48 protein-coding genes, 1 tRNA gene and 2 pseudogenes (1 of these 51 running past the window's edge) are annotated in these 57,671 nt (G+C 62.8%); 23 read left to right on the top strand and 28 right to left on the bottom strand.

All coding sequences use genetic code 11. The features are described from left to right. Positions 1-650: 650 nt before the first annotated feature. The gene (locus tag X728_RS150130) at positions 651-1,532 is read left to right on the top strand and encodes a CoA ester lyase (protein ID WP_023831894.1); all 882 of its coding nucleotides are present in this window, start codon (positions 651-653) and stop codon (positions 1,530-1,532) included. A gap of 63 nt (positions 1,533-1,595) precedes the next feature. Further along, positions 1,596-1,802 (top strand): DUF1737 domain-containing protein, encoded by a 207-nt coding sequence (locus X728_RS150125; protein WP_023673921.1) that lies wholly within the window; start codon positions 1,596-1,598, stop codon positions 1,800-1,802. 163 nt (positions 1,803-1,965) lie between these two features. Here X728_RS150125 and X728_RS150120 read toward each other — a convergent pair whose 3' ends face one another. After that, positions 1,966-2,388, bottom strand: coding sequence for a metallopeptidase family protein (locus tag X728_RS150120; protein ID WP_023699282.1), 423 nt, complete (start codon positions 2,386-2,388; stop codon positions 1,966-1,968). 178 nt (positions 2,389-2,566) lie between these two features. On the opposite strand from X728_RS150120, the gene X728_RS1000000171605 reads away from it, so the two are divergent. Genes X728_RS1000000171605 through X728_RS150110 form a run of 3 tightly spaced genes read left to right on the top strand, consistent with a single transcriptional unit; the run spans position 2,567 to position 8,308 of the window. After that, positions 2,567-3,619, top strand: coding sequence for a hypothetical protein (locus X728_RS1000000171605; RefSeq protein WP_023831895.1), 1,053 nt, complete (start codon positions 2,567-2,569; stop codon positions 3,617-3,619). Then, positions 3,561-5,039, top strand: a complete 1,479-nt coding sequence (locus X728_RS150115) for a DUF6504 family protein (protein WP_023816098.1) — start codon at positions 3,561-3,563, stop codon at positions 5,037-5,039. Before X728_RS1000000171605 ends, X728_RS150115 begins: the two co-directional genes overlap by 59 nt. After that, positions 5,036-8,308 (top strand): error-prone DNA polymerase, encoded by a 3,273-nt coding sequence (locus tag X728_RS150110; RefSeq protein ID WP_023831896.1) that lies wholly within the window; start codon positions 5,036-5,038, stop codon positions 8,306-8,308. Before X728_RS150115 ends, X728_RS150110 begins: the two co-directional genes overlap by 4 nt. A gap of 120 nt (positions 8,309-8,428) precedes the next feature. Here X728_RS150110 and X728_RS150105 read toward each other — a convergent pair whose 3' ends face one another. The 4 genes from X728_RS150105 to X728_RS150090 form a co-directional block, all read right to left on the bottom strand. Then, positions 8,429-8,671: a Trm112 family protein gene (locus X728_RS150105; RefSeq protein WP_023672122.1), complete on the bottom strand. Its 243-nt coding sequence runs from the start codon at positions 8,669-8,671 to the stop codon at positions 8,429-8,431. Positions 8,672-8,701: 30 nt separating this feature from the next. Then, positions 8,702-9,373, bottom strand: a complete 672-nt coding sequence (locus X728_RS150100) for an LON peptidase substrate-binding domain-containing protein (RefSeq protein ID WP_023703197.1) — start codon at positions 9,371-9,373, stop codon at positions 8,702-8,704. 112 nt (positions 9,374-9,485) lie between these two features. Further along, entirely contained in the window at positions 9,486-10,493 is a 1,008-nt protein-coding gene (gene trxA, locus X728_RS150095) for a thioredoxin (protein WP_023831897.1), read from the bottom strand. 80 nt (positions 10,494-10,573) lie between these two features. After that, positions 10,574-11,071 (bottom strand): prolyl-tRNA synthetase associated domain-containing protein, encoded by a 498-nt coding sequence (locus X728_RS150090; protein ID WP_023710270.1) that lies wholly within the window; start codon positions 11,069-11,071, stop codon positions 10,574-10,576. 217 nt (positions 11,072-11,288) lie between these two features. Here X728_RS150090 and X728_RS150085 point away from each other — a divergent pair. Both X728_RS150085 and X728_RS1000000167875 read left to right on the top strand, forming a co-directional pair. Beyond that, positions 11,289-11,363, top strand: a tRNA-Gly gene (locus tag X728_RS150085). Between the two features lie 128 nt (positions 11,364-11,491). Beyond that, positions 11,492-13,714 carry an SAM-dependent methyltransferase gene (locus X728_RS1000000167875; RefSeq protein WP_023831898.1) on the top strand — a complete coding sequence of 741 codons (2,223 nt, stop codon included), beginning with the start codon at positions 11,492-11,494 and terminating at the stop codon, positions 13,712-13,714. 20 nt (positions 13,715-13,734) lie between these two features. Here X728_RS1000000167875 and X728_RS01000000166830 read toward each other — a convergent pair. Both X728_RS01000000166830 and X728_RS150080 read right to left on the bottom strand, forming a co-directional pair. Beyond that, positions 13,735-14,414: pseudogene (locus tag X728_RS01000000166830) on the bottom strand (redoxin domain-containing protein). A gap of 19 nt (positions 14,415-14,433) precedes the next feature. Continuing rightward, a complete protein-coding gene (locus tag X728_RS150080; protein ID WP_023672128.1) occupies positions 14,434-17,718 on the bottom strand; it encodes an adenylate/guanylate cyclase domain-containing protein in 3,285 nt (1,094 codons plus the stop codon). Positions 17,719-18,008: 290 nt separating this feature from the next. Here X728_RS150080 and X728_RS150075 point away from each other — a divergent pair, with 290 nt between their 5' ends. After that, positions 18,009-19,772, top strand: coding sequence for an adenylate/guanylate cyclase domain-containing protein (locus X728_RS150075; RefSeq protein WP_023831899.1), 1,764 nt, complete (start codon positions 18,009-18,011; stop codon positions 19,770-19,772). 20 nt (positions 19,773-19,792) lie between these two features. On the opposite strand, the gene X728_RS150070 is transcribed toward X728_RS150075, so the two are convergent. From X728_RS150070 to X728_RS150060, 3 genes are all read right to left on the bottom strand, one after another. Then, on the bottom strand, positions 19,793-21,166 hold the full coding sequence (locus X728_RS150070) for a hypothetical protein (protein WP_031195611.1): 1,374 nt from the start codon (positions 21,164-21,166) through the stop codon (positions 19,793-19,795). After that, positions 21,166-21,684: a GNAT family N-acetyltransferase gene (locus X728_RS150065; RefSeq protein WP_023672131.1), complete on the bottom strand. Its 519-nt coding sequence runs from the start codon at positions 21,682-21,684 to the stop codon at positions 21,166-21,168. The genes X728_RS150070 and X728_RS150065 overlap by 1 nt, the downstream gene beginning before the upstream one ends. Positions 21,685-21,820: 136 nt before the next feature. Beyond that, on the bottom strand, positions 21,821-22,642 hold the full coding sequence (locus X728_RS150060) for a hypothetical protein (protein ID WP_023831900.1): 822 nt from the start codon (positions 22,640-22,642) through the stop codon (positions 21,821-21,823). 301 nt (positions 22,643-22,943) lie between these two features. Between X728_RS150060 and X728_RS150055 the strand changes: the two genes are divergently transcribed. Further along, complete coding sequence (locus X728_RS150055) at positions 22,944-24,359, top strand: adenylate/guanylate cyclase domain-containing protein (protein WP_023685078.1); 1,416 nt, start codon at positions 22,944-22,946, stop codon at positions 24,357-24,359. Between the two features lie 15 nt (positions 24,360-24,374). Here the strand turns inward: X728_RS150055 and X728_RS150050 are convergent, their stop codons facing one another. The 7 genes from X728_RS150050 to X728_RS150020 form a co-directional block, all read right to left on the bottom strand. Continuing rightward, positions 24,375-24,854, bottom strand: coding sequence for a class I SAM-dependent methyltransferase (locus X728_RS150050; RefSeq protein ID WP_023831901.1), 480 nt, complete (start codon positions 24,852-24,854; stop codon positions 24,375-24,377). A gap of 147 nt (positions 24,855-25,001) precedes the next feature. Then, entirely contained in the window at positions 25,002-26,183 is a 1,182-nt protein-coding gene (locus X728_RS150045) for an ABC transporter permease (RefSeq protein WP_023702557.1), read from the bottom strand. Further along, positions 26,180-27,178, bottom strand: coding sequence for an ABC transporter permease (locus X728_RS150040; RefSeq protein WP_023672136.1), 999 nt, complete (start codon positions 27,176-27,178; stop codon positions 26,180-26,182). Before X728_RS150040 ends, X728_RS150045 begins: the two co-directional genes overlap by 4 nt. A gap of 2 nt (positions 27,179-27,180) precedes the next feature. Then, positions 27,181-29,079, bottom strand: a complete 1,899-nt coding sequence (locus X728_RS150035; protein ID WP_023740137.1) for an ABC transporter substrate-binding protein — start codon at positions 29,077-29,079, stop codon at positions 27,181-27,183. Further along, a complete protein-coding gene (locus X728_RS150030; RefSeq protein ID WP_023831902.1) occupies positions 29,076-30,971 on the bottom strand; it encodes an ABC transporter ATP-binding protein in 1,896 nt (631 codons plus the stop codon). The genes X728_RS150035 and X728_RS150030 overlap by 4 nt, the downstream gene beginning before the upstream one ends. Positions 30,972-31,122: 151 nt before the next feature. Then, the gene (locus tag X728_RS150025; RefSeq protein WP_023831903.1) at positions 31,123-32,463 is read right to left on the bottom strand and encodes an adenylate/guanylate cyclase domain-containing protein; all 1,341 of its coding nucleotides are present in this window, start codon (positions 32,461-32,463) and stop codon (positions 31,123-31,125) included. Positions 32,464-32,766: 303 nt separating this feature from the next. Beyond that, entirely contained in the window at positions 32,767-33,945 is a 1,179-nt protein-coding gene (locus X728_RS150020; RefSeq protein WP_031195613.1) for a DUF3095 domain-containing protein, read from the bottom strand. 74 nt (positions 33,946-34,019) lie between these two features. Between X728_RS150020 and X728_RS150015 the strand changes: the two genes are divergently transcribed. Then, on the top strand, positions 34,020-35,108 hold the full coding sequence (locus tag X728_RS150015; RefSeq protein ID WP_023831905.1) for a glycosyltransferase family 4 protein: 1,089 nt from the start codon (positions 34,020-34,022) through the stop codon (positions 35,106-35,108). Continuing rightward, complete coding sequence (locus X728_RS150010) at positions 35,105-35,863, top strand: polysaccharide deacetylase family protein (protein ID WP_023831906.1); 759 nt, start codon at positions 35,105-35,107, stop codon at positions 35,861-35,863. Before X728_RS150015 ends, X728_RS150010 begins: the two co-directional genes overlap by 4 nt. 1 nt (position 35,864) lies before the next feature. Here the strand turns inward: X728_RS150010 and X728_RS150005 are convergent, their stop codons facing one another. From X728_RS150005 to X728_RS149995, 3 genes are all read right to left on the bottom strand, one after another. After that, complete coding sequence (locus tag X728_RS150005) at positions 35,865-36,716, bottom strand: MBL fold metallo-hydrolase (protein WP_023831907.1); 852 nt, start codon at positions 36,714-36,716, stop codon at positions 35,865-35,867. A gap of 111 nt (positions 36,717-36,827) precedes the next feature. After that, positions 36,828-37,295: a cyclic nucleotide-binding domain-containing protein gene (locus tag X728_RS150000; protein ID WP_023672144.1), complete on the bottom strand. Its 468-nt coding sequence runs from the start codon at positions 37,293-37,295 to the stop codon at positions 36,828-36,830. 34 nt (positions 37,296-37,329) lie between these two features. After that, the gene (locus X728_RS149995) at positions 37,330-40,044 is read right to left on the bottom strand and encodes an ABC transporter ATP-binding protein (protein WP_023710306.1); all 2,715 of its coding nucleotides are present in this window, start codon (positions 40,042-40,044) and stop codon (positions 37,330-37,332) included. Between the two features lie 262 nt (positions 40,045-40,306). On the opposite strand from X728_RS149995, the gene X728_RS149990 reads away from it, so the two are divergent. Continuing rightward, positions 40,307-40,978: a class I SAM-dependent methyltransferase gene (locus tag X728_RS149990; RefSeq protein ID WP_081732427.1), complete on the top strand. Its 672-nt coding sequence runs from the start codon at positions 40,307-40,309 to the stop codon at positions 40,976-40,978. Here X728_RS149990 and X728_RS149985 read toward each other — a convergent pair. The 4 genes from X728_RS149985 to X728_RS149965 form a co-directional block, all read right to left on the bottom strand. Next, positions 40,956-42,104 carry a glycosyltransferase family protein gene (locus tag X728_RS149985; RefSeq protein WP_023687621.1) on the bottom strand — a complete coding sequence of 383 codons (1,149 nt, stop codon included), beginning with the start codon at positions 42,102-42,104 and terminating at the stop codon, positions 40,956-40,958. The two genes, X728_RS149990 and X728_RS149985, sit on opposite strands and share 23 nt — an antisense overlap. Continuing rightward, entirely contained in the window at positions 42,101-43,345 is a 1,245-nt protein-coding gene (locus X728_RS149980) for a glycosyltransferase (protein WP_023687620.1), read from the bottom strand. The genes X728_RS149985 and X728_RS149980 overlap by 4 nt, the downstream gene beginning before the upstream one ends. A gap of 1 nt (position 43,346) precedes the next feature. Then, positions 43,347-44,561, bottom strand: a complete 1,215-nt coding sequence (locus X728_RS149975; protein ID WP_023831908.1) for a glycosyltransferase family protein — start codon at positions 44,559-44,561, stop codon at positions 43,347-43,349. 589 nt (positions 44,562-45,150) lie between these two features. Then, a complete protein-coding gene (locus X728_RS149965) occupies positions 45,151-45,591 on the bottom strand; it encodes an Lrp/AsnC family transcriptional regulator (RefSeq protein ID WP_023685065.1) in 441 nt (146 codons plus the stop codon). A gap of 146 nt (positions 45,592-45,737) precedes the next feature. On the opposite strand from X728_RS149965, the gene rocF reads away from it, so the two are divergent. Together rocF and X728_RS149955 are read left to right on the top strand one after the other, a co-directional pair. Then, a complete protein-coding gene (rocF, locus tag X728_RS149960) occupies positions 45,738-46,673 on the top strand; it encodes an arginase (protein WP_023831909.1) in 936 nt (311 codons plus the stop codon). Beyond that, the gene (locus X728_RS149955) at positions 46,670-47,731 is read left to right on the top strand and encodes an ornithine cyclodeaminase (RefSeq protein WP_023831910.1); all 1,062 of its coding nucleotides are present in this window, start codon (positions 46,670-46,672) and stop codon (positions 47,729-47,731) included. The genes rocF and X728_RS149955 overlap by 4 nt, the downstream gene beginning before the upstream one ends. Positions 47,732-47,737: 6 nt before the next feature. On the opposite strand, the gene X728_RS149950 is transcribed toward X728_RS149955, so the two are convergent. Continuing rightward, entirely contained in the window at positions 47,738-48,739 is a 1,002-nt protein-coding gene (locus X728_RS149950; RefSeq protein ID WP_023831911.1) for a LacI family DNA-binding transcriptional regulator, read from the bottom strand. 90 nt (positions 48,740-48,829) lie between these two features. After that, positions 48,830-49,009: pseudogene (locus tag X728_RS1000000169055) on the bottom strand (ABC transporter permease); the annotation flags it as partial. Positions 49,010-49,077: 68 nt separating this feature from the next. Here X728_RS1000000169055 and X728_RS149945 point away from each other — a divergent pair. Further along, positions 49,078-49,833, top strand: a complete 756-nt coding sequence (locus X728_RS149945; protein WP_023831913.1) for a COG4280 domain-containing protein — start codon at positions 49,078-49,080, stop codon at positions 49,831-49,833. Then, positions 49,830-50,045, top strand: coding sequence for a hypothetical protein (locus X728_RS149940; RefSeq protein ID WP_023672157.1), 216 nt, complete (start codon positions 49,830-49,832; stop codon positions 50,043-50,045). The genes X728_RS149945 and X728_RS149940 overlap by 4 nt, the downstream gene beginning before the upstream one ends. On the opposite strand, the gene X728_RS149935 is transcribed toward X728_RS149940, so the two are convergent. Continuing rightward, the gene (locus X728_RS149935) at positions 50,039-50,671 is read right to left on the bottom strand and encodes an isoprenylcysteine carboxylmethyltransferase family protein (protein ID WP_023685059.1); all 633 of its coding nucleotides are present in this window, start codon (positions 50,669-50,671) and stop codon (positions 50,039-50,041) included. The genes X728_RS149940 and X728_RS149935 overlap by 7 nt on opposite strands. Positions 50,672-50,899: 228 nt before the next feature. Between X728_RS149935 and X728_RS149930 the strand changes: the two genes are divergently transcribed. The 5 genes from X728_RS149930 to X728_RS149910 all read left to right on the top strand — a co-directional run bounded on the left by X728_RS149930 (position 50,900) and on the right by X728_RS149910 (position 54,881). After that, on the top strand, positions 50,900-51,157 hold the full coding sequence (locus X728_RS149930; protein ID WP_023685058.1) for a hypothetical protein: 258 nt from the start codon (positions 50,900-50,902) through the stop codon (positions 51,155-51,157). A gap of 65 nt (positions 51,158-51,222) precedes the next feature. Continuing rightward, positions 51,223-52,023 (top strand): membrane protein, encoded by an 801-nt coding sequence (locus tag X728_RS149925; protein WP_031195614.1) that lies wholly within the window; start codon positions 51,223-51,225, stop codon positions 52,021-52,023. Further along, positions 52,024-52,644: a cytochrome b/b6 domain-containing protein gene (locus X728_RS149920; RefSeq protein WP_245266152.1), complete on the top strand. Its 621-nt coding sequence runs from the start codon at positions 52,024-52,026 to the stop codon at positions 52,642-52,644. Positions 52,645-52,764: 120 nt separating this feature from the next. Continuing rightward, the gene (locus X728_RS149915) at positions 52,765-53,436 is read left to right on the top strand and encodes a winged helix-turn-helix domain-containing protein (RefSeq protein ID WP_023672160.1); all 672 of its coding nucleotides are present in this window, start codon (positions 52,765-52,767) and stop codon (positions 53,434-53,436) included. Between the two features lie 56 nt (positions 53,437-53,492). Beyond that, on the top strand, positions 53,493-54,881 hold the full coding sequence (locus tag X728_RS149910) for an ATP-binding protein (protein WP_023692904.1): 1,389 nt from the start codon (positions 53,493-53,495) through the stop codon (positions 54,879-54,881). Positions 54,882-55,073: 192 nt separating this feature from the next. Here X728_RS149910 and X728_RS149905 read toward each other — a convergent pair whose 3' ends face one another. Then, a complete protein-coding gene (locus X728_RS149905; RefSeq protein WP_023831916.1) occupies positions 55,074-55,943 on the bottom strand; it encodes a helix-turn-helix domain-containing protein in 870 nt (289 codons plus the stop codon). Positions 55,944-56,049: 106 nt separating this feature from the next. Between X728_RS149905 and X728_RS149900 the strand changes: the two genes are divergently transcribed. Then, on the top strand, positions 56,050-57,318 hold the full coding sequence (locus X728_RS149900) for an ABC transporter substrate-binding protein (protein WP_023831917.1): 1,269 nt from the start codon (positions 56,050-56,052) through the stop codon (positions 57,316-57,318). 203 nt (positions 57,319-57,521) lie between these two features. Beyond that, positions 57,522-57,671 carry the start of a sugar ABC transporter permease gene (locus X728_RS149895; protein WP_023672163.1) on the top strand. It continues 711 nt past the right edge of the window, so only the first 150 of its 861 coding nucleotides appear in the window; the start codon lies at positions 57,522-57,524; its stop codon lies beyond the right edge, outside the window.

Genomic DNA, 57,671 nt, shown 5'->3' on the forward strand with positions numbered 1-57,671 from the left:
TTCCAGGTACGGGCGGGCCTGCGTCCGGGGCGGATCGACCAACCACCAGCTTTCGCTGCGCAGGCGATAGGGCAAGGACCAAAGGTGAGCGTTTCGCTGTTGCATGCCGCTGTTGTCGCGGGCTCGCATGGAAACGGCGGGGCGGAGCGGAGGAGGTTTTCCGCAGGGATGTGCAGTTTTCGTGCAGGACCTGCGCTTACGGCCGGGGCGCTGCCCGCCATCTTTCCGGACGTTGGCGCTGTCCCAGCCAGGCTCCTTTCCTCTCCCTCAGGAGGGGGGAGAGGTGGCTCGGCGAAGCCGAGACGGAATGGGGGAACCACCTGGCAATCGCCGCGAACGGACACAGGAAGGGCATTCGGTGCAAACATCGCCTCGCCTTGCGCCCCAAGGGTCGACATCCACTCCGTCGACCCCCACTCCGTCGAGCTTCGCTCGACACCTCTCCCCCGATCGACGGGGGAGAGGAANGTCGACCCCCACTCCGTCGAGCTTCGCTCGACACCTCTCCCCCGATCGACGGGGGAGAGGAAAGGCCCCCCTTCCGCAACTGCTGCGGGACGGGCGGGGCAGCGCAAGCTTTCGCGGTTGGCTCGTCATCAGGTACCGGTCGGACGCTTGCCTCCCCCGCCCACACGCGGCATAGATCGGCCATGACAAGCGAACCTTACCGCCCGCGCCGCTCGGTGCTTTACGTCCCCGCCTCCAACGACAAGGCGCTGGCCAAGATCGCGACGCTGGCCTGCGATGCCGTGATCATCGACCTCGAGGACGCCGTTGCGCCCGCCGACAAGGTCGCCGCGCGGGACAAATTGGCCGGCATTTTCGCCAGCCGACCGAAACGCCGCTGCGAGATGATCGTGCGCGTCAACGCGCTGTCCAGCGAATGGGGCACTGAAGACCTGCTCGCCGCGGCAAAATTCGAGCCCGACGGCATCCTGTTGTCCAAGGTCGCCACGCCGCGCGATATCCTCGAAGTCGGCGACGTGCTCGACGACAATTTTGCCCCCGACAGCGTCAAGCTCTGGGCGATGATCGAGACGCCCAAGGCCATGCTCAACATCGGCGCCATTGCCGAACTCGGCCGCGACCCGGCCTCGCGCCTAGCTTGTTTCGTTGCCGGAACGAACGATCTGGTCAAGGAAACCGGAATTCTGGCGACGCCCGATCGGTGCTACCTCGTGCCTTGGCTGATGCAGATGGTGCTGGCGGCGCGGGCCGGCGGCATCGACATGCTCGACGGCGTCTCCAACGATTTTCGCGACCTCGACGCGTTTGCGCGCGAATGCACGGAAGGGGCCGCCATGGGCTTCGACGGCAAGACGCTGATCCATCCGGCCCAGATCGACGCCGCCAACCGCGCCTTTGCGCCCTCGCCCGAAGCCTTGGCCCAGGCGCGCGCGGTCAAGGATGCCTTCGCCTTGCCCGAAAATGCCGGCAAGGGCGTGATTGCGCTGGACGGCAGGATGGTCGAGCGGCTGCACCTGGCGCAAGTCGAAAAACTGCTGGCGAAGGCCGCCGCCATCGGCGCATGATTGCCTAAGCCGGCTTCGGAATATCCCGCCCTACAAGACAGAACTTACGACAGGACCTGACCCATGAGACTCTACCGCTTTCTGTCCGCCCCCGATGATTCCACCTTCTGTCACAAGGTAACCGCGGCGCTGAACAAGGGCTGGCATTTGTACGGCTCGCCGACCTACGCCTACGACAAGAAGACCAAATCGATGCGCTGCGGCCAGGCGGTGGTGAAGGATATCGACGGCCAGGAATACGGGCCGGATACCAAGCTGAGCGACTGGTAGGCTTTGCCAGGCACGGACGCAGGCTGTGTCGAGATTCAGGTCAGGCCGAGCCGAGAACGGTGGTTTCCGAGAACCGGAGCGGAGCGTACTTGAAGTACGCGAGCACCGGAAGCGCAGGAAGCTGCCGTTCGCAGGCCGGCTTCACCTGAATATCGGCGCAGCCTTACTCCGCCGCCTCTTCGAGCTTCTCCATATCGTCGTCCGACAGGCCGAAATGGTGGCCGATTTCGTGGATCAGCACGTGGGTGACGATGTCGCCCAGCGTCTCTTCGTTCTCGGCCCAGTAGTCGAGGATGGCGCGGCGGTAGAGGGTGATGCGGTTCGGGCCTTCGCCGGTCTGCGGGTTCCAGCGCTCGGCGATGCCGCGGCCCTCGAACAGGCCGAGCAGGTCGAACGGCGTCTCCAGCGACAGATCGTCCATGATCTCGTCGGTCGGGAATTCGGCGATCATGATGACGATCTCGCCGGTCAGCTTGCGAAAATCGTCCGGCAGATGCGCGTACGCCTCCAGCGCCAGAAACTCCATCTCCTCGATCGAGGGCGAGAGTTCATCGTGCCAGGTGCGGGTCTTGTAGATGCGGGCCATGCTTTGTCCTTTGATCCCGGCATATAGGCTTTCCCTCCGGACTCGGCAATGAAGCGGTAATTCCATGACGTCAATGGCTATAGAGGAATAAATTCCTTCTGACTCCGCTTGACTCTTCCGGCACCCTCTGGAATCTATGGGAACATAACAGGAACAGTTGTGAGAGAAATTGACCGTCATGGCGACATCAGCCGTGGCGCGGGAGACTGTTTTTGCCCTGCGCCGCCAGATCGCGAAGATCGAGGGAACGCTGCCCGAGCGCCTGGCCGCGCCGGCTGGCGAGGGGCTGCGCGCGGGTCCTGGCGGCGGTCTCGACGCCGCGCCTGAACCCGATGCCGATGTCACCATCATCCGGCGCGAGCTTGCCGTGGCTTCGCCGGATGCTTTCCTGGCCACCGGCGTCGAACGCCTCGATGCGGCCCTCAGCGGCGGCCTGCCGAAAGCCGCCTTGAGCGAAATCCATGGCCTTGAGACCCGCAATGCCGGGGCCGTCGCCGGCTTTGTGCTGTCGCTGGTCAGCCTGATCCTCAAGGGCCAGCCCTTGCCCGTGCTGTGGATAGGCACATCGGAGATTTTTCGCGAGGCCGGCTTTCCCTATGCCAGGGGATTGCAGGGCATGTTCGGTATCGCACCGGAGCAATTGCTGTTTTCCGAGGCGCCGAAACTCACCGATGCGCTGTGGGTAGCCGAGGAGGCCGCGAAGATGACGGCGCTCGCCGCAATCATCCTCGAGATCCGTGGCAGCCCGCAGCGGCTCGACCTCACCGCGACGCGCCGGCTGCACGCGCGCGCCCAAAACGCCGGCCGGCCGGTGTTCCTGCTGCGCCAGGCCGGCGAAGCCGAGCCGACCGCCGCCCCGGTGCGCCTCATCGTGTCGGCTGCACCAGCGGCGAGCCGCCGGACGATCGCCGGGTCGCTCGCCGGCTCGATCGGCCGGCCTGCCTTCACCGTCAGCATCGGCAAGAGCCGCACCGCTCTGCCTGGACAATTCACACTGGAGTGGAACCCCGATGAACACGCATTCGAAGAAAGAAAGCCCCGCGAAAAACGGGCAGAGAATTCTGTCGCTGTGGTTCCCGCATCTGGCGGCAGAACGGATCCTGCGCCAGCGCCTGGGACGGTCGTGGCGTTCCCGGCCTTCGGATCATCTGCCCCCATCTCACCCACCGCTCGTGATCAGCCATCGCGACCGCAACGCCCAGCGCATATCGGCCCTCGACGAGCGGGCTGAGGCGCTGCATCTGAAGCCTGGCATGGGCATTGCCGATGCGCGCGCCATGCATCCCTCGATCGACATTGTCGAGGCCGATCCGGACGCCGATCGCCGGCTGCTCGAAGGCCTCGCCGACTGGTGCGATCGCTATACGCCGCTGGTGGCGCTCGACGGTACTGATGGCCTTTATCTCGACGTCACCGGCTGCACGCATCTGTTCGGCGGCGAGCGCGCCATGCTGGACGACATCCTTGCGCGGTTTTTCCAGCAGGGTTTCGATGTCCGCGCCGGGTTGGCCGCGACGCCGGGTGCAGCCTGGGCGGCGGCGCGCTTCTGCGGCAACCGCATCGTTGTCTCCGGCGAGGAGGAAGCGCTGCTCGCCCCCTTGCCGCTGGCGGCACTGCGCATCGAGGCCGATATCCGCGCCAGCTTGGAAAGCGTCGGCCTGCGGACCGCCGGCGCGGTCATGGCAGCGCCGCGCGCGCCGCTCGCCCGTCGCTTCGGCGCGACCTTGCTGTTGCGGCTCGACCAGGCGCTCGGCCGTCTCGACGAGGCGGTATCGCCGCGCCTGCCCGTGGCCCCGCTTTCGGTCGAACGCCACCTGGCCGAGCCGGTCGTGCTGACCGCCGAGATCGAACGGCTGGTGCTCTTGCTGGCGGTGACGCTGAAGGCCGATCTCGAACGCCGCGGCGAGGGCGCAAGGATGCTGGCGCTGCTTTTGTTTCGCGTCGACGGCGCCGTCAGCCGCATCGCTGTCGGCACCTCGCGACCGTTGCGCGAACCCAAGCTTATCCAGCGCCTGTTCCATGAGCGGCTGGCCGCGCTCGAACAGGACATCGATGCCGGCTACGGCTTCGACCTGGTGCGGCTTTCGGTGCTGGCGGCCGCCGGCTTCGACATGCAGCAGGCCGATTTGACCGGCGAGACCGAGGATGACGGCGCCGACATGGCACTCTTTGCCGACCGCATCCGCGCCAGGCTCGGCGACAGTGCGGTGCTGAAACCGGTCGCCCTCGAGAGCCATCTGCCGGAGCGCGCCATCGCCACCATCCCGTTCTCGGAAGCGCCACAACGCAAAACACCGCTCAGGAAGCCGGGCTCGAAAGACGCGCCGCGCGCAACCATCTTCCCGCCGGAACGGCCGATCCGGCTGTTCCGTTCGCCCGAGCCGATCGAGGTGCCGGCCACCGAAATGCCTGAGGGTCCGCCGATGAATTTCCGCTGGCGCCGCGCGCTCTACCGGGTCGCGCGCGCCGAGGGGCCGGAACGCATCGCGCCGGAATGGTGGCGTGAAACGTCAAGCGATCCGCTCACATCGACGCGTGACTATTTCCGGATCGAGGATGCCGACGGCCGCCGCTACTGGCTCTACCGGCAAGGCCTCTATGGCAACCCGCAGGTGCCGCCGCGCTGGTTCATGCATGGGGTCTTCGCATGAACGCGTTGACCGTCATCCCCTATGCGGAATTCGGCATCCAGTCGAACTTCTCCTTCCTGCGCGGCGCCTCCAAGCCGGAGGAGCTGGTGGTGGCGGCCAAATTCCTCGGCTTTTCCTCGATCGGACTGGCAGACCGCAACACGGTGGCCGGCGTCGTGCGCGCCTGGCAGCAGGCCAAGGTCGAGAAGCTCGCCTATCACCCCGGTTGCCGCCTGGTGTTCGGCGACGGCACGCCGGACATTCTCGCCTATCCGCAGAACCGCAAGGGCTGGGGCCATCTCTGCCGCATGCTGACGCAAGCCAATTTGCGCGATGAAAACGAGAAGGGCGCGACCCTTCTCCAGCGCAGCGACCTGCTCGAATGGGGCGACCTGCTGTCGCTGGCGGTGCTGCCGGACCTCTCGGCGAATGCCGACGATCCCCTGGCATTGGTCCGTCAACTGAAAGACCGTTTCGGCGCTAATTTGCGGCTAGGCATGGCGCCGGATTATCGCGGCAATGACCGTTTCCGCATCGAGCAGGCGGCGGGCATGGCGGACATCGCCGGCGTGCCGCTGATGGCGACCAACGACGTGCTTTATCACAGCGCCGAGCGCCGCTCGCTGCAAGATGTGCTCACCGCCATCCGCCTCAATTTGCCGGTCGCCGAGGTCGGGCTGGAGCTGACGGCCAACGCCGAGCGCCATCTGAAGCCGCCGCTGGAAATGGCCCGTCTCTTCCGCCGCCATCCACCGGCGCTGGCCGAGACGCTGCGCTTTGCCGGCGAACTGACCTTCTCGCTCAGCGACCTCCAGTACAATTATCCCGACGAGCCGACGCAATCAGGGCTTGGGCCGCAGGCCGAGCTAGAGCGTCTGGCCAGGGAGGGGGCCGCCACGCGCTATCCGGCGGGCGTCCCCGCTTCCGTCTTGCAGCGCATCAGTGAGGAGCTCGCTCTGATCGAGCGTCTGAATTATGCGCGCTATTTCCTGACCGTTTACGACATCGTCCAGTTCGCCCGCAATGAGGGCATTCTGTGCCAGGGCAGAGGCTCGGCCGCCAACTCGATCGTCTGCTACTGCATCGGCATCACCGAGGTCGGCCCCGAGCGCATCGACACGTTGTTCGAGCGCTTCATTTCCGAGGAGCGCAACGAGCCGCCCGACATCGACGTCGATTTCGAGCATGAGCGGCGTGAGGAGGTGATCCAGTACATCTACTCCAAATACAGCGCCAAGCGCACCGCGCTGGCTGCCGCCGTCATCAGCTATCGCGGCCGCTCGGCGCTGCGCGAGGTGGCCAAGGCCATGGGCCTATCGGACGATGTCCGCAGTGCGCTCTCCAGTTCGATCTGGGGCTGGTCGACCTCGGAGCTCGGCGAGAAGGAGGCCCATGCCGGCGGCCTCGACCGCAACGAGACCTCGACCAGGCATGTGATCGCCCACGCCAACGAGATCATGGGCTTTCCCCGGCATCTGTCGCAGCATGTCGGCGGCTTCGTCATTACCCGCGACCGGCTCGACGAGATCGTCCCCATCGTCAAGACGGCGATGGAGGCGCGCAAGATGGTCGAGTGGGATAAGGACGATCTCGACGCGGTGAAGATCCTGAAGGTGGATATTCTGGCGCTTGGCATGCTGACCTGCCTGAAGCGCGCCTTCACCTTGCTCACCGACCATTATCCGAAGGCCCGGGATGATTACGGCCGACCCTATGTGCTGGCCACCCTGCCGCCGGAAGAGAACGACGTGTACGACATGATCTGCCGCGCCGACACGCTCGGCGTCTTCCAGATCGAATCGCGCGCGCAGATGTCGATGCTGCCGCGTCTACGCCCGCGCGAATTCTACGACCTGGTCATCGAGGTGGCGATCGTGCGGCCCGGCCCGATCCAGGGCGACATGGTGCACCCCTATCTGCGCCGTCGGCAGGGCAAGGAAGCGGCTGAATATCAAAAGCCAGAGCTGGAGGCTATTCTCAAGAAGACACTCGGCGTGCCGCTGTTTCAGGAACAGGCGATGAATATTGCAATCGTCGCCGGTGGTTTCAAACCCGGCGAAGCCGACGAACTACGCCGCGCCATGGCCACCTTCAAGCGCACCGGCACCATCGGCAATTACCGCCAGCGCATGATCGACGGCATGGTCGGCAAGGGATACACCAAAGACTTCGCCGAGCGCTGCTTCAAGCAGATCGAAGGCTTCGGCGAATACGGCTTTCCCGAAAGCCACGCCGCCTCCTTCGCTTTGCTCGTCTATGCCTCCTGCTGGTTCAAGACCTTTTATCCCGACGTGTTCTGCGCCGCGATCCTGAATTCGCAGCCGATGGGGTTTTACCAGCCGGCCCAGCTGGTGCGCGACGCGCGCGACCATGGCGTCGATATCCGCGACGTCGACGTCAATTTTTCCGACTGGGACTGCACCCTGGAGAAAGCCCAATTCGATCCGGGCCGCATCCTGGGGCGCCATGCCGAAATGCGCGGTGTCATCAAGACCCGGTGCGCCGTCCGGCTTGGCTTCCGTCAGATCAAGGGCTTGGCCGAGAAGCGTATGGAAGCTTTCACCGCGCGGCGCGGCGCCGGCTATACAAGCGTCAGGGATGTCTGGCTGCGCTCGGGCCTCGATGTCGGCGAAATCGAAAGACTGGCGCAGGCTGACGCCTTCCGCTCGCTCGGCCTCGATCGTCGTGAAGCCTTGTGGGCGGTGCGCGCGCTGGATGGCAAGAGCGCCGCCGAACGGCTGCCGCTGTTCGACCAGCCGGCGATCCGGCTGCGCGAACTCGAGCCCGAGACAAAACTGCCGACAATGCCGCTCGGCGAGCACGTCATCCACGACTACCGCGCGCTCGGCCTGTCGCTGAAGGCGCATCCGGTCGCCTTCCTGCGCGAGCGGCTCGACCGCGCCGGCGTCATTCCCAATGCCAATCTCGGCTCGGTGCGCGACGGCAGGCGGGTCTCGGTCGCCGGCCTGGTGCTGGTGCGGCAGCGGCCCGGCAAGGGCAATGCGATCTTCCTGACGCTGGAAGACGACAAGGCCGTCGCCAACGTCATTTTCTGGGAGCGGACCTTTACCCGTTTCCGGCCCATCGTCATGGGCGCGCGCTTCGTCAAGGTCACCGGCAAGCTGCAGTCGGAATCCGACGTCATCCACATCGTCGCCGAGAAGATCGAGGATTTGACGCCGTGGCTGACGGTGCTGCTGGAAGAGATGACGCCGGCTGCCCGGCCCGACATTGCCACCCTCTCGGACAAAGCTGAAAGGGTCATGCCCAAGGGGCGGAATTTTCAGTAGGCAAGTGCAGGGCGGTCGGGAGCCCATGACATTAATGCCGGCAAGGGCAGAGGGGGGCGCGAAGGATCGCCAACAGAATGGCTTCTTAGGCTGAGGTCCGTTTGAACCACCCCTGGCCCTTCAGCCCGGCCCACCCAATCGCGGCGGCGACAGCACGTCTTCCGCCGAAATAGTCCGCGCCTCCGAGGGCAGCATGATCGGGATGCCGTCGCGCACGGGATAAGCGAGCTTGGCAAGCCGCGAGATCAACTCGCCGCGCACCGGGTCCCAGGCCAGCGGCCCCTTGGTCAGCGGGCAGGCCAGCAGCTCCAGCAATTTTGGATCGACATTGACCGACTTGCCGTCACGCCCATCCGCAGCCATTGGATCCCCCTTCAGCCATCGGCTCAGCCCTTATTGCAGGCTGGAACCAAAGTCCTCATTCTCGCGCGCCAGCGCCATTTCGGTGATGGCGATCAGCGTCTCCGCGCGGGCTTTCAGGTCGGGCGCCTCCAGCAGCGCCTGTTTCTCGGCCGGTCCGTAGGGCGCCATCATCGACAGCGCATTGACCAGCATGGTGTTCTCGGCGCGGCTGACGCTTTCCCAATCGGCTTCGAGATCGTTGGCCTGCAGATAGGCGCGAAACGCTTTCAACAGCGCCGGCCGGTCGATCTCGCTTGCCGCCTGGTCTTCGGCGAGATCGGTGAGGAACGGCGCCAGCTTGCATTGCCGGAACGGCGTCTTCACCGGCAATTCGCTGGTGATGCGGAAACGGCAGACGCCCTGCAGCGAAATCAGATAGCGGCCGTCGCCGCTCTCGGCCATCGAGATGATGCGCCCGGCGCAGCCGACATTGCACAGTTCCGGCTCGCCGTCGGCGCGCAACGCGCCATTGAGGCTGGGCTGGACGATGCCGATCAGCCGCGCGCCGGCGATCGCCTCATCCACCATCTGCAGATAGCGCGGCTCGAAAATGTTGAGCGGCATGCGCCCGCCCGGCAGCAGCAGCGCGCCGGCAAGCGGAAACACCGGAATGGTTGCCGGCAGATCCTTGCCGACCCGGTAAAATGCGTTTCCGACCTGCACCTTCACTCCTCCGACCCGCTTCGGGCGCGATGTTATCGGCCTAATCTGGCGCGGCGGCCGCCGACCGCAAGGCCCGACAGCCACGGCCCCGGCAATTTGGCCGGCAAACGGCTCAGGAAAACAGCAGCGACGACAATTTGCGCCGTGCCGCCAGCGTCGCCTCGTCGGTCGTGCCCCAGGCCTCGAACAGTTTCAGCAGCTGCGCCCTGGCGCCGTCCTCGTTCCACGTCCGGTCGGCTTTTATAATCGCCAGAAGATTGTCGGCCGCCGCATGGCGCTCGCCCCTGGCGTTCTGGATCATGGCGAGGTCGAAACGCGCCTGGTGGTCGCCGGGATTGGCGGCGAGTCGCTGCTCGAATTCAGCTGGATTGCCAAGTGCTGCCGCTTCCGCAGCCAGCGTCATCTTGGCACGCAGCGCGGCAAGTGCCGGCGCATTTTTCTTGGCCTCCGGCGCCGTTGCCAGCAGCGCCTCGGCGCCGTCGCTGTCGCCAGCCTCGAACAGAAGCTCGCCCAGCCCGGCAATCGCCTCGATCGTCTCCGGCGCCTGCGCCAGGATGGCGTCGTAAATGTCGGCTGCGGTCTGCGCATCGCCCGCCGCATGCGCTTCCGCCGCCGCGGCCAGTGCTTCGGCCACCGGCGGCGCGCCATTGCCCTTGCCGCCGACCTTGGTGATGAACTCGGCGATCTGGCTCTCGGGGATGGCGCCCATGAAGCCGTCGACAGGCTGGCCGTCCTTGAAGGCGATGACCGCCGGGATCGACTGGATGCCGAGCTGGCCGGCGATCGAGGGATGATCGTCAATGTTCATCTTGACCAGCTTGACCTTGCCGCCGGCGGCCTTGATCGCCTTTTCCAGAAGCGGCGTGAGCTGCTTGCAGGGCCCGCACCACGGCGCCCAGAAATCGACCAGTACCGGCTGTTTGCGCGATTCCTGGATGACGTCGGCGGCGAAAGTGGCGGTCGTGGTGTCCTTGATCAGCTCGCCAGCGGCAGGTGCTGCGCCGGGTGTCGGGCCAAGTGCCGACTTGGCCGGCTCGGCGCCGCCATATTGCACGGACGTGGTGTACTGGCCAGAATTGCCGCCGAATTGGCCGCCAAACGGATTGTTGTTGTCGCTCATGTCGTCGCCCTTCCGATCGCGCCCAGCGGAGCAGCGCGACGTCCTTAACTAGAGGTCAGTTTTCGCCATCCATGTGGCGATCAAGCCGAGACTTTCAAGATAGCAGCATCATGTCCGGTTGCCTCGACGAATCTGATGAGGTCGGCGGACGCGATCGACGTCGTCGCCTCATTGGTCAGCGGATGCGCGTTGACTGTCGCATGTGCCATCAAATCCTGGTCGAGCACCACTTTGACCCGTCTTTCGGTGTCGTTGATCAGCCCGAACACGGTGACCGCGCCCGGAATGACACCGAGCAGCTCCATCAGCATCTCCGGCTTGCCGAACGACACCCGGCCGGCGGCGCCGATGATCGTGTGGATCTGCTTCAGGTCGACGACCGCCTCCTCGCCGACGCTGACCAGGAAGAAATTGTCCTTCTTGTCCTTGAGAAACAGATTTTTCGTGTGCCCGCCCGGTATCTCGCCGCGCAGCGACTGCGAATCGGCCACCGTATAGAGCGGCGGATGGCGCACGGTCGACACTGATATGCCGAGATCGGCAAGAAAGGCGAAAAGCTCGGCTTCGGTCTTCGGCATTGGTGGTCTTCCCCTGTATCGGCGCGCGGCAAAGCCGTTTACGGCCAATGATGCCGCCGAGACAAGACCGTCATGCGGGAAGTCGATGAACCACCCGCGTGGCCGACAAGGTTCCGCCAAGCGATTTGGCGCGACCAAAAAGCCCGTCATTTCCTTGTTGCAATCGCCGCGCTCTTCAGCCATATAGGCCCGGCTTGCGGCCCCGAGGGCCGTGTGAGCGGGTGTAGCTCAGGGGTAGAGCACAACCTTGCCAAGGTTGGGGTCGAGCGTTCGAATCGCTTCACCCGCTCCAGTTTCCTCTAGGGGAATCAAGCGATGAAGAGGCGCCTTTCGGGGCGCCTTTTGCTTTTTCCAGACCGGCGATGTAAGCGCGTTGCGGGACACTTGTTCTCCCTCAGAACCAGGCGCAGGTAAGACGGCGTGGCGCACAATCCCTCGGGTTCAATTTCGGCGAAAGGCGGCACCGCATCCGAAGCGCTTGCTTGGCTGGCGTTGCGGAACGCCGCGTCCGAATGCGGCTCAGGCTCGCGCTTGATCGACCCGCAGCCCCTGCGCGCACTCCCGGCGGGACGCAAGTGGGCGCATGAGATCGCCAAGGTGATCTTCGATGGCCTTGTGGCAGGAAGCCTTTCGGTGCCGGGGCAACTGGCTGCCCGGTGGGACAGCTTCGGCGGTGCCATCACAGCGTTGATCATCGAACTCAGCAAGATCTGGGACAATCCCGCAGCGGCTCGCCGCGTCCAGTACCAGCTTGAGCAAATGCTTCTCGAAGCCGACGATCTTGCCGCGCCGCGCAGGCTGGCGCGAACGCTCGGAGTTCGCGTCGACGCTCGCAATCCGACCGCGACCGAACTGCCGGAAGGCATCGATCAGATTTATGCCCATCTGATGCTGGATGGCCGGATCGAGGCTGTCGTGCAGTTCGGTGCACTCGGGACTGTGACGAGCGATCATTGGATTGAATTGATCCTGGATGTAGTGCCTGCTGAGCGGCTTGCGGGAGGATCGCCTGCACCGCAAAAGGGCGCCGGCGCGACCACGTCAAACACGCCTGCAGCCGAGGCATCGTTGACCATGGCGGGAAGCGAGCCCGACCCGGAAAGCCACTTCGGCAAACTCGCGCAATTGGCCGCACAGGCGCGCGACCTGGTTCGGTCGAGCGCTGAACCGTCAGAGCCTGTTGCGCCGCGCCGGGCACGGGTCGCGGACAAGCACGACAGGGACCGCACGGCGTTCTGGAATCGCCATTTCGCAACCGAGGATCCCTGGAACTACGGTTCGTCCTATGAGCAGGAAAAATATGAGCGCCAGCTCGAAATTCTGCCTCGCGGTTCCATTGGGCGGGCGCTTGAACTGGCCTGTGCGGAGGGTCATTTCACGCGGCAGCTGGCGCCTCGCGTCGGCCATTTGACCGCAACCGACATCTCCGCCATAGCCGTCGGGCGGGCCCGCGTGCGATGCACCGATCAGCCGAATGTCGAGTTCGGCGTACTCGATTTCGCTGCCGACACGCTGCCGGGTGAGATGGATCTGATCTTCTGTTCGGAGGTGCTCTACTATCTGGACGATCTCGCCGAGTTGCGGCGCATCGCCAAGAAATTTGCCGAGGCGTTGGCGCCTGGCGGTAGTTTCATCAGCGCACACGCATTCGTGCTGCGTGACAATGTCGAAAAGACGGGCTTCGACTGGAACACATTCGGTGCCCAGGCGATCTCCGAGACGCTGGCAGCGACCGAAGGCCTGGTGCTCGAGCAATCGATCCAGACCGAGCTCTACCGCATAGACCGCTTCCGCCGCCTATCGCCGGGCGATGTGGCGACGGACCCGGTGATCGATCATGTGCCGATCCGCGCGCCCATCGAAATCGGCGTCGCGCGAAATATCGTCTGGGGTGGGGCGCGAGCCTTGCGCCGCGACGTCGCACGTAACGAGCAGCGCCAGCATATCCCTGTCCTCATGTATCACGGCGTTGCCGATGAAGGTCCGGCCGCGCTCGCTCGCTTTCGGCTCACGCCCGCCGCATTCGCCAGCCAGATGGGATGGCTGCGCGCCAATGGCTTTCACGCCATTGGCTCCGAGCAGCTGGAAGCATCCATCGCCAACCGTCAGCCTTTCGTCGGCCGCCCGGTGCTCATCACTTTCGATGACGGCTTCCAGAACTTCGCCGACCATGCCTGGCCGATCTTGCGCGCCAACGACCTGAACGCGGAAGTGTTCCTGGTGACGGACCTGGTGGGCGAAAGTGCAAAGTGGGACACCGACATCGGTCCGCCGACGCCGCTTATGGGCGCCGGGACGGTGCGACGCCTCGCTGCCGAAGGCGCCTTCTTCGGCAGCCACATGGCGACGCATCGCGCCATAGATGGTCTGTCGAGCGCTGACCTGGCCGCCGAGCTCCTGCGCTCTCGTCTGTTCATCGAACGCTGGACCGGCCGGCCAACCAGGGCGTTCGCGGCCCCCTTCTCCGTCACCGACCGACGGCTTGGCCGGCTGGCTAGGGAGTGCGGCTATCGAGTAGGCTTCGGCCGCAGGCACGGGCCGGCGGACCTCCATAGCGATCTCATCGACCTTCCGCGCATCGAGATTCGCGGCGACCGCTCGCTCGATGACTTTGTCGCCACTGTCGAGGCCGTGCTCGGATAAACGGTGAACTTGTCAGTTCATTATTGGGCGACTTGCGACACGGCTGACATCAGCTCCTTCGGGTTTGGGGCGCCAAACATGTATCGCCCACCCTCCGGGACCTCCGTGAAGCTCCAGCGGACGATCCCCTGCCGGTCCAGCAGGAACTGACCAACCAGTTGTCCGTGTCCCGTGGCCATCATCTGCTCGTCGGCTTCGGTCAGTTCGTAGTGGTCCTTCTTGTCGAGGATTGCGGCGGCTGTCATCGGATCCATGGGACCGGGCAATTCGCCAGGTATGTCGACCCGCATGTCCTGTGCCGCTGCCATCGCGACCTTGTACGGCCAGTTCGTCTCGTTCTCGTGAATTCGAGATTGGGCAGTCCAAAAGCACGATGTGAAGCGCGTTCCGGGTCCGACGCCGCAAGCAGGTTCGGCATTGGATGGTAGCGGAAATAGAGCCGCGCCCGTTCGATCGGCGTGTTGACCACCGTCAGGCTCTCCACGCCCTTTTCGCGCAGCTCCGGATCGAGACGCGCCTGAGCGGCGATGTGGCGCCGGCAAAACGCACAATGCAGACCTCGAAACAGGCCGACCAGCACCGGTTTTTGCCCGCGAAAGTCGTCAAGCGCAATCTTGCCTTCCTGGGTAATGGCGTCGAGTATCAGGTTCGGCGCCCGGTCGCCCGGTTGAAGCGGTATCAATCCACTAGGCGCGGACATGTCAAACCCCCTATCCCGGCTAGTCGAGAAAAGGCAGCACCACAAGCGCTTCCGGGTCGAGCCCGTGCTGGGCGCATATACCCTGCGCCAGGGAAAAGTAGCGTTCGGCCTCGGCCAGATTGTCGAGGTCGAGATTAAGCGTTGCGAGTCCATCATAGCACGGAAACAGCAGTTGGGGCTCGCCCGTTTCGCGGGCTACCTCCAGTGCTTCGTGGAACAAGCCGATCGCCAGTTCCGGATGGCCGTTGCACTGGTGGATCTGCCCAAGCACGATCAACGGCACTGGCAGGTGCTCGCGCTGGTCGAGCGCCCGGTCAATCTCGATGGCCTTCTCGGCAGCAGGCACGCCCTCCGTTGGACAGCGATCCGTGAAAGTACAACAAGCTACCGCCAGATTGGCGAGGAGGCGCGCCTGGAAACCCAAATCGCCAATACGGCGCGCCACTTCAAGACCGCGCCGACAGACCTCCATCGCCTTCGCCGGATCGATGGTCGTGTAGAGCACCCCGAGATTGGTGTAGCCGCGGCAGGCCGCGCCCAGCAGACCGGCGGCTTCGGCCAATTCAATGCTGCGCTCAACCTCACGCACGGCTTCATGGTTTCGCCCAAGGCGAGCCAGCGCAACAGCCTTGGTATTAAGTGCCTCGGCGGTCACGAGGGTGGCATCATCGGAGACATGTTCCGTTGTCAGAGAGCGTACGCAATCCAGCGCCGCGTCTGCCCATTTTGCCGCGAGAGTGTGATCTCCGCTGCGGAACGCCTGTCGGCCACGTTCTTGCCAGAGATGCGCCTGCTCGATCGGGGCATCCGCTCCATCGAGGAGCGCTGCCGCTTCAGCGTAGCGCGATTCCGCGTCGTCCCGCTTGCCCACGTCCCAAAACAGCCGACCGATCTTGCGCAAAACGCGCGCCGCCGCGACACGATCGGCTGACTCGCGATAGGCCTGCAGCACCGCCTCGTAGTGGCGGTGTGCAATCTCGCGGCGGCCTGCCGGGCCGCTCAAATCGGCAATGCGCTCTGCAATTGCCAGTTTGAGCGGTGTTTGCCCGATCGCGCCCAACGCAGTCAGTGCTCGCTCGTAGAAACGAAGGGCGTCGTCATTGGCGTATATCATGCGAGCGCGATCTCCCGCCGCCTGCAGGTAATGCGCGCCCCTCTCCCGCTCGGCGCTCTGAGCGAAATGATGACCGAGCACGGCCAGATCCTCGAACCGTTCCGGCTTGTCGCCGCACAGTTGCTCCAGGGCGGCACCTACCCGGCGGTGGATGTCGGTCCGGCGTTGCAGGAGCAGATTCTGGTAGATCACGTCCTGCAGCAATGTTTGCGTAAAGCGGTAGCTTTGCGACGAGACCGAGCCTGATCCGGCAACTTCCTCGATGATTTCCGCATCGCAAAGCAGTTCGCAGCCCGCTTCCAGTCGGCCGGGGTCGGCTGCCACGGCTTTCAGAAGCGTGGCATCGAAGCGCGGGCCGATTACCGCGGCTTCCTGGGCCAACCGGCGCACCTCTTGCGGCAGCCGGTCGACGCGAGCAAGCAACATTGCCTGGATCGTGGCGGGGATGCCGGTTGCGACTTCGCCTGCCACGGTCCGCCATTGCTGGCCCTCGCGCACCAATACACCGCGATCGATAAGGCCGCGAACGATCTCCTCCAAGAAAAGCGGGTTGCCGCCCGCGCGCTCGAGGATCTGGTCGAGAAGCCCTCCTGCGGCGTTTACCCAGCTCTCGCCGAAAAGCGCCGCCACCAGGCGGCGTCCGTCATCGCTGTCGAGCGGCGAAAGCCTGAGCGCTGTGTGGCTGACCCGACTTGAGTCGAGTTGGTCGTTGTCCGACGCCGGACGATGCGTGACCAGCAACATCAGCCGCGTGCGTTCCAGTCTGTCCATCACGAAACGCAGTGCCTCGAGCGAGACGGAGTCGGCCCAGTGCAGGTCTTCGACGACAATCAACAGCGGCGACAACGCAAGCCGCCGTTCCATGATTGTGCGGACCGCGTAGAGAATTTGCCGCCGCAGCTGCTCGGGCTCGACATGCTGCAAGGTGGCATCGGGGTCGCCGAGGCCAAGCACATGGTAGAGCAAAGGCATCAGCCGCTTCGCCTCCTCGCCCTGCAGGCCGAGATCGGCAAGCAAGGCTGCGAGCTTGCCCCGCATTTCGTCCCCATTGTCGTTTTGCATCATCCCGGCAGCGCTGCGCACCACTGCACCCAGGGCGCCAAATGATTGTTCACCCAGCGGTGAGCACGTGGCCTGCCGCACGGCGACGTTGCGAAAACGATCCTCGTCGCCGACGCGGGCGACGAACTCCTTCACCAACCGCGACTTCCCGATACCGGCTTCGCCGACGAGGCGGACAAGCTGGGCCGAGCCGCCGCACGCCAAGTCAAGGCTCGCCAGCATTCTGTTGAGCTCCGCATCACGACCTATTATGGGCGCACTGAGGCCGAGCGCCTCGAGCCCGCGCGCTGCACGCGGCGCCGCAAGCGGTGCATCCAGTCGGTGGACGAGCACACTGCCAGCCTTGCCGCGAAAGACGACATCGCCCAGCGACTCGTACGAGAAGGCATGCCGGGTCAGCCTGTGCGTGAGTTCGCCCACCAGCACCTCACCCGGTGCAGCCAGCGATTGCAGGCGTTGCGCCGTATTCACCGTGTCGCCGGTCACCGAATAGGATTTGGCGGTGCCGATGCCCAATCCGCCAGTAACGACCGGACCCGTGTTTATGCCTATGTGGAGCAGCAGCGGCGAGCCGGAGTGGCGGGTGCTTTCACCGAGCCGCGCCGTCCGGGCGATCATGTCGAGAGCGGCTCGAAGCGCACGTTCCGGATCGTCCTCATGCGCGACCGGCGCACCGAATAAGGCGAGCAGAGCGTCGCCGATGAATTTGTCGACGAAACCACCAAAGCCTTGCACGGCCGCCGTCAATTCCTTGAACAGTTCGTTCTGCAGCGCCTGCATGACCTCGGGGTCGAGCTGCTCGCTGAGTGTCGTGAAGCCGCAGAGATCGGCGAACAGCACCGTTACCGTTCGTCGATCGGCGTCGGAGACGGAATGCGGCCCCTCTTCGCTTTCGATGTTCGGCGATGGAGCTCGAGAGGGCTGCGCAATGGTGCGGCTTGGTGTCGGAGCAGGCCGTTCGGCAGCTTTTGCGGACGCACCGACGCTTGCCCCACATTTAGGACAGAACTCGAAATCAGGTGCGCAGGCGTAGCCGCAACTGGCGCATGGCACGGGCTGGCGGCGGCCACACTTCGGACAGAAGGCGTAACCGCCCTCGATCTCGAAACCGCAGCCCGAGCAGTTCATGGACACCTCACCAGAGCATGATGCCGAAGAGTGTGAAGCGGTTTTCGGACGACATCATGCTCTATCTCTTTGACCTTGGGCCATGACGCGTGATCTCGCCACGCTCGTCACGGCCGGGGTATTCACAAGGATGAACCGATAGTCGTCAACCGGCAAGCGGCAGCGCAAATGGGCATCGGTCTGGGTTCGGCGGTGGAGCACTGCCGATACGGGCGGCTGCGTGGCCGTGATTTGCGAAAATTTCCTCGTCCCGCCGTCTTCCTGCTATGATGGAGATGAGGAGGCGACCCATGAGCGAGAACCGTAAGCTGGCCGCAATCCTGGCTGCAGATGTGGTCGGATACAGCCGGCTCGCGAGCGCGGACGAAGATCGTACCTTGGCGCGGTTGCGGGCACTGCGCAGCGACCTGATCGATCCGATCATTGCAGTGCACCACGGGCGGGTTATCAAGCGTACCGGAGATGGGGCACTGGTTGAGTTTCGCAGTGTGGTCGATGCCGTGCGCTGCGCCGTTGAGATTCAAAACGGTATGGTTGAGCGCAATGCCGGCGTACCGCAGGAGCGCCGCATCGAGTTCAGGATAGGCATCCATCTGGGCGACGTGGTCGAAGAGAGCGATGGCGACCTGATGGGTGACGGCGTCAACATCGCCTCGCGTCTGGAGGGCGTTGCGGCGCCCGGCGCCATCTGCCTGTCCGAGGATGCCTATCGCCAGGTCAAGGCCAGGCTTGACCTCTCGGTCAGCGATCTCGGCAGCACACAGCTCAAGAACATCGCCGAGCCGATCCGGGTGTATTCGCTGCAGGTCGGCGCCGGGGCCAAGGTGGCCGTGACCTCGCAAACCCCGACGAGCCCTCCGGCTGCGGCAGCGCCGCCGAAACTGTCGATCGCCGTGCTGCCGTTCGCCAATATGAGCGGTGATGCCGAACAGGACTACTTCGCCGACGGCATCTCCGAAGACATCATCACGGCGCTGTCCAAACTGTCACAGCTCTTCGTCATCGCTCGCAATTCGTCGTTCATCTTCAAGGGCCAGAACGTCCATGTGCAGGATGTCGGCACGAAGCTCGGCGTGCGCTATGTCCTTGAAGGCAGCGTACGCAAGTCGGGGAACAAGGTACGCATCACCGCGCAGCTCATCGATGCAATTTCAGGCGGCCATCTTTGGGCGGAGCGGTTCGATCGCGATCTGACCGACATATTCGCCGTGCAGGATGACGTGACGCAGCACATCGTCGGTGCGCTGGCGCTCAATCTGACCGACGATGACCGTCTGCGGCTGGCGCCCGAACACCAGCGCAATCCGGAGGCGTATGACTGTTTCCTGCGGGGCCGGGAGCTGTGGCACCGGCTGACGAAGGACACGAACGTCGCGGCCCGCGAGCTCTTGCAGCGGGCCATCGAACTGGACCCGAAATTTGCCTCTGCCCACGCTTTCCTAGCCCTCACGCACGGGCTCGATTACCTCAACAGGTGGGGTGCGTCGGACTCGATGGCGCAAGCGGAAGAGGCAGCAACGCGAGCGGTAACGCTGGATGACAGCAATCCCTGGGCGCACTGGGCGCTGGCATCGGCCAAGCTTTACACACGACGGCACGATGAGGCCATCGGCGAGGTCGAGCGCGCGATAGCTCTCAATCCGAACTTCGCCGAAGCGCACGTCGCCCGCGGCGAGGCGCTGTATTATTCGGGTAGACCCGCGGAGGCGCTAGAGAGTTTCGCCCGGGGAAAGACCTTGAATCCATACTTTCCGGATGTGCTTCTGCACTTCCAGGCTTTGGCATCGTTTCAACTGGGAAGGTACGAAGAGGCCGTCGACCTCTTGCTGCAACGGCTGGCTCGCAACGCTGTCACCGACGTCTCGCGTGCGCTTCTGGCCGCATGCTACGGCCATCTGGGCCGTTTGGAGGAGGCCCATACGGCATGGCAGGACCTGCTTCGCGTCAATCCCGCCTATTCGCTGGAACACCGTCGCAAGGTCTTGCCTTACAAGAACCCTGCCGATTTCGAACTCATGGTCGAGGGGCTCCGCAAGGCCGGCGTGGTGCAATGACGGGCTAAAGCCCGGCCGGATCAGAGGCCCGAGGCCCGGCCGATCTTGCGCCATCGGGCGTTTTCGCGAACCGGTTTCAGGTCATCGGTCGTCTCGGCAAATGTCCGCAACCGGTATTGCCGCAGCAGGTCCGGGAACAGCGCCCCTTCCGGCAGTCCGGCAAGCTGCTCGCGGACCGAGATCTTTTCATCGATGACCCGCATGCCCCAGGCATTTTCCCGAACCTGCAGCTCGGCGGCCAGATCGCGCTCTTCTGGCGCGTTTTCATCAAGCGCAGCCAGCAGGATCGAGTGGAAAAGCGCGACATAGCCAATCTGTCTCAGGCCGCCCACAACCCGCACGCGCGGCAATATGGCAAGGGCAAGGAACATCAGGAACAAGTCCGGCAAAAGCAGGCCGTCCAGCAGTGCCTGCTGGAGATGCGGCCGCTCGAACGGGATGGAAAGACCATGCGGCCTGTCAGGCTCGATCAGCCGCCCGTTCTCGAGGACGAGCTTGCGCACGCGCTGCTCGCGGATGCCCCAGAAATAGTCCGTGGCATTGGGCAGGAACCTGCCAAATGGGCCCGATGCGGCTTCTTGCAAGGCATGGTCGAGACGCCGGCGCCTTGCGGGCTCGAGGAGCAGCCTGGAAAGAAGGCTGCCTTCATCTTCCAGATGCCGCGACACGACAGTCGCGGCCAGCCTATCATCGATGAAAACCGGCCGAGCCATGCCGGAACGATCCCAATCGGCGACCAGATCCTCGTTGAGTTCTGTCAGCGCATCGGCGGCGGTTGCAAACACCTTGTCCTGGCTGGCAAGCAGCGTGCCCAGCCAGCTTCTGGCATCCGTCTCATTGCCCACCGTTTCGAGCGCGCGCCCGTTGAGGGCGACGGGACCGGCCGCGCAGGCGCTTTTGCGGCACAGTTTGTGGCGCCCCATGCCAAACAAATTGACCTTGTCGTCGCCGACATCGAGCCATCCCGGCCCCTCCCGGCCGGTTGTCTCCATGGTCATGGTCGTTCCCATGAAGCCGAAAAAAGCCGACAGCCTGTTTTCGACCGCGCCGAGCCAGGCAAGCAGCAGGGCATCGAAGGTGATGCGATCCATCAGAAGCAGGCAGTGCAGGCCGGACTGGATAACCGGTCTGTGGTCGAATTCGTTGAGGGCCTTGCCGATCGCTTCAGGCTGCATGATCGCACCGAGGCGCTGCTGCAGGACGTCGCGCAGGATCGAGCGGGCAGCAATCGACGGGGCCGATCCAGGCCTTGCCACCGGCCGCCACAGATGGCGGGCATAATCGGAAACCGGTGCATTCCAGTTCTGCTCGATGTCACGCACGACCTCCGGGCAGAGCAGCGACAGCACGGCCAAAATGTCCACCGGAGGGGCAAGGGCAGGGACGGTGGTCATCAGAACCGCAGCCGGGCCATGCTCAGGAGGTCGTGGTACTGCCCGTCGGTAAAACCGGCCTTCACATGCCGGCCTTCGACCTCGAAGCCATGGCTTGTGTAGAGACGGATGGCCGGTTCGTTGTCGGCATAGACAGTCAACTCGACCCGCTTAAGGGCGCGCCAATTGTCGGCCACGTCAAGCAGCGCGCCTAGGATGGCAGAGCCGATGCCTCTGCCGACAAAACCATCGTCAAGGCCGATATTGATCTCGCCGATATGCGAGCGGCGCGGCGAACCCTGCGCGACCAGGCTGCCATGGCCGACAACCTTGCCGTCCGACTCGGCAACGATCCAGGTGGTTTCCGGGCCGGACTTGGCGATGCGCCGCTCCACCTGCTCCACCATCTCGAATGGCATCCTGAGTGTGCCCCAGCGGAAGCCCGGCATATTGAAGATAGCGCAAAGCGCCTCGGCATCGCTTGGCCGGACGGCCCGGAGCTGCGGCTGGATTTTCTCTAGGGGTGGCGTGCTGGTCATGGCTTTTCCGGCTACAGCAATTCCAGGAAAAGTGTGAGCGGTTTTCCGTCCGGAATTGCGTCAGAACAAAGGACAGAGGCAATATGCCCGGCACGATGCACCGGACGTCACCTGAAAATCCAGCCGTCTCTGCGACCTATGCCGATTGCGCGGCAAAATGCCGGGGGGCGGCGTAGAATTTGAGGATACCGCTGATGCCGATCCAGCCGAAAAGGGCAAGCCAGCACAATGTCCCGGCCGCCGTCCAGTCGATCCGGTGCACGGCGGCGTCGGTGATGACGAGGCCAAGAACGGCAAGCAGGCCAACCAGAAACTGCGCCAGGCCGAGCACCAGCAATTCCTCACGCGGCGCACTTCTCCAGAGGAGATAGGTGCCGCCTGCACCCGCGAGGAAGATGGCACTGTAGACCTGGGCGTGGAAGGCATCGATCGGCCATGGCCAGAAGCCACCGAATGTCAGGGGAAACAGCAACAGGCCGACGCCGTAGACCCCGAGGATCGTCATTTCCACCGGTAGGTAGGCGCGCCATGCGGGGTTTAAGATCACGCCTTTTGCAGAAGGGCGGGCCCTTGCCCGCCACAGGAACAGCGCGGATACAGCGGCCGACGCAAGATAGACCAGAAACCATAGCCAGGGGGCTTTGCGCTCGAAGTTGAAATAGCCAAGGTTGATGAACGAAGCCGCCGACACGATGACGGTGAAGATGAAGGCCATGACCAGCACGAGCCTGCCGGGCGACCAGCGATTCCAGACCAGCAGCGCCGCCATCACTGCCATTTCGGCGGTGTAGAAGCCGCCGAGGAAGCGGGCATTGAACGGCGTGACGGCCCAGGGCCAGCGCGGCTTGACCAGCGCGGGCGCGAAAAACAGGCCGGCCCCGACGATCAGGACGATGATGACCCCCGCCGAGAAAAGGCGCAGGGCCGCCGGAAACGGCGGGTTGTCGCGTGTCGGCATGGAGAAAACCCCAGAGATGAATGCCCCATGGGCTATCATAGTTTGGAATTCAACAAATGGAAATTGACCTGTCACCAGGCTTGTCCATTCGAATGGCCGTACGGTCCATTTCGCAGTATGATGGAGCGTTCGGGTCGAAGATCGGTCCGGCCAACACGCCTAGAGCCGGATGATTTCAGGTCTGTCCGACCTGAAATCTGAATCCGCCTCTAAATCAGGAAATAGAGCATGATGTCGTCCGAAAACCGCTTCACACTTTTCGGCATCATGCCCTAACGGCGCAATTTCCGGAGCCTGCACGATGACCGAAGCTCAGGATCTGTTCTCGCTTCTGCGGCAATCGACCGATGTCGATCCGCAGGCAATCGACGCAATCCGGCAAACCATCGCCGAGGGCAAGGACCGCGAACTTTGCCGCATCAATGCGCTGGCCTTCGCCAGCAAGCATGGCCTCGACGAGGAACGCACCATAAGCGCCTTTCTCCATGCGGCGCGGGTGGGCATCTTCGACATTTCCTGGAATGTTCTGTGCCCCGGCTGTGGCGGCGTGCTCGACACCAACGCCACGCTGAAAACCATGCAGAAGGACGAATACACCTGCGCGCTGTGCTCCCAGGGCTATTCGCCGACACTCGACGAGATGGTCGAGGTGACATTCACCGTCAGTCCCCGTGTGCGCAGGATTGCCGCCCACAATCCACACGAACTGCCGTTGGTGGAATATTACCGCCAGATCTACTGGGCGTCCGGGGCCGATCTGCCGGACGAGGATCTGGCGGAAAAGATGGAAGCGTTCTCGCTGGAAGATATTGAGCTTGCGCCCGGTGAAAAGGCGGTTCTGCACATCCAGCTTCCGCCCCAATTTATCATCGTCTTCGAGCCGGTCACGCATTCGGCCCAGTTCATCGACGCGAAGGGCGAACCGGCAAAAGAGCGGCGAAACCTCTCTCTGGCCTTCGACCGCGACCATGTCCAGAGCCAGACGCTGGAGATGCAGCCCGGCCCGTTGCGCATTTCGCTGGAAAACAGGACCGACACGCGCGTGCTGCCGACGGTCTTCATCGCCTGCCCGGTATTGCATGATTTCCTGGGCAAGCGCCGGCCCTTCGTGACCGCCAAGCGCCTGCTCACCAACCAGACGTTCCGGGATCTCTATCGCACGGATACGCTCGACATCAACCAGCGCCTGAAGATCACCAGCCTGACCTTCCTGTTCACCGATCTGCGCGGATCGACCGAGCTTTACGAGCGGGTGGGCGATCTTTCAGCGTTCGATCTCGTGCGCGAGCACTTCCAGGTTCTGCACGAGATCGTCGCGGCGGAGGCAGGCGCGGTTGTGAAGACGATCGGCGATGCGGTGATGGCGACCTTCGCGACGCCTGACCGTGCGATTGCCGCGGCGCTGCGGATGCGCGACGCCATGCGGGCCCTAAATGACAAAAGCGGGCGCGAGGACCTTCTGCTCAAGATCGGTGTTCACGCCGGCCCCTGCATAGCCGTGTCCATGAACGAGCGGCAGGATTATTTCGGCCAGACGGTCAACATTGCTTCGCGGGTCCAGAACCTCGCCAACGCACAGGCGATCTTCGCCACGCGTGCGGTGGTCGACGATAATCTCACCGCCGATCTGTTGCACAGGAACGCGCTGACGCCCGTGCCGCACGAGGTCTCGCTGCGCGGCATCGAGCGGGAGATTGCGGTTTATACGATCCCCTGAAGAGTTCTCTGCCGCTCACACGCGCCTGCAGAGGAAATAACGGTCGGCGGGCTCCGAAGTGGGCGCCGGGAGCTGTTGCAGCAGCGGGTGATCGAGCGGCGTGCCACTGACCGCGAAGCCGCCGACGCGAAGCAGGCTCGCAATCAGATCGGGAAGCCAGGTAGCGGTCACTGCATCGCGATCGTCATAGCCGGTGCCAATGTCGGCATGAACAAGGGCGGCTTCGATGCCAATGAACTTGCGGCCCGTCTCGCGTATTTCGCCGAGCACGAGGTTTTCAGCTTCGGGAATTGAGCTAGTGTGCGCGCCAACTTCGCGGTCGAACACCACGATCCGGCGCCCGGGCAGAAGCTCGCGCAGATGGTGGAATGTCCGGCCATTGCCGAGGCCGAGTTCAAGCACAAGCCCCTCCATCTTCGCCACCTCGGGGCAGATTCGATTGAGAATGTCGCGCTGCGCGGTCATCCTGCTGATGAAATTATCGAGGCGACTCATATGCGATTGTGTGTCCTGAACCAGCAGCCCCGATCGAGGCTTGCTGCATATAAAGGCGAACGACGAACCCTGCAATAACGCAACCGGCCGCCGACAAGCGTCATACCGGGTGGAGTGTTCGGCAGGCCGCGCGGTGGAACAGCGATATCACTTGTAGGGGTCTGCGGCGTCCCGCAAGCCGTCGCCGAGGAAGTTGAACGCCATGATGACGAGGATGACCGGCAGCATCGGCAAAAGCAGCCATGGATAGAACGCGATCACGCTGACGCTGCGCGCCTCGGTGAGCAGGATGCCCCAGCTGGTTATCGGCGCCCTCAGGCCGAGCCCGAGGAAGCTCAGCGCCGTTTCGCCCAGGATCATGCCAGGGATGGAGAGCGTCGCCGTCGCGATCAGATGCGACATGAAGCCGGGAATGAGATGCCGCCTGATGATGCGGCTGCTCCCGGCGCCCATCAACTGCGCGGCCAGAACGTAATCCTCCTCGCGCAAGGCCAGAAGCTTTGAACGCACGGCCCGCGCCAGTCCGGTCCAGTCGAGCAGCCCGAGGATGACGGTGATGCCGAAATAGATCAGGATCGGACTCCAGGTTATCGGCATGATCGCCGCCAGGGCCAGCCATAGCGGAATGCTGGGAATCGATTGCAGGACTTCGATTATCCGTTGGACGATCAGGTCGAAGATACCGCCGTGATAGCCGGCCAGCCCGCCGATGACGATGCCGAGCAGGAAGCTGAAACTGATGCCGACGAGGCCGATAGTCAGTGAAATGCGTGCGCCATAGATCATGCGCGAGAGCACGTCGCGCCCCAGCCTGTCGGTGCCGGCCAGAAACAGCTGCCCGTTTTCGGCAGGACAGACAAAATGCCTGTCACCTTCGATCAGGCCCCAGAACCGATAAGTGTCGCCCTGGCAGAAGAAACGGAGCCGCTGAACGTCGTCGTGGTTCTCGATGTAGTTCCGCTTGAGCGTGTCCATATCCAGCGTCATCTGGCGGCCATAGACGAACGGCCCGACGAACTCGCCATTGTGGAACAGGTGCACGTGCTGCGGCGGCGCATAGATGTAGTCCATGTTGCGCGAGTGCAGATTGTAGGGCGCCAGGAACTCGCAGATAAGTATCCCGGAATACAGCACTGCCAGGAATATGCCGGATATAAGCGCAAGCCGGTGTTTGCGGAATTTCCACCACATCAGCCGCAACTGCGATGCCTGAAAGACCTTCGATTGCTCCGGCGTCATCGCCTCGACCGACTGCAGGTCGAAGGGCGCGCCGGAAATGTAGTGTTGCAGTGGAGCACCCGGAGCGGGCAGCGGCGAGTCCTGCTTCATTTGGTGCTGCCACCCTGCAAACGAATTCGTGGATCAAGCAGCGCCAGCGCCAGGTCGGAAATCAGCACGCCAATGACCGTAAGGAAGGCGAGGAACATCAGGAATGACCCAGCCAGATACATATCCTGGCTTTGCAGCGCCTTGATCAGCATCGGCCCGGTCGTTTCCAATGACAGAACGATAGCCGTGATTTCGGCGCCGGAAATGATGGCCGGCAGGATCGAGCCGATGTCGGAAATGAAGAAGTTGAGTGCCATGCGCAGCGGATATTTGACCAGCGCCTTGAACGGATGAAGGCCTTTGGCGCGCGCCGTCACGACATATTGCTTGTGCAGTTCGTCGAGCAGATTGGCGCGCAGCCGCCGGATCATGCTCGCCGTGCCTCCGGTGCCGATGATCAGGACCGGGATCCAGAGATGGGCGAGGATCGACTTCGCCTTGGCCCAGCTCATCGGCTCGCCGAGATATTGCTGGTCCATGAGGTGGCCGATGGACGTGCCGAACCAGATGTTGGCGAAATACATCAGGATCAGCGCCAGCATGAAATTCGGAATGGCAAGGCCGAGAAGGCCGAAGAAAGTCAGGCCGTAGTCGCCCCAGCTGTATTGATGCGTGGCGGAGTACATGCCGATCGGAAAGGCGATGAGCCAGGTGAAGATGATCGTGACGAAGGAAACCAGCACGGTCAGCCACATTCGGTCGCCCACGACGTCGCGAACCGGCAGCTCATATTCGAAGGAATAGCCGAAATCGCCGTGCAGCATCCCGCCAACCCAGTAGAAGTAGCGAATGACCGGCGGCTGGTCGAAACCATATTCCTTGCGCATCATCTGGATGCGGTCGGAATCCACCGCTTCGCCCTGGGCCCGGAGCTCAGCGACATAGCTGTCGAAATAGTCGCCCGGCGGAAGTTCGATGATGGTGAACACCAGCGCCGATATGACCAGCAGCGTTGGAACCATCACGGCGATGCGCCAGACAAGATATCGAAGCACGCTCAGGAGCCTCCAAGCCAGAATGTGTCCGGCATGTAGACACCGAAATAGGAGGTCGGGTCATAGCCGAAAAGTGCCTTGTCAGGCAGGTTGCGCAGCCGCGAGGATACCAGAATCGGCTGATGCGTTGCGTTCACCGTGCCTATTGAAAACACCTGATCGGTGTAGATCGACAGCATAGAGTTCCAGATTTCGGCGCGCTCGCTGGCTTCGGTCGATCCGTTCCATCGCTTGAGCAAAGCCATCAACTCGACCACTTCAGGAAGATCGGGCGCCTCACCCATCTTGCCATGGGACAGATAGTGAGCACCCCAGAGCGGCCACTGCAATTGGTCGTCGATGGTGGGGGCCAGTTGGTACGGATTCATGTCGGCGGTCGGCACGCCATTGTCGATGCCCGACCACATCGACATCATGATCTGGCCGCCAAGCGCGCGGCTGCGGAAGATGTCGCGCTGCGAAGTCCGGATGAACAAAGCGATGCCGATCTTGCGCCAGTGATCGGTGATAAGTTCGAGCGCGTCGGTTTCCAGCGTGCTTTCGCCGGCCGTTTCCACGATGATCTGCGCAGAGCGTCCATCCGGAAGCATCCGCACGCCGTCATCGTCACGTGCCTGAAGCCCGACCTCGTCTAGCAGGGCATTGGCCTTGTCGGGATCATGGGCGATCCAGGCTTTCGCGTATTCCGGCCGGTAGAGCGGGCTCTCCGGCAACACCGTATCGGCACTTTCCTGCGCCAATCCATAGAACACGGCCATGTTGATCTCACGCCTGTCTACAGCAAGCGAAAGTGCGCGGCGCACGCGCACGTCTCTCAAAAGGGCACGCCACACCGGGTCGGCACAATTCAGATTGGGCAGCAGCGCCAGCCGCGAGCCCTGAGTGCGTTTCCATAGATGCATCTTCACCGGGTAGCGCTTCTCCGCATCCTTCAGGAACGAGTAATCGCTGAAGTCAATTCCCATGCATTGCAGGTCGCTCTCCCCCGCACCGGTCTTGGCCGAGATGATCGCCGACGAGCTGACATTCATGATGATCTGGTCGACATAGGGCAGTTGCCGGCCATTCTCGTCTATTCGATGAAAGAACGGGTTGCGCTCGAAGATAAACTGCTCGGCTGGCGGCTTGGTCCGGTTCCGCCAGGGATCGAGCGTCGGCAATTCCGGGTTCTCTGGGCGATACTGCCGCGACATGCGGATATGCAGGAGCGTCCATTTCTTGGCCCGGTTCTCCTTCATCAGGCCGGCGAGCCGGAATGGATCCTGGTATTTCTTGTGGAACTGCTTGAGATAGGCGGCCGGCAGAACGAGCGATATCGGCGCGGCAGCAGCGAGCTTGGGCAGGAAGTCGGGATTGGGCGCGTCCCAACTGTAGCGCACCGTCAGCGGATCGACGATCTCGAAGCGCGGCGGCTGGCCGTCCGCCAGCAGGGTCGGGGCGAGCCCCCCTTGCGAAAGCTCATCGTTCAGCCAGACATCTTCCCAGCAATAGCGAAAATCCTCCGGCGTCAGCAGGCTGCCGTCGGACCATTTATGGCCTTCCCGTATCTTGAAAGTGAAGATGCGATCATCCGCTACGTCGAAACTTTCGAGAATGTCGGCATGCAAGTTAAGTTTTTCGTCATAACCGACCAGCCGGGAATACCCGTAGATCGTCATCATCCGGATATCTTTCTGGCTGCCGATGATCGTACGCAGCGTGCCGCCATACTGGCCGGGCTGCCGGCCCATCGCAGCGAGGTTCAACGCGCGCGGGCTCTTGGGCAAGCGCTCAGCGAGTGCCGGCAACGCCTTGGCCGTCAGCTGCGGCTGAAGAAAATCCGGCTCCAGATCTCCGGCACGCGCCGTGCCCGGCAGAAGTGCCGAAGCCATCAGTCCAAGGACGGTGCGACGACTGATCAATGGCGTAGCTCGCTGATATCGGCCGAACGTCGGGCCAGCACGAGGTGGCCGCCGCCAAGATCGATCGGCGACAGCGTATCCTCCTCACCCTCGTCGTGGAATTGCGGTCCCCATGCGCTGGTGTCGGAAGCGCCGCCGAGGTTCAGCATCTTGAAATCCATCGGCCGGTCGAGATCGGGGAAGGGGACTGCGGCGAGCAGTGAGCGCGTGTAGGGGTGGATCGGTTTCCTGAGCAGAATTTCGCGCGGTGCAAGCTCGACGATACGCCCGCCGCACATCACAGCGATGCGGTCCGCCATGTAGTCCACCACCGCAAGATTGTGGGATATGAACAGGTAGGTCAGGCCCAGTTCCTTCTGCAGGTCCTTCAGAAGGTTCAGGATCTGCGCCTGCACGGAGACATCGAGCGCCGAAACCGGCTCGTCGCAGATCAGCAGCTCAGGCCCCAGCGCCAACGCGCGCGCAATGCCGATACGCTGACGCTGCCCGCCGGAGAAGCTGTGGGGATAACGCTGGATGAAGCGCGGATCGAGCCCGATTGCCTGCATCAGGCTCTTGACTGTGGCTAGCCGGGACGCGGCATTGCCACGTTGATGGATTTCCAGCGGCTCGCTCAAGATGTTTTCCACTGTCATGCGAGGCGAAAGCGACGAAACCGGATCCTGGAAGACCATTTGGAGTTTCGCCCGCAGCAAGCGCAGGGCGTCTCCCTCTGCTTCCAGGACGTCGATCGGTCCGTCGCGGCCGTTGAAGATCACGGAGCCGCCGGTAGGGGTGACGGCCCGCATCAGGATCTTGCTGACGGTGGTTTTGCCGCAGCCGCTTTCGCCAACCAGGCCCAGGCACTCACCCCGCCTGATGTCGAAGCTCACGCCGTCCACGGCGCGAACAGAGGTTTGATGGCTCCCGCTGAACCATCCGGAGTTGCGGATGGTGTAGACCTTTTTCAGATCCCTGACCGACAGCAGAATGTCGTCCGGCCCCTTCGCTTCCGGCGCCGTCTGCTTGCCCAGCAGGGTCCCGACATTCACCGGCACCTCGCGGAGCGCCTTCAGCCTTTCGCCAGGTTTCAGGTCGAAATGCGGGACGGCTGCCATCAGGCCCTTCAGGTAAGGGTGGCCTGGCCGGCGGAATATTGCCTCCACAGGGCCCGCTTCCATGATCTCGCCATGGTACATGACCACCACCTCGTCGGCGACATTGGCAACCACGCCGAGGTCGTGTGTGATCAGCAGCATTGCCATGTTGAGCTTGGTCTGGAGTCCACGAAGCAATTGCAGGATTTGCGCCTGGATGGTGACGTCCAACGCCGTTGTCGGCTCATCGGCGATCAACAGAGCGGGCCGGCAGATAAGCGCCATGGCGATCATGGCGCGTTGCCGCAATCCTCCCGAAAGTTCGAACGGATACATGTCGTAGGCGCGCTTGGGATTGGGAAACCCGACGAGGCCGAGCATTTCCTCGGTCCGTGCCTTGCGCTCCGTCCGGTCCATGTGCGTATGAATCTGCAGGGATTCGCTGACCTGGTTGCCGATCGTGTGCAGCGGCGACAGCGATGTCATCGGCTCCTGAAAGATCTTGCCGATGCGGCTGCCTCTCAACGCCCGGATTTCGGGTCCGTCTCGCGGCATCTGCAGGATATCCTGCGTCGTGCCGGGCTTTTTGGGATCGGAAAACAGGATACGGCCGCGAACATGGGCCGTGTTCGGCAAGATGCCCATCACGGCCTGGCTGAGAACCGATTTTCCGGAACCGGACTCACCGACAAGCGCGGTGACCTTGCCGGGCAGGACGCGAAGATTTGCCCGCCTGACGGCATGCAACGGTCCCCCGACAATGGCAAAAGAGATGCCAACATCCTCGATCCGCAGCAGATCAACGCCTGCATCCATTCCCACACCAGCCCCAATCTGGCGCCTCCCGACCGGCCCCAAAAAGCAAGACTAGCGCATTGTCAGCGCAGAGCAACTTGGATTCGAAACGAATTCCCCGGCGACCGGCGGCCGGACAGCATACCAGGGCGTCCAGATCGGATGGTGGTGACTACTGGAGCTTCCTCCGGTCGCCCGCCGACAGCCGCGCGGCATCGCGATGAAGTAGCATGACCTGCTCGGCGTCCGATATCCGATCGTGAAACGGCTGCAGCGCAGCGTCTTCATCGAGTGCGAGAGCACCCGACAGATCGGGTGAAAGCACCGTCAGCTTCTGCTTGCTGCCCGCCAGTTCCTCCTCGCCGAGCGTCAGCCAGCTGTTGGCCCCGCAATAACCGGCGAAGTCCTTGCTGGCGAGAACGCTGTGCGGATATTTCTTGGTCAGGGTCTGGAGACGCTGGACCTCGTTTACAGCCGAGCCGAAGACCGAGAATGTGAGTCGGTCGGTAAGCCCGACATTGCCGAACATCACATTGCCGACATGCAGGCCGATACCAAATTTTATATCGCCCAGTCCTTGCTCTTTTCTGCGCAGATTGAGCTCCATCATGCGCATGCCGGCCTTGTGCGCAGCCGCAAGAGCAGCCTGGCAGGCGATCTCTGACTGCGCCCGGTGCCTTTCGCAGGGGTAGACGGCAATGAATCCATCCCCCAGGAAACTCATGATCTGCCCGCCTTTGCGATTGAAAGGTGCTGCGATGGCATCGAAAAACTGGTTCAGCGTATCGATATAGACTTCGCGGCCGGAGGTTTCGGCGAGCCTTGTCGACCCGCGCATATCGCCCATCACCAGCGCGGCCCGGATTGTGTCGCCCTCGCCGCGCTTGATCTGGCCGTCCAGCACGCGCCTGCCGGCGTCACCGCCGAGATACGTGGTCATCATGTTGTCGGCGAGCTTGGTGAGCACCGCCATCTTGCTTGCTATAGCGAGATGGTTCTGGATCCGCAGCAGCGCCGAAATCATGCTGTCGCTGAAGCCTGAAGCACTGTCGGTGGACCAGGACCCCAACATGCCCTGACTTGTATCGCCGTTGAAGGGATGGACGAAAGCCATGTAATCGGTGACGCCCATAAGCCTGAGCTCATCGAAAACAGGAAACTCCGACCGCACCGACGGGTCGAGCCGGCGCCGCAGATGGTCGAGCTTGTTGCTGAGCAGATGGTAGTATGGGCTGGTCAGGAATCTGTCGGAATGGACGCCGTTCTCACTCCGGAAGCCTTCCACTTCCAGGCCTTGGCCGCGAATCCAGGTGAAACCGAGCGCGTCATAAAGCGGATGCAGCATCGAAAAGCTCAAATGCACCCGCTTCAGCGGCAGGCCGGCAGCAGCCAGCCGTTCACAAAAACCCTTGACCAATGTTTCCAGGTCGTCGCCCGCCAGCGCCGATTGGGTCAGCCAATCGGCAACCTTATCCATGAGAATGTTGGAAATTTCTGCTTGCGCTGTGCTCATGCTATCTCGAAACCCGTCGAAGACGAGCCATCTCCTTTGATCCGCAAAATTCTCGAAGTCAATGAAGCCGGCTTCGGGGGCAGAAGCCGGCGAAGAATATCCCGAATGACTGTCCTTGCAGGAAGCAAGCAGACGTCGACCGCACAAATCACCTGCAACACTATGTGGCGAGGCTGCCGGCGAAGTGCAATCCCGATCCTGACATCGCGCAAATAATTGGTCGGCTCAGGCACCGTTGGGCTCGCCGGGTCCCAAGAACCATGGCCGCGGCGCATTGCGGAAAATCGATTCCCCAAGCCGTCATCAGACCGGCGCCTTCGCCTTCAGGCTTGCGGCAGCCATTGCATAGCCGCCGGCGGCGCCATCGATGAAGTGAACATGATCGCGCTGCAGCGGCGAGATGACGAGGCATGTCATCAAGGCCGACTTCTGGCGGTGCAGGCCATAGTTGCAGATGCCGGCCTCTTCCGCTTGTTTCAGCCGGTTCTCGATCCGCTGCAACACATCCGCGTCGACGTCGATGGTCATCTTCAAGCCGTCGTCGAACTTGCGGAAATCCGAATTGCTGGCCACCTCGCGCTTGTAGACCTTCGGATCGAAACCGCCGATCGTCCAGCCCAATTTGTCGGTGACGGCCGTAAGCGTCATCAGGAAGATCACCCACAGCTTGGCCAGCCACCGCCGCCCCGGCGGCGCCGTGGCCCGTGCCTCGACATCGAGGCCGGCGGGCAGGAGACTGTAGGCCGGACCGTCCACCGGCACCGGGTGGCCATCGCGCTCCTGCCTGCCGGCAAGGGTGATGATGTCGGAAGCCAGAAACTGGAAACCACGCAAGTCGCGCGATGCCCCCGGCACGGCTATGATCGAGACAATTTCGCCATGCCGGGCTTCGATCGGGTTCCAGCGGCAGGAGAGGCCGGTCAGATCCGGCCGCGCGCCGGCCGGGGCGGGGTCGACGCGGTAGCGCCCGGATTTCATTTCGGCTTCCGCCCAACTGCCGCCGCCGCCGGCGAACATGGCATAGAAGGCTGCTTCGGAGGCCTGGAACCTCGCCACGCGAACGTCGAGGCCTTGCGCTCTTATGTCCTTTATCGGCACGATTGCGGCACGCAAGGTGAGATCCAGTTCGTCCGCCACCCATCTCTGGACAGAAGCCAGCGCGTTACGGGCGATCTCCAGCGCCGAGCCGGGAAACGCCACGAGCGCGCCGTCGCCGCCGAAGACGAAGGGAAGATCTTGCCGGCCCAGTGCATTGAGCAGCGCCGAAATGACGCTGGCGCCGGCCATATTGACGGTTTTGTAGCGCCCGGCTTCGATCGCCTTGGTCGAGCCGACGATGTCGGCGGTGGCCAGGGCCCAGCCATCGGGGAGAGGCCGATAGTTGTCGATATCGGCAACGCTTTCGAACTTTGCGAAGACCGGCAAAGAAGCGACGAACGGGTCGGACGCGACTGCTGTTTCCATAAGCATCAGATAGCACATTCCAGCGCTTGAAGGTGAAGTCGATCATGCCTCGAAATTGACTTGGGCAGGCTTTGCGATGATAGGATCGCGCGATGCGAATTGCCTTCTACGCCCCGCTGAAGTCGCCCAATCATCCCGTTGTCTCCGGCGACCGCCAGATGGCACGGATGCTGGTCCAGGCGCTGCGGCATGGCGGGCATAGCGTCGAACTGGCATCGGAGTTGCGCTTCTATCTACGCCAGCCGGAACCGAAAAGTTTCGATGCGCTCATGATCGAGGCCCGGGACGAAGCCGCGCGACTGACAAGGCTTTGGGACCGTGACGGCAAGCCCGATCTCTGGTTCTCCTATCATCCCTACTACAAGGCGCCCGACCTGATCGGGCCCGAGCTGGCGTTGGCCTTTGCCGTCCCCTATGTGACGGCCGAAGCCTCTTATTCCGAACGGCGCAACGCCGGTTCGTGGGCCGATAGCCAGGCATTGGTCGCGCGAGCCATCGAGCAGGCGGCGCTGAACATCTGCTTCACGCAAAGGGATCGCCAGGGGCTGGCGGATGCTGTTCCCCACGCCGCTCTCGGTATGCTTTCACCCTTCATCGACACATCGGCATTCCACGAAATGCCGGTACTGGATTATCCGACGCGCCTCGTGACCGTCGCCATGATGCGCCCGGGCGACAAGGTCTTGAGCTATCGCATGCTGGCGCAGGCGCTCGGGTTGATCGGCCATCTCCCCTGGACGCTGTCGGTCGTCGGGGACGGACCTGCCCGTGACGAGGTAAAGGCGCAATTCGCCGGCTTGCCCGCCGACCGTATCGAATGGCTTGGCGCGATTGAGCCGGTCGCCGTGCCGGATGTCCTCTATCGCGGGGGAATCTACGTCTGGCCGGGTTACGGCGAGGCCTATGGCATTGCCTATCTTGAAGCACAGGCCGCCGGCCTTCCGGTGGTGGCTCAGGACATTGCCGGCGTGCCGGAGGTCGTGCGGCATGGCCAGACCGGGTTTCTCACCCCGCCAGGCGATGTGGCGGCGTTCGCTTCCGCAATTGCAAGGCTTCTGGCCAATAATGATGAAAGAACCATCATGGCTGCAGAGGCCAGACGTTTCGTTCTCGAAGAACGCTCTCTCGGTGCTGCAAAGGCCCGTCTTGCGGAACTTCTCAAGATGATCCCGTTGTCATGACATCCGACCCGACTTGGCAGCCCCTGGTGGACGAGCTGGCGCACCGGCAACGGGCGGGCCGCAAGGCAGAGTTCTGGCTGCGCGACGATGACGCCGTGGATCCAACGCCGGCACTCGATCGCTTGCTCGACCTCACCGGTGACTTCGCGGTTCCGGTCACTCTGGCCGTCATTCCGGCCCAGACCGACGGGAAGCTTGTCGTCCGGCTTGACGCGGCGCCGCATGCCACGGTCGCCATTCATGGCTGGGCGCACCGAAATCATGCGCCCGAGGGTCAAAAAAAGCAGGAGCTCGGCGCGCATCGGCCACGCGAGGTGGTGCTGGATGAGCTGGCCGGCGGGCTGTCGCGTGTAACCGGCCTGCACGGCGCACGTGCGGTTCCGATGCTGGTGCCGCCCTGGAACCGGATCGATGTCGGCCTGGTACCCGACCTCGGATCGATAGGATTTGCGGCATTGTCGGTGTTCGGGCCGCCAAGGCCGGCTTCCCTGGCGGTCATCAACAGCAATGTCGACATCATGGATTGGCATGGCACGCGCGGCTGCCGCGATCATGGTCTCTTGGTTCAGGCCATCGTCGCGCAATTGCAGCGTGCATTCGACGGCGGCGAACCGGTCGGCCTGCTCACCCACCATCTCGTCCATGATGAATCGGCATGGCTTTTCCTCGAACGGCTGTTCACGATCACCGCGCGGACCGAAGCCTGCGCATGGCTTCCGATCAGCACACTGACAGAACGCAGCGCCGGAAAATAGCTCAGCGCTTTTTGTGCAAGACTGGAAATGTGAGCGTCTGGCCATCCCGCGCCGCAAAAGCGCCGGAAAATCTGTCCTTGGCCAGTTTCTCCATCTCGTCCAGCTCATCGTCGGTGCGTGCCGGATCGTGGTGAAACAGCGCAAGCCCGCGCGCGCCGGCCGCCTCGCAGAGCTTGACGCCCTGTTGCCATGTCGAGTGCCCGTTGCCGCGGTAGCGGTCCATTTCCTCCTCGGTGTAGGTGCAATCGTAAATGACGAGGTCGGCATTCTCGATCAGGCCGAGCACCGCCTGGTCGAGTTTGCCCGGCTCGTGCTCGGTGTCTGTGATGACCGCCACGACGCGGCCCCCCCATTCGACCCGGTAGCCGATGCAGCCGCCCGGATGGGTAAGACTACCGGTTCGTACAACAACTCCTTCGCGTGGCCGAAGCAGGTCTCCGGATGCGAAATCGCGGCAGTCGAGGCTCGCCTTGCAGACACCGAGTGTCACCGGAAACCATGGCGGCCGAATGAATTCATCGACCATCTGCCGCGTCGTCATGCGTCCAGCGAGATGCCCGGACCAAAGCGTAACTTTGATGCCTCGTTCATAAATAGGCTTGAAAGCCGGCAGCCCGATGACGTGGTCGTAGTGGCAATGGGTGAAAAACAGGTCGAAATCGGTGACGCCCGCCGCCCGAAGCGTCCTGCCGGCAGGCCGCAAGCCGGAGCCCGCGTCGAACAGAAGCGTATGCTTGCCGCATTGCATCTCGATGCAGATCGTGTTGCCGCCATAGCGAGCAAATTCTGGCCCCGACACCGCAATGCTGCCGCGCACGCCCCAAAACCTGACAAGGAAGAAATCGTCGTCCATGCACCCTTTCGCCCATCGTAGCCAACCAACTGCTGCCAGAGTCGTTCCAGGAAAGGTGTGACACGGTTCCGGAAACTGCATCAAAACTAAGAAACAGAGCGGCTCGCCGTTTCAGTGTAACTGTGAATCGCTCTCGGCCGTTCGTGCGTCGATCAGGTCCGCGGTCGTACTGCTTAGCCGATCGGCAAGAACCCGCAATATTTCGATGGTCATTTCGGGAAACTCCTTCATAAGCCTCAGGAAATGGTCCTTGCGGATTCTCAAGGCCTCCAGCTCACTTGCCGCTTTGACGGTGGCAGTACGGGAGCTGTTGCACAATATGGCAATCTCGCCAACGATCGAATTTGGCAGCAATTCGGCAACTTTGATCGGCCCATTGTCGGAATCGACCAGAATATCCGCGCTGCCCGAAAGGATGACATAGGCGGCGTCTGCCTCGTCGCCCTGCCGGAAAAGAATCTGGCCGGCACTGTAGTTCACGCGATCGGACGTGAACGCGAGCAGCTTGAGCTTTGTCGGCTCGATGCCAGAGAACAAGGGAACGCGTTGCAGCATTCCAACTTCATCCTTGAGCAGCATTGTCGCAAACCTTCCTGAATTCGCGTTTGCCAGACTATGACACAAGTTCCTTGAAGATACCGTTTCCCGCCAAGAGTGTCTCGTGTGTTCCGTCTTCCACCAATTGGCCTGAGTCAAAGACCACAACCCGATCGAACATCGCCGCCATTGCCGGATTCGTCACCACCCACACAATTGCCGGCGAATGGCCGTCGCGTCTGGCTTCGTCGAGCACATTTCGCAGCACCTTGTCCTGCACGCGCTGGTCGAGCGCCGACAGCGGCCGATTGAGAATGAGGAAATCGGGACGCTTGAGCAAGGCGCGGGCAACATCGAGCTTCTGTCGCTGTCCGCCGGTCAGCCGCCTGCCGGCGGCGCCGACGTTGAAGTCCAGGCCGACATCCAGAAGCTCGGCATAAAGCCCCAGTTCGTCAAGAATATCATAGACGATGGAGCGAATGCGGTCCGGCGCGTCGGGATGGTTGTTGCCGACACGCCCGAACAGGACGTTGTCCATGACGGTGGCCGCGGCGATGTATTTGGCAGGGTCAAACCGTTCGACAGCTTTCTCCAGCTCGGCCGGCAGGTTTTCATAGAACTGGTTGCGTGCAGCGATGATCTTGCTCATCAGCTCGTCGGTCAACAGGCCGAAGCGATGCCGGGGCTCGATATAGGCAAAGCTTAAGGTGACCATCATGGCGCGGTCGTTCTCCGAAACCGCATCGTAGGGGCGATTCTTGAGCCGTTGCAGCAAGGTTTCGTAGGCGGGTATCTCCTCGGCGCTCATGAAGGCGAGCTGCTGGAAGAACTGGTGTTCGGGCGGCAGGTCGGCAAACAGCTCGATCGCCTGTTCGGCGATCTCCATGCCCATTTCGTAGAGCGTGCGGTCGAGGCCGGCTTGCTTCAGCACGGAAGCAAAATAGGGATTGGACGCCAGTGCCTTGTGAGCCAGTTCGGGGCCGGCCGCAGCGCCGAAGAGCAGGTTCTGGCCGATCGTCGCTTCCTTGTTGTAGGCGCCCGGTTCAAAAGGAACCACCAGCGCGCTCAGGCCTTCTTCCTCCAACCGGGTTCGCAGCGCCGCACGCAATTCGACGATCCGCCCGGCAAGCTTCGTGTGGCGCTTGAGGTCGGCCGAAGAGCGCAAGCCTAGATCCAGAATGTCGCGCGACAGAAGAACCGCGTCGAGCACCCGGCGCACGGCTTCAAAGAGGTCGTGCGGGCCGGTGGCGCCGGCGGAGGCATAGTTGATCCAGTCGCTGCGGATATCGAGATCCGGATTGCCCGACCGGCGCGCCTCGTCGATATTCCAACGGTGCTGGTCCGCCGCGGCGCCGTCATATGTCACCGATGTCAGCGGCGCATGCTTCAACCCGTAGAGCAAATTGTCGCGCAGGCTTGCCTGGAACAGGAAAACATCCGACGAAGCGTAGGACATGCGCCGGCCGGTCACGGCTTCGGGGAGATCGAGCAAGTCATCGGAGCCCGAAACGATCCTTCCGCTGTCCGGCCAGGTCAGCCGCGCAAAGGCTTCCGCAAGCGCCTCCGCTCCCCCTGTTGCGGTGCTGACCAGCGCCACCGTCTCACCCGGCTTGACCTCGAGCGAGATGCGATTGAGGAGCATTGCGCCGCCATCGTCTGCTATCGACAGGCTGACCGCCGACAGCGGCTTGGTCATCGGATCGGGATCGTCGACCGTCAGTGCTCCGATTTCCGGCGCGATGATATTCTCGACGGTGAACTGTTCGACGACCTGCTGATATTTGACCTGGACATCCTGCCGGTCCTGATCCCAGTCGATCAGTTCCTTCATCGGTCCGGGCAAGTCCTTGTAAGCGCCGATCACGGCCACGAGCTGGCCGACATCCAACCGCCCCTGGATGACCAGATAGCCACCGATCATGTAAAACAGAAAGGGCGTGAGCTGCGCGAGAAAATTGTTGAGGAACTTTACCATGAATTTCCATTGGTAAAGATCGAAGCGGATTTTGAAGATGAGCCCGAGCCGGGCTGCTATGTCGGCGCGCTCGTAGTTCGACGTATCGTGGACGTGAACCGCGCCGATGCCGTCGACGATTTCGCCAACCCGGCCTGAAAGCGCGCGCGCCGTCAACTGCCGCTGGCGCCCGAGCACGAGCAGCCGCCGCCGCATTCGCGGGATAAGCACGATCTGGATCGCCACGATCACGACCGCTATCATTCCGAGCCAGACGTTCTGGACCATGATGAACAGCATGGCCGTCAGCGCCTGGCCGCCGAGCAGCACCGGCTGCAGGAAGGCATCGCCAATGAAGCCGCCCAGCGGCTCCACCTCGTCCTTCACCATGGTCGCCACTTCGGCGGATTTCACCCGCTTGAAGTAAACCGGCGGAAACCGCAGCACACGATCGACCAGATCGAAACGAATACGCCGCAGCATGCGTTCGCCGAGCCGGCCCTTGTAAGTGTTGATGTAGAGCTTGAACAAGCCGTTGATGACGACCAGCAAGAGGAACACAAGGCTGAGCGCAAGCAGGGTCGAGGTGCGGTCCAGTTGAAAACCGGAGAAGAACTGGACCTCGCCGATGAACGGCAGGTTATAGTGCAACCGCATGAATGGCAGGGTCGCGCCCGGTTGCTCGAACCCCTTGCCCTGGATCGGGCCGTTGACGATCAGCTTCGGCAGGTCGAACGACATGAAATACGGGACCATCGAAAGCACGACGATCATCAATATCCAGAGCTGCTGCTTCCTGGTGTGCGTCCAGATATAGCGGGCTAGGCTGGTTTCCATATGCGATTGTCAGTTTGAAGGATGCGGAATGTAAAGGCACCTGCTGGCAAATGGTGTATCGGCCATGTCTTCGCCGCCAACGACGAGCTCAAAGCGGCAGCTGCGCGCCAAGCGGATGGGCGCCGATGGTCCGGACAAATTCAATCGGCCTCCTCCGGGCAATGGCGAAACGGCTTGCGGCACAGTCGCGTCCGCAAGTCGAACAGGCAAGAGGCAAGATTGCGTTGTGTCGCCCGAAATCCCAACATAGAAGACGAATATGATGGATGTCACGCAACCACGCAATGCCGGCATGGGTGGGCATGAGCAAGCCCTGGACCTCACGCGGGGAATTGCCGCCTACGTCGACCACCCTCTCGTGGCCGGGCTGGCGCGCGTCATCGCCAAGCATCCGCAGGCCAATATCGCGAACGCCTTCAACCACAAGCAGGTCGCCTGCAAGATGTGGGCGCTCGACAGGCTGTTCGAAAGCGACGGCGGCGGGTTCGAACGCATATGGGTTCTGGGTGGATGGTACGGCGTATTGCCGGCGATGCTTTTCAACGACGCCCGCTTCGACATCGGGGCGATCGACAGCATCGACATCGATCCCGAAGTCGGCGCGGTCGCCCGGACACTCAACCGGCAAGCCGGCGAGCGGTTTCAAGCACTGACGGCAGATATGTACGCACTCGACTATGGCGCCGGCCGACCCGACCTGGTGGTCAATACGAGCTGCGAACACATAGCCGATCTCAGCGCCTGGCTTGCCCTGCTTCCGCGGGGTACGAACGTGCTGCTGCAGTCGAACGACTATTTCAGCGAGCCGACGCACATCAACTGCGTGGCGTCACTTGCAGCCTTCGAAGCAATGGCGGCGCTGCGGCAGATCAGGTTCTCCGGCGAATTGCCGACAAAAAATTATACACGCTTCATGCTGATTGGAACTGTTTGAAGCGCTCGCGCAGGATTTGCGCCGATCGCCGCGCCCCTTCCAGATCGAGACGATGCGCGGCTGGCGGCGGTCCCGCAAGCGCCTGCTCGATCGCATGCGCCAGACCTTCAGGCGTCAGGTCCTGTTCCGTCAGCACCGTTGCAAGACCGAGCTCTTCGAGCATCAGAGCGCGACGCGTCTGCTCGGTTTCCCCGCCGGCTGCAAATGGAACGAGCAGCGAGCGACACCCCGCGCGCATGACATCGCAGACCGTGTTGTAACCCGCCTGCGAGACCGACAGGCGGGCGCCGGTCAGCAGGCTGGCGAAATCCTCGCGGAACCGGAAGATGGACAGGCGTGGGGAGGCATCGCGTGAAATCGCGTCAAACTCGTCCTTCGGCAGGTTTGGGCCGGTGATCAAACACCATGTCCAGGCGTTATCGGCATTTCGCGCCGCCGCGACGGTGGATCTGACAAGGCTCTTTCCGGCCGCCCCGCCGCCAACCGACACCAGAACGTCGAAGCGCTCTGAGGCCGCTTGCGTCGGCGGCGCGGCAACGAGCCCGGTGTAGGCGACCTCGGCCCTGATCGCCCCAGCCAGCGGAAATGTCTTGTCGATGGTTGCGAAAGCCGGATCGCCATGGACCATGACAAGATCGAAATGCCTGTTGACGATATCGACCGTTTCTTCGTTTCGGCTCGGCTTCACGCGCTCCTGAAGGATGTCGCGGACGGACGCCGCCAGCAGCGGTCTGGGCGATGTCGCTTCGATGGCCTCGATCAGTGGCAAGAGTTCGAAACGCATCTGCCGGCGTCCAAAGGGAAACGCCTCGATAATGACGATGTCGGGCCTGTAATCCCGGAAAGCCTGCAGCAGCATCTCTGAGCGCCGCGTCTTGAAATCATCGTCGACGGCTTTGCCCTGCAGGTCGACAAGTCCGGAAAATCCTTCGTCACCGGAGGTGACAGGCGGCAGGGTCACGGATTTTACACCCGATCCCGGAAATCCCGCGATCGGCGCTCCGCCGGTCACGACGGTGACGTCGAACCCGTCATCGACCAGAGCCGCCGCAATGCGGCTGGCGCGCGCGAGATGGCCGATGCCGAGCAGGTGCTGAACATAGAAGAAAGCGCGCAGCCGCTTCATTCGGCGGCCCGCCACTCCCGCTCGAACAGTTCCTTGAGCTGTCCAATGCCTGCCACATGATCGAAATTGCTTCGCACGCGCCGCTCCGCGGCGTCGCCGAGGCGGACGCGCAGGACGGGATCGCGGATCAGGCGCTCCAGCGCCTGTGCCAGGGCAGTCGGGTTTTCCGAGGGAATCAGCAGCCCGGTTTCATCCGACGATAAAAGCTCCGGCACGCCGGAAATATCGGTCGACACGCAGGCAAGCCGCTGGCTGGCCGCCTCCACCAGAACATTCGGCAGGCCGTCCCGGTCGCCATCCGCGGTGATCCTGCAGGCCAAAGCGAAGATGTCGGCGCTGCGGTAGTGCTCAAGCACCTCCTCCTGCGCCAGCGCGCCTTTCCAGGAGACGCGCCCCTCCAGTCCGAGCCTTTGCGCCAGCGCCTTCAGCCGTTTCAGTTCCTCGCCGCCACCGATATGCTCGAAACACCACGCCAGATCGCCAGGCAAGAGGGCAAGAGCCTCCAGCAACGTATCATAGCCCTTCTTTTCAACGGCGCGTCCGACACTCAAGATCATGACCGGTTCGGCCGGCGCCGAGCCGTCACGCTGTTTTCGCGCCTCGCCGAAACTGCCGAAGCGGTCAAGGTCGAGCCCATGATAGCTCAGATGCACGGACGAACTGCCGTTGGCGAGTTTTTTCAGATGGTCGAAGCCGGTTTTCGTGCACGTGACCGTCCAGCGCGCCGAGGAAAGCTTGCCGGCCAGATCCCAGTCCGCCGACGTCCAGATGTCCTTGGCATGGGCTGAGCAGCTCCAGGGCAAGCCACGAAGCTGGCTGGCATAGCGCGTCACCGATGCCGGCGTGTGCGCGAAATGGGCATGCAGCCATCCGGCATCTTGCGGCCATTCGGCCGCCAGCACCAGCGCTTGCCCGAAGCGCCGCGCGCGATTGCGGGTAAAGTCGCGGCGGATATCGGCAGCGAGCGATTTGAGCGCGCGCCAGAAGCCAGGCCGCGGCAGACAGGCAAACAGCGATCGAACCACGCGCAGCGGCTCTCTGTGCAGATATTCCGGCAGATAATGGACGGGGGCCTTGATCTCGTCATGCACGGGATGACGTTTTGCGTCGGTCGGCCGCCTGAGCGCGAAAAGTATCAGGTCGAACCCCGCACGCTCGAGACCGAGCAGTTCCTGTGCGATGAAGGTTTCCGACAGCCGCGGATAGCCCTTCAGAACCACGACGATCTTGCGGTGTTGCAACTCAGTTCATGCCTTCAATGACCGAAAGGTGATGGCCGGCCCGGCGGTCGAGCAGTTCCGCGACGATTTCGGAAATATGAGGCAGCCCTTCCAGAGTCAGATGCGCATTGCTCTGCGATGGGCGGGGCCGGCCCGGCAAAACCTGCAGCACATCGGCAAACCGCTGGGCATCCTCGGCCTCCTCGGGCAAAAGCATCTCGATGAGGCCGAGTTCGGCTGCGCGCCGTGCCCGGATCAGCTGTTCCTCGCGCGGCGTGACGCGCGGCACGATCAGCGCCGGCTTGTCGAAAGACAATATCTCGCAATAGGTGTTGTAACCGCCCATCGCCACCACCGCCTTGGCGCCGGCAATCAGCTCTTCCATGCGGTTGTCGAATTCGATGATCTTGACATAGGGGATCTTGGCCCCTTTCCTGACCAGCTTGTTGCGCTTGCGCGCCGGCATGTAGGGCCCAAGCACGATCAGCGCCCTGTGCTGCAATCGCGGATCCTGCTGATAGGCCTCGATGACGTTGTGGATCAGGTCGGCGCCGTCACCACCGCCACCGGTGGTAACCAGGATATAGTCGCCCTCGGGCCGGTGGCCGGGCAACTGGTTCTGCTGCAGGCTCCGTTGCAGGAAACCGACGAACTTCATCTTTGCCCTGACCGCCGGCGGCACGTCCAGGCCGGTCAACGGATCGTGGAAATCCGGCGGGCCATAGACCCAGACCTTGTCGTAGAACAGGCCGATCTTGCGCATCACATCCCTGCGTGCCCACTCCGCTTCGAGCAAATGCGGCGCGTCCATCACCTCGCGCAGGCCAAGCACGAGCGTGGTGCCCCGCGTCTTGAGGTAGGACAGCGTATCCTCGATCTCTCCGCGCAGCCCCAGCGGTTCCTTGTCAACGATGAAGATATCCGGCCGGAAGCTCTCGGCTGTGTGGCGAATAATCGACTGCCGCATCCTGAGCGTCTCATGCAGATCGATGTCCTTTTCCAGCGAGGTGTATTCGCCGTTGCGTAGCTTGATGACGCTGGGGATCTTCACGAAGTCGACGCGGGCGCGGTAGTCGAAGGCGCCGGCGATGGTCGCACCCGAAATGATTAGCACCTGAAGTCCGCGGAAATCCCCGACCAGCGAATGAGCGATCGTTCGGCAACGCTGCAAATGGCCGAGCCCGAACGTGTCGTGGCTGTACATGAGAATTCGTGCGTCTTTTGCGTGCTGTGTCATTTTGAACGTCTTTTAGAATTCTCGCCGGACCGTGGGCAACCCCGCAGGCTTCGAAACCATTCTCGCGGGTCTATCGACCTGTTTTGAAACATGGGGGCGAGAGGTACGCAACGGCAATCTTCACCAGGTCACGAATGCCAGGGGCGCTGATTGTGGCGCCATGCCTTGTCTTCGCCGACGATAGACGGCCCGAGCACAAATCTCTGTCATGAGGCTTGACCCCGTGGAATTAAATGCCCTGCGGCCTGAGGCAGGCAAAGCGCACATTGCGAAAAATCAAGGGCGACCAAGGCGAAACGAGGCTGCCGCACATTGTGAGGAGAACCCGCACCTTGGGAAAATGCTTCATAATCCATCGAAACACAACGGCCGCCAGAGGCCGCACGTTGCGGCCTTTTATCCTGCCATCAGCCTTGGCCTGTGGCAAGCGTCCGGTCCTTGCACCGTTGAAGCTGGTGCAATCTCGCGTCATGCCGGCTTCCTCCGTCATGTGGAGGATAGCTGCGGCCCCAATGAGATTCGTCAGCCAGGCGACCCATTCGCCAGTTCCGCCCAAAGCTTTGCGCGAACACGCCGGCCGGAAGGACGGCTACGCCAACCTTGCCCTTGTCGTCCTCGGCGTTGCCAGCAGCAGACTTGTCTCGCTGCCGGTTATCCCCGGGATGAGCCGTATCCGCCTAAGCACCGCGTCGAAATCGGTGAGCGACGCCGTTCCGAGTTCGACCACCAGGTCCCAGCGGCCATTGGTGGTGTGAATGGTCGAAACCTCGGCGAGGCCGCCGAGCGCCCGGACCACGCGGTCGGCAGCATGGCCCTCGATCTCGATCATCATCACGCCGCGTATCCGCTGGTCGACCGCGTCGGCGCGCAGCACCACCGTGTAGCCGATGATCTCGCCCGTTTTTTCCAGCCGCTCCATGCGCGCCCTGACCGTGGCGCGCGACACCCCGAGATCGACCGCGAGATCGGAGATGCTGCGCCGGGCATCATGCCTGAGCAGCGTGACCAGCCTTTCGTCAAGCAAGTCCATGATTCTATCCACTTTGACCGAAGCGACTTATCGGAATGATAAATCATTCTTCTCGAAATGCCAATTTCGCCTGTTCAAACTGCCGGTCCAGGATGGTTCATTCCACGCATCAATTGCCCAATCAATTTGCAAGGACACCAAAAACCATGCGCTGCAGGATCGTTGGCGCGCCGGTACAGGACGGCGCCGGCAGGATGGGATGCGAGATGGGGCCAAGCGCGCTGCGCACGGCCGGGCTTGTCTCGGTGCTGTCGGAACTCGGCCATCAGGTCGAGGACTGGGGCGCGGTGCAACCGGCCGCAGTGCGCGCACTCGTCCATGGCAATCTCGCGCTGAAGGCCCTGCCGGAGATTTCCGCCTGGACGGCGGCAATTGCCGAGACCGCCTATGCGGCTTCGCGGGACGCCATGCCGATCTTCCTTGGCGGCGACCACGCGATATCGGCCGGCACGATGTCGGGCATAGCCCGCCGGGCGGCCGAACGCGACCGGCCGCTCTTCGTGCTGTGGCTCGATGCGCATCCGGATTTCCACACGCTCGATACCACCGTCAGCGGCAATCTGCACGGCGTGCCGCTCGCCTATGCCAGCGGCCGGCCGGGCTTCAACGGTTATTTCCCCGACCTGCCCGTCGCCGTCGATCCCGCCCACATCTGCGTCATGGGCCTGCGCAGCGTCGATCCGGCGGAGCGCCGGGCGCTGAGCGAAGCGGGCGTGACCGTGCACGACATGCGCACCATTGACGAGCACGGCGTCGCACCTTTGCTGCGCGCCTTCCTGGCCATCGTCGAAAAGGAAAACGGCCTGCTGCATGTCAGCCTCGACGTCGACTTCCTCGACCCCTCCATCGCGCCGGCCGTCGGCACCACCGTGCCCGGCGGCGCCACCTTCCGCGAGGCGCATCTGGTGATGGAGATGCTGTCCGACAGCGGCCTGGTCTCCAGCCTTGATCTGGTCGAGCTCAACCCGTTCCTCGACGAGCGCGGCCGCACCGCCACTCTGATGGTCGACCTCGCCGCCAGCCTGATGGGCCGCCGCATCATGGACCGCCCGACCCGCAGCCATTCCGGAAGCATTGCATGACCCAGCCTTCCCGCCTTGCCATCGTCCCCTTCGTCAGCGTCGACCGCATGATGAAGCTGGTGCTGACCATCGGCGTCGAGCGGTTCCTCACCGAACTCGCCGCCTATATCGAGGAGGATTTTCGCCGCTGGGAGCTGTTCGACAAGACGCCGCGCATCGCCTCGCACAGCCATGACGGCGTCATCGAGCTGATGCCGACCAGCGACGGCCGGCTATACGGCTTCAAATATGTCAACGGCCATCCCAAGAACATGCGCGAGGGGCGCCAGACCGTCACCGCCTTCGGCGTGCTCGCCGATGTCGGCTCCGGCTATCCGATGCTGCTCACCGAAATGACGATCCTGACGGCGCTGCGCACCGCGGCCACCTCCGCGGTCGCTGCCAAATATCTGGCGCCCAGGGGCGCGCGCTCGATGGCCATCATCGGCAATGGCGCCCAGTCCGAGTTCCAGGCTGTCGCCTTCAAAGCGCTGCTCGGCATCGACCGGCTGCGGCTCTACGACATCGACCGTTCCGCTTCGGAAAAATGCGCCCGCAACCTCGCCGGCAAAGGCTTTGACGTCACCATCTGCACAACGGGCCAGGATGCTGTGGAAGGAGTCGACATCATCACCACGGTGACCGCCGACAAGCTGTCCGCCACCATTCTGACCGACAACATGGTCGGTTCCGGCGTGCACATCAACGCGGTCGGCGGCGACTGCCCCGGCAAGACGGAACTGCACCGCGACATCCTGCTTCGCTCCGACATCTTCGTCGAGTTCCCGCCGCAGACGCGCATCGAGGGCGAAATCCAGCAGCTCCACGCCGACCATCCGGTGACCGAGTTGTGGCAGGTGATGACCGGCAAGGCGGAAGGCCGCAAGACGGCGGAACAGATCACCCTGTTCGATTCCGTCGGCTTCGCCACCGAGGATTTTTCCGCGCTGCGCTATATCAGAGACCAGCTTCAGGCCACCGGCCTCTACGAGGAGCTCGACCTGCTCGCCGATCCCGACGAGCCGCGCGACCTCTTCGGCATGCTGCTCAGGGCAGCGCTGCAGCCGGCAGCCGCCTGAGGGGCTTCAGCCGCGCAACGGCGCGCAGCTCTCCCGTTCGACGAGCACCGGGGTGAGCACTTCGCGGCGCGAATGCGCCGCCGGCTCGGCAACCCGCTCGATCAGCAGGCTCACCGCCCGCGTGCCGATCTTCTCGACCGGCTGTGCGATCGTCGTCAGTGGCGGCCAGGTGGTGACGGCATAGGGTATGTCGTCGAAGCCGATCATCGACATGTCGCCTGGGACCCGCAATCCGCGCCCGCGCAGCACTGTCAGCGCCCCCATGGCCATCAGATCGTTACAGGCAAACAGCGCCGTGATCCCCGGCTCCTGCGCCATCAGCCGCTCCATCGCCGTGCGACCGCCGGCGAAGTGATAGTCGGAATCCACCACCGAGGCCGGCGGCAGGTCGAGGCCGGCTTCCTGCAGCGCCCTGGCGAAGCCGCGCAGGCGGGCGGGGCTGGAGCTGGAATCGCGCGGGCCGCCGATGACGCCGATCTTCTCGTGGCCGAGCCCGGCCAGATAGCGGCCGGCGAGATAGCCGCCATGATCGTGATCGACCAGCACGGAATCGACATTGACCGAATGGATCTCGCGGTCGATCAGCACCGCCGGCACGCCGGGCAGAAGGCTGGAGAACACCCGCGCATGATCCGATGAGCCGGCGAAGATCAGCCCGTCGATCTGCTTGGCCATCAGCACCTGGAGGTAGCGCTCCTCCTTCTCGGCGCTGCCGTCGGAGTTGCACAGGATCACAGTATAGCCGGCAAGGAAGCCGGCATCCTCGATCTGGCGCGCCACGCCGGCGAAGAACGGGTTGGAATTGTCCGGCAGCAGCAGGCCGATGGTCTTGGTCTCGCCGCGCCTCAGGCTGCGCGCCAGCGTGTTCGGACTGTAGCGCAAGGCGGCGATGGCCGAATGGACGCGCTCGGCCGTCTCAGGCTCGACATGGCGCGTGCGGTTCATCACATGCGAGACGGTTGCGACCGACACTCCGGCATGGCGCGCGACATCGGCAATCGTCGTCATTTCTTGTCCCCTAGTGCATGTCGCCCGGAGTGTCCGGCGGATCTGGGAAAATGACATCCATAAAATAAAAACCAAAAAGCGCGACGCGCTTTATCGGATCACCCTCAACAGCTTTTCCCGATAGGCGTCCAGGATGACGGCAAGCACAATGACAAGGCCTAGCACGATCGGCTTGAAATTGTCGCCGACGCCGAGCAGCTCGTAGCGAACGCCGGCGATCGGGCCACCGATGGTGAGACGCAACAGATAGAGTATGGCGAGAATGCCGGCGCGTTCTCCCTTCCGCCGGAGCGCTGTATCCTTCTCAGCCCAGTGATTCCCGCAGACAGGAAACCTTCATGAATGGCCTGACACCCATACTTTCCACCGTGACCGCCTCGTTCCTTGCCTCCTTCGTCGAAGTGGTCGAGGCCTTCACCATCGTGCTGGCGGTCGGCGTCACCCGCAGCTGGCGGCCAGCGCTGATCGGCGCGGCGCTGGCGCTGGCGGTGCTGGCGGCTCTGGTGCTGGCCTTCGGACCGCTGCTGGCGCTGGTTCCCATTACGGTGCTGCAGTTCGTCGTCGGCGTGCTCCTGGTCCTGTTTGGCATGCGCTGGTTGAGAAAGGCCATTTTGCGCAGTGTCGGCGTCATCGCCCTGCATGACGAGGAAGCAGCCTTTTCCAAGGAAACCGCCGCTTTGCAGCAGCAGGCCAATGACCGCCGCGCCGATTATCTGGCCGGGCTCGCAGCCTTCAAGGCGGTGCTGCTCGAAGGCGTCGAGGTGGTGTTCATCGTCATCGCCGTCGGCGCCGCGCATGCACAGACCTTCTATGCCAGCCTTGGCGCGTTAGCGGCCTTCGTCCTGGTAACGATCATCGGTCTTGCGGTGCACAGGCCGCTGGCGCGGGTGCCGGAAAACGCGCTCAAATTCGCCGTCGGCCTGATGTTGACAAGCTTCGGCATTTTCTGGACCGGCGAAGGCCTGGGCGCCGACTGGCCGGGCGCCGATCTGGCGCTGCTGGCCATCTTCGCAATCATCGCCGTCGCGTGCTTCGCCATGGTGCGCTGGTTGCGCGCCAGCTACCCCAAGGCTGCACAAGGAGTTGCTCCATGAACGTCGTCCGCCTCATTCTAAAGGAGCTCGTCGGCATGTTCATCGACGACGGCAGCCTTGCGACGCTGGCGCTGCTGTTGATCGTGGCGATTGCCGCGGCAGTGAAGCTGCTGGCGTTGCCGCCGCTTGCCGGCGGCGTCCTGCTTCTGCCCGGCTGCCTCGTCATCCTGCTCTACAGCGTGCGCCGCGCTGCACGGCGCTCCGGTCAGTAGAGGGTGAAAAACACCGGCAGCATGCCGCTGATCCGCAACTGCTCAATCGTCTCGATGGCCGGGAACAGCGCCAGGAAATAGAGCCCGTCCGTGAATGTCCGCCGCAACGCCTTTGTCGAGAACCGGCGTTCGGCTTGATCGTGAAACAGCAGCGGGTTCGGCCAGAAAGGCGGCGTGCGTTCGGCATAGACGCTGTAGGCGGGGCCGAACTTTCCAAACAGGAACTCGGCTTCCTTGCGCGCCGTCACCCGGAACACCAGGTAGCTCACCAGAGCCAGCGCCGCCGCCACCAGCACCGAGCCGTACATCAACCCGACGCCCGCCGCGCCGACCGTGGAAAAGAAGTAGAGCGGGTTCCGGCTCATCGAGAACGGGCCGATGGTGACCAGCTCGTCGTTCTTCCTGCCGCCGACATAGAGAATGCTCCACAGACGGCCAAGGAAGCAGACCAGCACGAAGCCGATGCCCAGCGCCTCGATGTATTCGTGCCCGTCCGAGCCTTCGACGAGAAAGGGCTTGGTGAACAGCAACAGCATGACGGCGAGGGCTGCCGCCACTTGTATGACGAGCAGGCGCTTGTGCTGGTCGAACGCCTTCGCTGCCGGCTTGGGGGGAGCGTAGCTCATCATAGTTCCTGCTATCCGGCAGGGCTCATAGCGCCGGTGTCTCGCCACCCACTAGCGCTTCCGTGCGGCGATGGCGAGGCAACCGGCAGGAATTTCAGCCATTCTTACGAATTTGTAAGCGGGCGGACAGATTGCGGCGAGGTCGCCTGCCCATAGTCCTTGTGCCGGCCACGTGCCGGACATCGTTTCATCACCGCCTGGATATCGGCGCAAGACAGGAACACCAGCATGAAAAAGCTAACCCTCGCTTTCTCGCTCTGCGCCATTGCCATCGCCAACCCGGTCTTTTCAGCCGCTTCCGCTGCGACGCCTTGCGAAGACGCTCTGAAGGACCTGCGCGCGGCGGAAGCCTTGGCGGCGCTGAGCGCCGCGGACAAGACAAAAGTATCCGATCTCGAGGCCAAAGGCGTCGAGCGCTGCAATGCCGACGACGACAAGCGCGCCGACGACTTCTTCGCGCAGGCCATGAAGATCATGGGGAAGTAAGACCAAGCCTCGCCGCACGTACCGGGGAATAGGCCCGTCCCCGCCGAAACGACAAGGATCCCATCATGCTCTTGTCTGCAAGCACTGCACCCGCCGCACTGGCATCACCCAACAGGGTCCCTGATGTCACCGTCGAATTCTGGCTAATCAAGCTTTTGGCGGTCACCATGGGCGAGACGGCGGCCGACTATCTGGCCGTCAATCTTGGCTTCGGACTGACCGTCACCTCGCTGATCATGACCGGCATCCTTGTCGTCGCGCTGGCGCTGCAATTCGCGCAGAAGCGTTATGTGCCATGGGCCTATTGGCTGGCGGTGGTGCTGATCAGCGTCGTCGGCACCTTGATCACCGACAATCTGGTCGACAATTTGGGCGTCCGTCTGCAAACCACCACGATTGCCTTCACGGTCTTGCTCGCCGCGACATTCGCGGTCTGGTACGCCAGCGAAAGAACGCTCTCCATCCATACGATCGTCACCACCAGGCGCGAGATCTTCTACTGGCTGGCGATCCTGTTCACCTTTTCGCTCGGCACCGCGGCCGGCGACCTTGTCGCCGAGACGTTCGACATTGGCTATCTCACGACTGGCTTCTTGTTCGGCGCGGTCATCGTCTTCATCGCCCTCGGCTATTTCGCCTTCGGCCTCGACGCCATCCTCGCCTTCTGGCTGGCCTACATCCTGACGCGGCCGCTTGGCGCCTCGTTCGGCGACCTGCTGTCGCAGCCGGTCGAATATGGCGGCCTCGGCTTCGGCACCACCTTCACCAGCATGATCTTCCTGGGCTGCATCGTCGCCCTCGTTCTCTATATGAGTCTGAAGAAGGGCACCGGCGAAGCCGACAAAATCCTGCTTGAATCGGAGTAGATGCAAGCACCTGCACGCCCGCCTGACGCGACGAGAACGCGCCAAAACGTCAATGGATCCCTGCCGTGGGTCGCCCTGGGCAGCTATCGCGCTCACCTCATGGACGGAAGAATGAACTCCAGGAAATCCGGTTATAGCGGCCTCCAAATTAGCCTGCATTGGATGATAGCGGCGCTTGTCCTGTTCCAGCTCCTGTTCGGCGAAAACATGACAATCTATGTCGATGCGGCAGCGGACAGACGCCAACTGTCGTCCTACGGGCAGACCATGGGGTCCGCCCATTACTGGGTCGGCCTGGCGATCCTGTTGCTGGTGTTCGTGCGACTGGCCGTCCGCCTCTTCATCGGTGCGCCCAAGCCGCAATCCACAATGCCGAAATGGATGGCTTTCGCCTCACGCACAACGCATGCGCTGTTCTATGGCCTTCTCGTTGCCGCTCCTGTTTCCGGGCTTCTGGCCTTTTATGTTTGGAGCTGGATGGGCGATGTCCATACTTGGGCAAAGCCGGTATTCATCGTTCTGATCTGCATTCATGCCGGTGCGGCACTCTTCCATCATTTTATTCTGAAAGGCGCCGTGCTGCGCAGGATGCTTGTCCCTGCGCGCGATCCGGTCGGATGACACTTATGGACATGTGCAACGACCACGAGCGACCAGGCGCCGGCGGATATTCTAGGAACGGACCGCCGCCGGTGCTAGCATGCCGCTCTGGCAAAGCCTCGGCAACAGACCGGAACAGAGATGCGACTTCTCCTTGTTGAGGATGACCCCAGGACCGCAGACTATGTCGTCAAGGGCCTGAGCGAAGCCGGGCATGTCTGCGATCTGCTGCGCGACGGGCATGACGCGCTGTTTGCCGCGACACGCGACGCCTATGACGTGATCGTCGTCGACCGCATGCTGCCCGGCCTCGACGGCCTGTCGATGATCAAGGCGGTGCGGGCGGCGGGCGTGCGCACGCCGGCGATCTTTCTGACCTCGGTCGGCGGCGTCGACGACAGGGTTGAAGGGCTCGAGGCCGGCGGCGACGACTATCTCGTCAAGCCATTCGCCTTTTCCGAACTGCTCGCCCGCATCAACGCGCTCGGCCGTCGCCCTGCGGTGCAGGAGCTGAAGACGACGCTGCGCATCGCAGACCTCGAAATGGACCTGATCCAGCGCCGCGTCACCAGGCAGGGCCAGGCGATCGACCTGCAGCCGCGCGAATTCAGCCTGCTCGAAGTGCTGATGCGCGGCGAGGGCCGCGTCATCACCCGCACCATGCTTCTGGAACGGGTCTGGGATTTTCACTTCGACCCCAAGACCAGCGTCGTCGAAACCCATATCAGCCGGCTGCGCGCCAAGATCGACAGGCCGTTCGAAACCGCGTTGATCCACACCGTGCGCAACACTGGCTACAGTGTTCACGACTGAGGCGCGGCATGACAGAAACTTGCCATGACTGAAGCTTGCCATGACTGAAACGCACTATGACTGAGACAGGCTCTCGCCTGCTGCGCAGCACGCCGTTTCGGCTGGCCCTGACCTTCGCCTTGCTGTTCGTGCTCGCCTTCATCCTGTCAGGCGCCATCGTCTACCAGCTGATGAGCGCGGATCTTGCCGAGCAGCTCGACCAGTCGGTCAAGGAGACTTATTCGGTCGTGGCGGTGACCTATGCCGGAAACGACCGGGAGGATCTGGTTTCGGCAGTCGACAGCCACGCCGCGCTCAGCCCGAGCAAGGAACAGCTGTTCTCGCTCACCGATCCCGCCGGCAATCGCCTGGCCGGGAATTTCACCGCCGCCGACCTTCCCGATGGCTTTTCGGATTTTGCCGCTTCCCTGCCAGGCGTTGCGCCGGACACTATGTACCGCGCCTGGACCGGTTCGGTCGGGCCCAACAGCCTGACAATCGCCTTCTCGCTCTCCGAAACCGAGGAGCTGGAACGCATCGTTTTGATGAGCTTCGGCTGGGCCACCCTGATCATTTCAGGGCTGGCGGTGGCTGGCGGCGCCTTGCTGGCGTCGCGTGTGCAGCGTCGCCTCGACGGCATTGCCACCACCATGGACGATGTCTCCAACGGCCGGCTCGACGCCCGCATTCCACTGCTCGGCAATGGCGACGACATTGACGGCGTCTCGCGCCAGGTCAACGCCGCGCTGGAGCGGCTGGCGGCGCTGGTGGACGGCATGCGCCAGGTCAGCGCCGACATCGCGCATGATCTGAAGACGCCGCTCAACCGGCTGCAGATGATTTTGGAAGCTGCGGCCGACAGGACCGCGCGGGGTGAGGCCGTTGCCGATGAGCTGGCGGAGGCACGTGGGGAAAGCCTGCAGATCAACGATACTTTCGATGCGCTGTTGCGTATTGCCCAGATCGAGGCCGGCGCCCGCAAGTCGCGCTTTGTCGATCTCGACCTCACCGGCGTCATCGATGCCATTGCCGAAATCTACGCCGGTGTCGCCGAGGATGACGGCAAGTCGCTGTCGGCCACGATCGTCCACGGCACCCCATGCCTGGTCCACGGCGACCGCGACCTGCTGACGCAATTGTTTGCCAATCTGGTTGAGAACGCGCTGCGGCATTGCCCCGATGGCACGGCAATCCTTCTATCGGTGCGGCGGCAAGGCGACCGCATTCTGGCTGAGGTCGCCGACAATGGCCCCGGCATCCCGGCGCAGGAGCGCGAAAAAGTGTTCCAGCGGCTCTACCGGCTGGACTCCAGCCGCACCACGCCCGGCAGCGGCCTGGGCCTCAGCCTTGTGCGGGCCATCGCCGACCTGCATGGTGCAACGATTGCGCTGGAGGATCGCCGGCCTGGGCTGGCGGTAATTGTCGGGTTTCCTCGGGCGGAGGGCACCGGTCCCGGCTTGAAATGACAACGCCAGAGCCAGGTCGACCCCACTCCGTCGAGCGAAGCAGCGACGGAGTGGGGGAAGGCGCTCATGAAACGCCAAGTCGCTGACAACTTTCTCCAAGTTGATGATCGCATCCGACAAAGGCGGTCGCGATTAGCCTTGCACATGTTTCCACCCGGAACGGCTGCGGGTTGATCAAGATGACCGTTGAACCTATCGGCCCACCGCACCCCGGCGAAAATCCGAGGGCGACATCCCTGCCAGCTTGCGGAAGGATTTGTTGAAGGCGCTGAGCGAGCCGAAGCCTGAATCCATGGCGACGCGCAGCACATTGGCGTCTTCATGCATCAGCAGCGCCTGCGCGTAGCTCAGCCGCAGCAGATTCATATATTCGTTGAGCGTCATGCCGGTCGATTTCTTGAAAATGCTCATGGCGTATTTGGGATGGATGTCGGCCGCCGCCGCGATGTCGACGCAGTCTATGTCGTAGAGGAAATTCTCGGCGATGAAGTCGCACATGCGACCGACATTGCGCAGCGATTGCTGGTCGAACGGGCCGCCGGGTTCCTGGCCGATGGCGGTTTCCGGCACCAGCCGGTAGGGCTCGAAGCGCACCCGCTCCAACCGCAGCAGCAGCTCGTTCACGGCGTGCTCGGTTATCGCCGCATCGCCCGAGCGGAAATAGCGGTTCCAGCGCTCGAAATTGTGATGGTCGGCCTGGTCGGTCGCCGATGTCACCAGCGTGGCGCCGGTCATCAGCCTGTGGCGGACATCCGTCGGCAGATGCAGGCGGAAGAAATGCACCAGCGGCAGATGCGCGCCGGCATAGATGGCGTCGTCGGAGAGATCGTCCATCTGGTGCGGCAGCCCGCCCCAGAACAGGCACATGTCGCCCGCCGTGAGCGCGATCTCGTGCTCGTTCATGCGGTAGTGCACGCTGCCGCGGACGATGAAATTGACCTCGACCTGGGCATGCCAGTGCGGCTTCAGCATCACCAGCGGATGGTTGTGAAACATCTGCAAAGCCATCGGCAGGCCTTCGACGCTGCTGGCGCCAGGCTGGTAAAACGGCCGTTCCGGCATCTTACTTTCCGCCCATCTTTTATTCCCGTTGTCAGGGACAAGCCTTCCGCGCCGCCTAGTCTAGCCATGCTCGCGAAGAGAGAGCAAATGAAATGGGAGGATTTCAATGCGCACGACACTGATCTGTGCCGCGCTGGCGCTTGGCCTGGGCTCAGCCCCGGCTTTGGCGCAGTCCGGCGAAATTACGATCTGGAGCTGGAATATCGCCGCTTCGTCGCTGAAGGCGACGGTGGCCGGCTTCAACAAGCAGCATCCCAACGTCAAGGTCACCGTTCAGGATCTCGGCAACCAGCCGACCTATGACAAGTCGATCGCCGGCTGCGCGGCCGGCGGCGTCGGCCTGCCCGATATCGTCTCGATCGAAAACGGCGAGGCCGAGAATTACTGGAGCCAGTTCCCCGATTGCTTCGTCGATTTGCACACGCTGGGCTACACCGCCGACGACCAGAAGAAATTCCCGGACTTCAAGCGCACCGAACTGGAGGTCGGCGACAAGGCCTATGCCATGCCGTGGGATTCCGGCCCGGTAGCCGCCTTCTACCGCCGCGACTTCTACGAGAAGGCCGGCGTCGATCCGGCCTCAATCAAGACCTGGGACGATTTCATCGCCGCCGGCAAGAAGGTCCAGGCCGCCAATCCCGGCGTCACCATGACCAATGCCGATTTCAACGGCGACACCGAATTTTTCCGCATGATTTCCAACGAACAGGGCTGCGGCTATTTCGCCGCCGATGGGCAGTCGATCACCGTCAACCAGCCGAAATGCGTCGACACGCTGGCCAAGATCAAGGACATGAAGGACGCCGGCATCATCTCGTCGGCCGACTGGGGCACCAAGATCACCAACAACACCGCCGGCACCGTCGCCACCCAGGTCTATGGCGGCTGGTATGAGGGCACCATCCGCACCGAATCCGCCGGCGAAAACGGCAAATGGGGTGTCTATCTGATGCCGAGCCTGACCGCCGACGGCCCGCGCGCCGCCAATCTCGGAGGCTCGTCGCTCGCCATCACCTCAGCCTCGAAGAACAAGGAGGCCGCCTACGCCTATCTGAAATACACGCTCGAGACCAATGAAGGCCAGATCACCATGCTCAGGGATTTCGGCCTGGTGCCGTCACTGATCTCGGCCCTCGACGACCCCTACGTCTCGCAGGGCCTGCCCTATTGGGGCGGCCAGGCAGTGTGGAAGGACATTCTCGCCACGCTGCCCAAGGTGGTGCCGAGCCGCGGCACGCCGTTCCAGAGCGACGCCGAAATCATCATGCGCGCCGTGCAGACCAAATATCTCGGCGGCGGCTATCCCGATGCCAAGGCCGCCCTCGACGACGCCGCCAGCCAGATCGCTTCGGCGACGGGACTGCCGATCAAGTGACCAAGGCGGTGATGCTGGCGGGCCAGATATAGGGCAATTTGCCGGACTGTTGGCGCTGCCCCTCACCTGCCTGCCGGCATCCTCTCCCCGTATAGTGGCGGGGAAAGGGACGCTCTCGCCCAACAGTTCGCCAATTGCCGGCGGCGTCCGCCGGCTAACAACACGCCGGATATCAACCGGGAAAGAGGAAGGAGGAGGAAACCATGCGCTACCAGAACGCCACGGCCTATCGCTTCCTTACGCCCTACCTTCTGATCTTTGCCATCTTCTGGGTGTGGCCGATCATCTCCTCGTTCATGATTTCCTTCCAGGCGACGCGCACGGTGCCCTGGCGCTTTGCGCCGACGTTCAAC

The organism is Mesorhizobium sp. L103C119B0 (assembly GCF_000502235.1).
Lineage (GTDB): Bacteria > Pseudomonadota > Alphaproteobacteria > Rhizobiales > Rhizobiaceae > Mesorhizobium.

Bases quoted from the DNA above. Each gene is read 5' to 3' on its own strand.
- X728_RS150130 (WP_023831894.1), top strand. From the start codon at position 651: ATGACAAGCGAACCTTACCGCCCGCGCCGCTCGGTGCTTTACGTCCCC.
- X728_RS150105 (WP_023672122.1), bottom strand. From the start codon at position 8,671: ATGGCTGCGGATGGGCGTGACGGCAAGTCGGTCAATGTCGATCCAAAA.
- X728_RS150060 (WP_023831900.1), bottom strand. From the start codon at position 22,642: ATGCCGACACGCGACAACCCGCCGTTTCCGGCGGCCCTGCGCCTTTTC.
- X728_RS149920 (WP_245266152.1), top strand. From the start codon at position 52,024: ATGCAAGCACCTGCACGCCCGCCTGACGCGACGAGAACGCGCCAAAAC.
- X728_RS150010 (WP_023831906.1), top strand. From the start codon at position 35,105: ATGACATCCGACCCGACTTGGCAGCCCCTGGTGGACGAGCTGGCGCAC.
- X728_RS150120 (WP_023699282.1), bottom strand. From the start codon at position 2,388: ATGGCCCGCATCTACAAGACCCGCACCTGGCACGATGAACTCTCGCCC.
- X728_RS149940 (WP_023672157.1), top strand. From the start codon at position 49,830: ATGAACGTCGTCCGCCTCATTCTAAAGGAGCTCGTCGGCATGTTCATC.
- X728_RS149985 (WP_023687621.1), bottom strand. From the start codon at position 42,104: ATGAAGCGGCTGCGCGCTTTCTTCTATGTTCAGCACCTGCTCGGCATC.
- X728_RS150080 (WP_023672128.1), bottom strand. From the start codon at position 17,718: ATGAACTGCTCGGGCTGCGGTTTCGAGATCGAGGGCGGTTACGCCTTC.
- X728_RS150020 (WP_031195613.1), bottom strand. From the start codon at position 33,945: ATGTGCTATCTGATGCTTATGGAAACAGCAGTCGCGTCCGACCCGTTC.
- X728_RS1000000171605 (WP_023831895.1), top strand. From the start codon at position 2,567: ATGGCGACATCAGCCGTGGCGCGGGAGACTGTTTTTGCCCTGCGCCGC.
- X728_RS149915 (WP_023672160.1), top strand. From the start codon at position 52,765: ATGCGACTTCTCCTTGTTGAGGATGACCCCAGGACCGCAGACTATGTC.
- X728_RS149965 (WP_023685065.1), bottom strand. From the start codon at position 45,591: ATGGACTTGCTTGACGAAAGGCTGGTCACGCTGCTCAGGCATGATGCC.
- X728_RS150000 (WP_023672144.1), bottom strand. From the start codon at position 37,295: ATGCTGCTCAAGGATGAAGTTGGAATGCTGCAACGCGTTCCCTTGTTC.
- X728_RS150015 (WP_023831905.1), top strand. From the start codon at position 34,020: ATGCGAATTGCCTTCTACGCCCCGCTGAAGTCGCCCAATCATCCCGTT.
- X728_RS149900 (WP_023831917.1), top strand. From the start codon at position 56,050: ATGCGCACGACACTGATCTGTGCCGCGCTGGCGCTTGGCCTGGGCTCA.
- X728_RS149955 (WP_023831910.1), top strand. From the start codon at position 46,670: ATGACCCAGCCTTCCCGCCTTGCCATCGTCCCCTTCGTCAGCGTCGAC.
- rocF (WP_023831909.1), top strand. From the start codon at position 45,738: ATGCGCTGCAGGATCGTTGGCGCGCCGGTACAGGACGGCGCCGGCAGG.
- X728_RS150025 (WP_023831903.1), bottom strand. From the start codon at position 32,463: ATGAGCACAGCGCAAGCAGAAATTTCCAACATTCTCATGGATAAGGTT.
- X728_RS149950 (WP_023831911.1), bottom strand. From the start codon at position 48,739: ATGACGACGATTGCCGATGTCGCGCGCCATGCCGGAGTGTCGGTCGCA.
- X728_RS150050 (WP_023831901.1), bottom strand. From the start codon at position 24,854: ATGAGTCGCCTCGATAATTTCATCAGCAGGATGACCGCGCAGCGCGAC.
- X728_RS150075 (WP_023831899.1), top strand. From the start codon at position 18,009: ATGAGCGAGAACCGTAAGCTGGCCGCAATCCTGGCTGCAGATGTGGTC.
- X728_RS150070 (WP_031195611.1), bottom strand. From the start codon at position 21,166: ATGACCACCGTCCCTGCCCTTGCCCCTCCGGTGGACATTTTGGCCGTG.
- X728_RS149910 (WP_023692904.1), top strand. From the start codon at position 53,493: ATGACTGAGACAGGCTCTCGCCTGCTGCGCAGCACGCCGTTTCGGCTG.
- X728_RS150055 (WP_023685078.1), top strand. From the start codon at position 22,944: ATGACCGAAGCTCAGGATCTGTTCTCGCTTCTGCGGCAATCGACCGAT.
- X728_RS149930 (WP_023685058.1), top strand. From the start codon at position 50,900: ATGAAAAAGCTAACCCTCGCTTTCTCGCTCTGCGCCATTGCCATCGCC.
- X728_RS150110 (WP_023831896.1), top strand. From the start codon at position 5,036: ATGAACGCGTTGACCGTCATCCCCTATGCGGAATTCGGCATCCAGTCG.
- X728_RS150090 (WP_023710270.1), bottom strand. From the start codon at position 11,071: ATGCCGAAGACCGAAGCCGAGCTTTTCGCCTTTCTTGCCGATCTCGGC.
- X728_RS149990 (WP_081732427.1), top strand. From the start codon at position 40,307: ATGGATGTCACGCAACCACGCAATGCCGGCATGGGTGGGCATGAGCAA.
- X728_RS149945 (WP_023831913.1), top strand. From the start codon at position 49,078: ATGAATGGCCTGACACCCATACTTTCCACCGTGACCGCCTCGTTCCTT.
- X728_RS149905 (WP_023831916.1), bottom strand. From the start codon at position 55,943: ATGCCGGAACGGCCGTTTTACCAGCCTGGCGCCAGCAGCGTCGAAGGC.
- X728_RS149935 (WP_023685059.1), bottom strand. From the start codon at position 50,671: ATGAGCTACGCTCCCCCCAAGCCGGCAGCGAAGGCGTTCGACCAGCAC.
- trxA (WP_023831897.1), bottom strand. From the start codon at position 10,493: ATGAGCGACAACAACAATCCGTTTGGCGGCCAATTCGGCGGCAATTCT.
- X728_RS149975 (WP_023831908.1), bottom strand. From the start codon at position 44,561: ATGACACAGCACGCAAAAGACGCACGAATTCTCATGTACAGCCACGAC.
- X728_RS149925 (WP_031195614.1), top strand. From the start codon at position 51,223: ATGCTCTTGTCTGCAAGCACTGCACCCGCCGCACTGGCATCACCCAAC.
- X728_RS150065 (WP_023672131.1), bottom strand. From the start codon at position 21,684: ATGACCAGCACGCCACCCCTAGAGAAAATCCAGCCGCAGCTCCGGGCC.
- X728_RS150030 (WP_023831902.1), bottom strand. From the start codon at position 30,971: ATGGATGCAGGCGTTGATCTGCTGCGGATCGAGGATGTTGGCATCTCT.
- X728_RS149995 (WP_023710306.1), bottom strand. From the start codon at position 40,044: ATGGAAACCAGCCTAGCCCGCTATATCTGGACGCACACCAGGAAGCAG.
- X728_RS150045 (WP_023702557.1), bottom strand. From the start codon at position 26,183: ATGAAGCAGGACTCGCCGCTGCCCGCTCCGGGTGCTCCACTGCAACAC.
- X728_RS150005 (WP_023831907.1), bottom strand. From the start codon at position 36,716: ATGGACGACGATTTCTTCCTTGTCAGGTTTTGGGGCGTGCGCGGCAGC.
- X728_RS150125 (WP_023673921.1), top strand. From the start codon at position 1,596: ATGAGACTCTACCGCTTTCTGTCCGCCCCCGATGATTCCACCTTCTGT.